The organism is Lysinibacillus sp. F12 (assembly GCF_057773605.1).
In genome coordinates, this window is the sequence record NZ_JBYMLP010000002.1 from 461,372 (window position 1) to 519,042 (window position 57,671).

43 protein-coding genes and 1 riboswitch (1 of these 44 cut by a window edge) are annotated in these 57,671 nt (G+C 35.7%); of the genes, 13 read left to right on the forward strand and 30 right to left on the reverse strand.

The genetic code is table 11. The features are described 5' to 3' along the window. Nucleotides 1–211 precede the first annotated feature (211 nt). Nucleotides 212–688 (forward strand): GNAT family N-acetyltransferase, encoded by a 477-nt coding sequence (locus AC3CH7_RS09430; protein ID WP_488381708.1) that lies wholly within the window; start codon nt 212–214, stop codon nt 686–688. 106 nt (nt 689–794) lie between these two features. Here the strand turns inward: AC3CH7_RS09430 and AC3CH7_RS09435 are convergent, their stop codons facing one another. Beyond that, on the reverse strand, nt 795–1,136 hold the full coding sequence (locus AC3CH7_RS09435; RefSeq protein WP_031417090.1) for a YolD-like family protein: 342 nt from the start codon (nt 1,134–1,136) through the stop codon (nt 795–797). 249 nt (nt 1,137–1,385) lie between these two features. On the opposite strand from AC3CH7_RS09435, the gene AC3CH7_RS09440 reads away from it, so the two are divergent. Continuing rightward, nucleotides 1,386–2,084, forward strand: a complete 699-nt coding sequence (locus AC3CH7_RS09440; RefSeq protein ID WP_488381709.1) for a cupin domain-containing protein — start codon at nt 1,386–1,388, stop codon at nt 2,082–2,084. A 107-nt stretch (nt 2,085–2,191) separates the two neighbouring features. Further along, on the forward strand, nt 2,192–2,668 hold the full coding sequence (locus AC3CH7_RS09445; RefSeq protein WP_012294847.1) for a DUF3231 family protein: 477 nt from the start codon (nt 2,192–2,194) through the stop codon (nt 2,666–2,668). Nucleotides 2,669–2,850: 182 nt separating this feature from the next. Here the strand turns inward: AC3CH7_RS09445 and AC3CH7_RS09450 are convergent, their stop codons facing one another. The 6 genes from AC3CH7_RS09450 to AC3CH7_RS09475 all read right to left on the reverse strand — a co-directional run bounded on the left by AC3CH7_RS09450 (nt 2,851) and on the right by AC3CH7_RS09475 (nt 10,406). Continuing rightward, the gene (locus AC3CH7_RS09450; RefSeq protein WP_036163968.1) at nt 2,851–5,457 is read right to left on the reverse strand and encodes a cation-translocating P-type ATPase; all 2,607 of its coding nucleotides are present in this window, start codon (nt 5,455–5,457) and stop codon (nt 2,851–2,853) included. 246 nt (nt 5,458–5,703) lie between these two features. Further along, complete coding sequence (locus AC3CH7_RS09455; RefSeq protein ID WP_012294849.1) at nt 5,704–5,991, reverse strand: hypothetical protein; 288 nt, start codon at nt 5,989–5,991, stop codon at nt 5,704–5,706. A 90-nt stretch (nt 5,992–6,081) separates the two neighbouring features. Beyond that, nucleotides 6,082–7,272, reverse strand: coding sequence for an MFS transporter (locus AC3CH7_RS09460; protein WP_031417087.1), 1,191 nt, complete (start codon nt 7,270–7,272; stop codon nt 6,082–6,084). 217 nt (nt 7,273–7,489) lie between these two features. Next, nucleotides 7,490–7,589: riboswitch (purine riboswitch) on the reverse strand. 698 nt (nt 7,590–8,287) lie between these two features. Next, nucleotides 8,288–8,848, reverse strand: coding sequence for a signal peptidase I (gene lepB, locus AC3CH7_RS09465; protein WP_031417085.1), 561 nt, complete (start codon nt 8,846–8,848; stop codon nt 8,288–8,290). 161 nt (nt 8,849–9,009) lie between these two features. Beyond that, a complete protein-coding gene (locus AC3CH7_RS09470; RefSeq protein WP_031417084.1) occupies nt 9,010–9,120 on the reverse strand; it encodes a hypothetical protein in 111 nt (36 codons plus the stop codon). A gap of 347 nt (nt 9,121–9,467) precedes the next feature. Further along, entirely contained in the window at nt 9,468–10,406 is a 939-nt protein-coding gene (locus AC3CH7_RS09475; protein WP_012294853.1) for an LCP family glycopolymer transferase, read from the reverse strand. A gap of 303 nt (nt 10,407–10,709) precedes the next feature. On the opposite strand from AC3CH7_RS09475, the gene AC3CH7_RS09480 reads away from it, so the two are divergent. Both AC3CH7_RS09480 and AC3CH7_RS09485 read left to right on the forward strand, forming a co-directional pair. Continuing rightward, entirely contained in the window at nt 10,710–11,795 is a 1,086-nt protein-coding gene (locus AC3CH7_RS09480) for a M24 family metallopeptidase (protein ID WP_036216691.1), read from the forward strand. A 14-nt stretch (nt 11,796–11,809) separates the two neighbouring features. Further along, a complete protein-coding gene (locus AC3CH7_RS09485) occupies nt 11,810–13,024 on the forward strand; it encodes an aminotransferase class V-fold PLP-dependent enzyme (RefSeq protein ID WP_099805342.1) in 1,215 nt (404 codons plus the stop codon). Between the two features lie 22 nt (nt 13,025–13,046). On the opposite strand, the gene AC3CH7_RS09490 is transcribed toward AC3CH7_RS09485, so the two are convergent. The 3 genes from AC3CH7_RS09490 to AC3CH7_RS09500 form a co-directional block, all read right to left on the reverse strand. Beyond that, nucleotides 13,047–13,820 carry an IclR family transcriptional regulator gene (locus AC3CH7_RS09490; RefSeq protein ID WP_012294856.1) on the reverse strand — a complete coding sequence of 258 codons (774 nt, stop codon included), beginning with the start codon at nt 13,818–13,820 and terminating at the stop codon, nt 13,047–13,049. Between the two features lie 316 nt (nt 13,821–14,136). After that, complete coding sequence (locus AC3CH7_RS09495; RefSeq protein ID WP_031417081.1) at nt 14,137–14,571, reverse strand: MarR family winged helix-turn-helix transcriptional regulator; 435 nt, start codon at nt 14,569–14,571, stop codon at nt 14,137–14,139. Nucleotides 14,572–14,596: 25 nt separating this feature from the next. Further along, entirely contained in the window at nt 14,597–15,352 is a 756-nt protein-coding gene (locus tag AC3CH7_RS09500) for an SDR family NAD(P)-dependent oxidoreductase (RefSeq protein ID WP_012294858.1), read from the reverse strand. 226 nt (nt 15,353–15,578) lie between these two features. Here AC3CH7_RS09500 and AC3CH7_RS09505 point away from each other — a divergent pair, with 226 nt between their 5' ends. Then, nucleotides 15,579–15,947, forward strand: coding sequence for a hypothetical protein (locus AC3CH7_RS09505; RefSeq protein ID WP_488381792.1), 369 nt, complete (start codon nt 15,579–15,581; stop codon nt 15,945–15,947). 180 nt (nt 15,948–16,127) lie between these two features. Here the strand turns inward: AC3CH7_RS09505 and AC3CH7_RS09510 are convergent, their stop codons facing one another. Continuing rightward, nucleotides 16,128–17,861: an ABC transporter ATP-binding protein gene (locus AC3CH7_RS09510; protein ID WP_012294860.1), complete on the reverse strand. Its 1,734-nt coding sequence runs from the start codon at nt 17,859–17,861 to the stop codon at nt 16,128–16,130. After that, on the reverse strand, nt 17,858–19,600 hold the full coding sequence (locus AC3CH7_RS09515; RefSeq protein ID WP_031417076.1) for an ABC transporter ATP-binding protein: 1,743 nt from the start codon (nt 19,598–19,600) through the stop codon (nt 17,858–17,860). The genes AC3CH7_RS09510 and AC3CH7_RS09515 overlap by 4 nt, the downstream gene beginning before the upstream one ends. 1,010 nt (nt 19,601–20,610) lie before the next feature. On the opposite strand from AC3CH7_RS09515, the gene crcB reads away from it, so the two are divergent. From crcB to AC3CH7_RS09530, 3 genes are read left to right on the forward strand one after another with little or no spacing between them, the layout of a single operon-like run. Continuing rightward, nucleotides 20,611–20,973 (forward strand): fluoride efflux transporter CrcB, encoded by a 363-nt coding sequence (gene crcB, locus AC3CH7_RS09520; protein WP_036161984.1) that lies wholly within the window; start codon nt 20,611–20,613, stop codon nt 20,971–20,973. Then, nucleotides 20,970–21,299: a fluoride efflux transporter FluC gene (locus AC3CH7_RS09525; RefSeq protein WP_012294862.1), complete on the forward strand. Its 330-nt coding sequence runs from the start codon at nt 20,970–20,972 to the stop codon at nt 21,297–21,299. Before crcB ends, AC3CH7_RS09525 begins: the two co-directional genes overlap by 4 nt. A 14-nt stretch (nt 21,300–21,313) precedes the next feature. Next, nucleotides 21,314–21,661, forward strand: coding sequence for a hypothetical protein (locus AC3CH7_RS09530; protein WP_012294863.1), 348 nt, complete (start codon nt 21,314–21,316; stop codon nt 21,659–21,661). 324 nt (nt 21,662–21,985) lie between these two features. On the opposite strand, the gene AC3CH7_RS09535 is transcribed toward AC3CH7_RS09530, so the two are convergent. The 13 genes from AC3CH7_RS09535 to AC3CH7_RS09595 form a co-directional block, all read right to left on the reverse strand. Beyond that, nucleotides 21,986–22,738: a class I SAM-dependent methyltransferase gene (locus AC3CH7_RS09535; protein ID WP_031416151.1), complete on the reverse strand. Its 753-nt coding sequence runs from the start codon at nt 22,736–22,738 to the stop codon at nt 21,986–21,988. A 14-nt stretch (nt 22,739–22,752) separates the two neighbouring features. After that, complete coding sequence (kamA, locus tag AC3CH7_RS09540) at nt 22,753–24,141, reverse strand: lysine 2,3-aminomutase (protein WP_012294865.1); 1,389 nt, start codon at nt 24,139–24,141, stop codon at nt 22,753–22,755. Further along, nucleotides 24,131–24,919 (reverse strand): thioesterase II family protein, encoded by a 789-nt coding sequence (locus AC3CH7_RS09545; protein ID WP_031416153.1) that lies wholly within the window; start codon nt 24,917–24,919, stop codon nt 24,131–24,133. Before AC3CH7_RS09545 ends, kamA begins: the two co-directional genes overlap by 11 nt. A gap of 2 nt (nt 24,920–24,921) precedes the next feature. Beyond that, nucleotides 24,922–28,119, reverse strand: a complete 3,198-nt coding sequence (locus AC3CH7_RS09550; RefSeq protein WP_488381710.1) for a condensation domain-containing protein — start codon at nt 28,117–28,119, stop codon at nt 24,922–24,924. 22 nt (nt 28,120–28,141) lie between these two features. Continuing rightward, the gene (locus tag AC3CH7_RS09555) at nt 28,142–32,998 is read right to left on the reverse strand and encodes an amino acid adenylation domain-containing protein (protein ID WP_488381711.1); all 4,857 of its coding nucleotides are present in this window, start codon (nt 32,996–32,998) and stop codon (nt 28,142–28,144) included. A gap of 22 nt (nt 32,999–33,020) precedes the next feature. After that, nucleotides 33,021–34,274, reverse strand: coding sequence for an ACP S-malonyltransferase (fabD, locus tag AC3CH7_RS09560; RefSeq protein ID WP_051563268.1), 1,254 nt, complete (start codon nt 34,272–34,274; stop codon nt 33,021–33,023). Between the two features lie 41 nt (nt 34,275–34,315). Then, nucleotides 34,316–38,164, reverse strand: coding sequence for a beta-ketoacyl synthase N-terminal-like domain-containing protein (locus AC3CH7_RS09565; RefSeq protein WP_227256876.1), 3,849 nt, complete (start codon nt 38,162–38,164; stop codon nt 34,316–34,318). Beyond that, nucleotides 38,142–39,455: an MFS transporter gene (locus AC3CH7_RS09570; protein ID WP_036161991.1), complete on the reverse strand. Its 1,314-nt coding sequence runs from the start codon at nt 39,453–39,455 to the stop codon at nt 38,142–38,144. Before AC3CH7_RS09570 ends, AC3CH7_RS09565 begins: the two co-directional genes overlap by 23 nt. Then, nucleotides 39,452–46,849: a condensation domain-containing protein gene (locus tag AC3CH7_RS09575; protein WP_488381712.1), complete on the reverse strand. Its 7,398-nt coding sequence runs from the start codon at nt 46,847–46,849 to the stop codon at nt 39,452–39,454. The genes AC3CH7_RS09570 and AC3CH7_RS09575 overlap by 4 nt, the downstream gene beginning before the upstream one ends. Then, nucleotides 46,842–47,564: a 4'-phosphopantetheinyl transferase family protein gene (locus AC3CH7_RS09580; RefSeq protein ID WP_230584443.1), complete on the reverse strand. Its 723-nt coding sequence runs from the start codon at nt 47,562–47,564 to the stop codon at nt 46,842–46,844. Before AC3CH7_RS09580 ends, AC3CH7_RS09575 begins: the two co-directional genes overlap by 8 nt. A gap of 568 nt (nt 47,565–48,132) precedes the next feature. After that, nucleotides 48,133–48,270 carry a hypothetical protein gene (locus AC3CH7_RS09585; RefSeq protein WP_243432504.1) on the reverse strand — a complete coding sequence of 46 codons (138 nt, stop codon included), beginning with the start codon at nt 48,268–48,270 and terminating at the stop codon, nt 48,133–48,135. 802 nt (nt 48,271–49,072) lie between these two features. Continuing rightward, the gene (locus tag AC3CH7_RS09590) at nt 49,073–49,804 is read right to left on the reverse strand and encodes a hypothetical protein (RefSeq protein ID WP_012294873.1); all 732 of its coding nucleotides are present in this window, start codon (nt 49,802–49,804) and stop codon (nt 49,073–49,075) included. Nucleotides 49,805–50,580: 776 nt separating this feature from the next. Then, nucleotides 50,581–51,501, reverse strand: a complete 921-nt coding sequence (locus AC3CH7_RS09595; RefSeq protein ID WP_036161993.1) for a substrate-binding domain-containing protein — start codon at nt 51,499–51,501, stop codon at nt 50,581–50,583. A gap of 158 nt (nt 51,502–51,659) precedes the next feature. Here AC3CH7_RS09595 and modA point away from each other — a divergent pair, with 158 nt between their 5' ends. Both modA and modB read left to right on the forward strand, forming a co-directional pair. Further along, nucleotides 51,660–52,442, forward strand: coding sequence for a molybdate ABC transporter substrate-binding protein (gene modA / locus AC3CH7_RS09600; protein ID WP_036161998.1), 783 nt, complete (start codon nt 51,660–51,662; stop codon nt 52,440–52,442). Between the two features lie 3 nt (nt 52,443–52,445). Continuing rightward, on the forward strand, nt 52,446–53,102 hold the full coding sequence (modB, locus tag AC3CH7_RS09605; protein ID WP_012294876.1) for a molybdate ABC transporter permease subunit: 657 nt from the start codon (nt 52,446–52,448) through the stop codon (nt 53,100–53,102). Nucleotides 53,103–53,139: 37 nt separating this feature from the next. Here the strand turns inward: modB and moaD are convergent, their stop codons facing one another. Genes moaD through AC3CH7_RS09630 form a run of 5 tightly spaced genes read right to left on the reverse strand, consistent with a single transcriptional unit; the run spans nt 53,140 to nt 56,649 of the window. Further along, complete coding sequence (moaD, locus tag AC3CH7_RS09610; protein WP_036216705.1) at nt 53,140–53,373, reverse strand: molybdopterin converting factor subunit 1; 234 nt, start codon at nt 53,371–53,373, stop codon at nt 53,140–53,142. Next, on the reverse strand, nt 53,366–53,845 hold the full coding sequence (locus AC3CH7_RS09615) for a molybdenum cofactor biosynthesis protein MoaE (RefSeq protein ID WP_031416166.1): 480 nt from the start codon (nt 53,843–53,845) through the stop codon (nt 53,366–53,368). The genes moaD and AC3CH7_RS09615 overlap by 8 nt, the downstream gene beginning before the upstream one ends. Continuing rightward, nucleotides 53,842–54,366, reverse strand: coding sequence for a molybdopterin-guanine dinucleotide biosynthesis protein B (gene mobB / locus AC3CH7_RS09620; RefSeq protein WP_012294879.1), 525 nt, complete (start codon nt 54,364–54,366; stop codon nt 53,842–53,844). The genes AC3CH7_RS09615 and mobB overlap by 4 nt, the downstream gene beginning before the upstream one ends. Beyond that, complete coding sequence (locus AC3CH7_RS09625) at nt 54,330–55,616, reverse strand: molybdopterin molybdotransferase MoeA (protein WP_269204008.1); 1,287 nt, start codon at nt 55,614–55,616, stop codon at nt 54,330–54,332. The genes mobB and AC3CH7_RS09625 overlap by 37 nt, the downstream gene beginning before the upstream one ends. 16 nt (nt 55,617–55,632) lie before the next feature. Then, on the reverse strand, nt 55,633–56,649 hold the full coding sequence (locus AC3CH7_RS09630) for a thiazole biosynthesis adenylyltransferase ThiF (RefSeq protein WP_036162808.1): 1,017 nt from the start codon (nt 56,647–56,649) through the stop codon (nt 55,633–55,635). Nucleotides 56,650–56,824: 175 nt separating this feature from the next. Between AC3CH7_RS09630 and AC3CH7_RS09635 the strand changes: the two genes are divergently transcribed. After that, a complete protein-coding gene (locus AC3CH7_RS09635) occupies nt 56,825–57,319 on the forward strand; it encodes a MogA/MoaB family molybdenum cofactor biosynthesis protein (RefSeq protein WP_031416173.1) in 495 nt (164 codons plus the stop codon). Further along, nucleotides 57,316–57,671, forward strand: the 5' portion of a protein-coding gene (locus AC3CH7_RS09640) for a molybdenum cofactor guanylyltransferase (RefSeq protein WP_012294883.1). It continues 235 nt past the right edge of the window; the window shows 356 of its 591 coding nt (coding positions 1–356); its start codon is at nt 57,316–57,318; the stop codon falls past the right edge of the window. The genes AC3CH7_RS09635 and AC3CH7_RS09640 overlap by 4 nt, the downstream gene beginning before the upstream one ends.

Here is a 57,671-nt window from a genome sequence, read left to right on the forward strand (position 1 = left end):
TTGTAGGAATGAAAGATGTCAGAAATTTAGCGACCTTGCTGAGAGGTATAGTGACAATGGCTTTAACACTGATTCTAATTGTGAGTGTTTCTTTTATTTTATTTTTTGGTAATTTATAGTGTAAAAGAACTCTGGCTCGCATGATGATTAAACAAGCTCCCTTGACGAACATTTGTTCTATATATACAATAATAAAAAAGGAGGCTTGTTTATGCAAGACACAATTAACATTGAATTAGTACATTTTTCAGAAGACTATGTAGAGCAGTTAAATGAGTTTGAATTGCCAGCAGAACAGCACCGATTTACTGCCTTACCAAAAGAGATTACAATCGAAAAAGTTGGACAGTACCCTATTGTGATTTTAAGTAATACAATACCTGTTGGTTTTTTCGTACTTCATGCCACTGAAAGAGTACAGGAATATTCTAGTAATCCTCAGGCGATGTTACTTACTGCTTTATCTATGGACCATAAACAGCAAGGAAAGGGTTATGCAAAAAAAGCAATGCTGTTACTGGCTGACTTTGTCAAACTTGAATTTAAAGAATTTAACGAAGTAGTGTTAGTGGTAAATCACAAGAACATCGCTGCGCAGAATTTGTATACCAACGTAGGTTTTGAAGATAATGGTGAAAGACGAATGGGACCAATTGGTGAGCAAATAGTGATGCAATTGCACCTATAAGGAGACAGTCACTCATTTGCGATGTTCAAATGAGTGACTTTGTCATCCGCTGGAATCGTACCATTCATACGATGATCTGCACGAATATCATTTACTTGATTTTGCATTAAATACCGTTATTGCCATCCACTTCTATATATGCAGCATAAATATGTTTCAATGCGATATGCTTCGTTGTTGTAATTGTTTCTAGCAGAAGCTCCAACTCGTTCATCCCTTTAATTATGCCACCATATTGTACAAAATTAGCCTCTTCCCAAATAGTTAACATAATATAGTTACGTTGCGATAATGCATGCGTGATGGTTTGCTGTAATTCCTCCAGTTCCCATTCTGCACGTTCCCTTGGCGGTTCTGTCAGTACCTCTTGTTTCCACTTTTTCAAAAGCATTAAATGCTCTGGAAGCATCATCGATGTCCATTTCATGGCTCCTCGATCTTTGATCAAATTGTCTCATCCTTTCTACTATGTTTCGGGGGACGTTTGCGAGAAAACTTCAACATTGAAAGTCATGGCTACTATGCTAAAATTTCCATTCCCCACAAAACAAAACATACGTTCCTTTTAGTATACGCACATACGTTCTTTAATAGCAGTGGTAATTTCATACAATTTCTCTAGCATGTGCTTGCGAGGAGTTCTAGACAAACGCTAGGCATTTGTATAAGTCTATAAACATTTCAATCATAATCTGTGATGATGATGAATATCACAATTTTAGTGAGAAAGGATGTAAGTATTAACACAAATGTCGATTATACATCGCCTTCTGCAGAGTTCACCTTTGATGTCAACAAAAGTACGCTTTTTAAAAAAGATGCACGAAATTACATTAATATTCTTGGTGTTGAGCAATTAAATACGTTAGAAAATACCTCTTTACTGGATATTTTTTTAAGCAAAGATAATGTTATTGAGCCACACTATCACCAAAATGCAGCTGAGCTTGTCTATTGTATTTCTGGTGCAGCAACGGTTTCCCTATTAAATCCCTTTACAAAAAAACTTCAAAACTACCCGATTAAGCCTGGGCAAGTAGCCAATATCCCACAGGGCTGGTGGCATTATGAGATTGCCACAGAAGATAACACCCATTTACTAGCTATTTTTGATGCTCCAACACCAGAGGTTATTTTAGGCTCCGATATATTGAAATTTACACCAGCGAATATAATGGCGCACACCTATTGTTTAGATGAGGAACAATGGAAGAAAACTATTGCACCGATTGTTCCATCTACTTACATTGGACCACCAAAAAGCTGTAATCGTGTAGAATCAGCAACTGATAATTCTTCGTGCACGCAAAAGAAGCCGAAACCATGCCAATACCCTTATCCATATCCATACCATTACCCTTCCCCACATATGTATCCGTATGGCACGTATTATTAAAATGCCCCTTGTATTAAACTTTTATTGTAAAAGATGAATAGAATGTCATAAACTGTTCCATCCTAATCTTAGATAAATACTAGGAGTTAGGAAGTGTCACAATAACGATGATAAATGACAATCTAGCATCATTACAGTTTAAGGAAATGTTTAGACTTTGGTCGCAGCTCGGTGTCAATCAAAGCTATATTGCCTCAAGCCATGGATTTTTTAATCATACCCGGGATAAAAAATTAAAGATTATGATTTTGGAATTTATTCAATGTTTAAAAGAGGAAAATAAACAGCTGACATTGTTATTAAAGGAAAATGGCGTGCTTGCCCCCACTCCAACTTTGGCATTCAGTAAAATGAAAATAACGGATATCCGTGGAAAATCCATCATTCATGATAGCGAAATTAGTGCCATTATATCTATGAATATTGCTTCCTCTTTAGTTGCTGTAAGCCAAGCATTGGAATTGTCAGTGAAGCAAAAGCACCTTGCCAAATATGGTGAACTCCATATGCGCTATGCTATACTTGGGTCTAAATTGATTGAACTCAGTAAGAATAAAGGCTGGCTACTAGCGCCAGCCCAATAAAAATGGCATGATGGATGATGCTAACCATCCATTACGTTGCACATTATTAAATCAATTTTTAATAGTGTGTTTTTTTTGTACATTTTAAGCTTGTGCATCTCACTTAACATCTCCGATCTCATTAAACAATAGCAAAACCACCTACTCGTTATATGTAGGTGGTTTTAACATCCAATCTTCTTCTATCGACTTCTTACAAACAGGAGCTTATACCATTGATTTACGAGGAACGGTAACACGGATAGACTATAAATAAAGCCTAATTGGGCCATTGTTAATGGAGCCACTTCAAAGACCGTTGTTAGCATTGGCATAAACAATACAATATGCAAGCTTAGGACACCGATTAAAAATGCAATCCATGCATATTTATTCGAAAATACACCAATCGTAAAGATCGATTGTTTGGCTCTGGAGTTAAAGCCATGCACTAATCTTGATAAACAAAGTGTTGTAAACGCCATTGTACTTGCCGTTAATGTATCGCCAGTTGATAATCCAATTTGAAAAGCAATGATGGTGGAGATGGCAATTAAAATTCCTTCAAGCACCACCTGTGTCGTAAATGATTTATTTAATAGAGGGGTATGAACATTTCTAGGCTTGTCCTTCATCGTTTTCTTATTATTCGGCTCTAATCCGATTGCGATTGCTGGAAGGCTATCTGTTAATAGGTTAATGAATAATAGATGGACGGGCGCAAAAGGAACTGGTAAGCCAAGGACTGTGGCATACAACACTACAAAAATAGCTCCCGCATTTCCTGATAATAAGAACAAAATGGCATTTTTAATATTTGTATAAATGCTACGACCATTGGCAATAGCCTTGACAATCGTTGAAAAATTATCATCAGTTAAAATCATAGACGAGGCATCTTTTGCTACCTCTGTACCAGTCACTCCCATTGCCACCCCGATATCTGCTTGTTTTAATGCAGGTCCATCATTGACGCCATCCCCCGTCATTGCGACAACATGTCCCTTATCCTGCCACGCCTTGACGATACGGATCTTTTGAGCAGGTGTCACACGGGCATATACAGAGTAATCATCTACTTTTTCCTGTAGCTCTTGATCTGTGAATCTTTCGAGAGCATGTCCTTCAATGGCTTCATCTGGATTTTTTAATATCCCAATTTGTTGGGCAATCGCTGTGGCCGTAATTTTATGGTCACCCGTAATCATAACTGGCTTAATGCCTGCCTTAATACAATTTTCCACTGCCTCTTTGGACTCTTTTCTTGGAGGGTCCATCATAGCCACTAGGCCGACAAATATTAAATCCTTTTCCACTCTTGTATCAATTGTTTGCTGTGGTAAAACATCTTTATAGGCAATGGCTATCACCCGTAAACCATTCCTCGAAAAATCATGATTGACCGCTTCGATTTTTTGACGATGCTGAGCTGTCATCTCAAAAATGCCTGCTGCCGTTTTTATTCTAGTCACTTTAGGTAAGAGAACATCTAATGCCCCTTTGGTAATCAGAACAGGCCGTTTATCTATTTGATTTACAGTACTCATAAGCTTTCGCGCCGAATCAAATGGAATTTCAGCCAGTCTTGGATATTGCTCGCGAATCATCAATTCATCTAAGCCGTACTGCTTCCCTAATTTTACAAGCGCTATTTCTGTCGGATCACCAATTTCCTTCTGATCACGCTCAACAGCATCACTACATAAAAGTGCCTTAACCATCAGCTCTTTTTCCACTGGATTTGTTGGGTTTAGCCAATCATGAGGAATTTTTTTCTGATCGACAAAGACTTCCTGTACAACCATTTTATTTTCTGTTAAAGTACCCGTTTTATCAGAACAAATAACAGATACACTTCCTAAGCTTTCAACCGCATAGAGCTTACGAATAATCGCATTTTCCTTGGCCATCTTCTGTGTGCCGAATGCTAAAACGATTGTAACGATGGAACTCAAAGCCTCAGGAATAGCTGCGACAGCTAGAGATACTGCAAACATAAAGGATTCTACTAAAGCTCGTCCGCGAATAAGGTCAATTGTAAAAATGGCTAAGCAAATGATTGTAATACCTAATGCTAATTTTTCACCAAATTGGTCCAAGCTAATTTGTAAGGGTGTTTTCTTTTCCTTTGCTGTATCGAGTAAATTTGCGATTTTCCCTATTTCAGTCTGCATCCCGATAGCTGTAACCATTACAATCCCTCGTCCATTGGTGACGAAGCTACCTGAATACACCATATTTTTCTTATCTGCAATCGTAACATTGTTTTTTCGAATAGGCTCAGTACTTTTGGCAACGGCAATTGATTCTCCGGTTAGAGAGCTTTCATTGATGTGCAAATTATGACTTTCCAATAGTCTGCCATCCGCATTGATGTAATCGCCAGCCTCCAAAATAAGAAGATCCCCCACCACAATCTCCTCAGAAGGAATTTCCATAAGCTGATTATTCCTCATTACTTTGGCAATAGGTGAGGTTAGTGCCTTCAGATTGTCTAAAGATTGCTCTGCTTTAACATGCTGTACCGTGCCTAAAATAGCATTTAGAAAGACAACAATCATAATGACAATTGTACTTTCTACCTCTCCTAGTAGAAAGGAAACGAAGGCAGCAACTAGTAAAATAATGACTAATAAATCTTTAAATTGGCCCATAAAAACTGCCCATGTACTAATCTTTTTACCTTCCTCTAATACATTATAGCCATAGACTTGTTGTCTTTTTTGAACGTCCCCATCGGACAAGCCTTCTGTGGTGACATTCAATATCTTCATGACTTCAGTAGACGATTGTTGATGATATTCAGTCATAGGGTTCTCCTTCCATTCACAAGATTTAAAGGTGGTAGACTATTTTCTGGAAAATAATAGGCACCTTATAATCTCAAACTTCTTAAGTCTGTGTGAAATTCATTAACTACAACAATCTATTCCATAGATAACTAGAGTATGATAATAAACTAGTGAGAAATTAATTTTTAAAGAGAACACTCAAATAGATTCATTTAAACAAAAAAAGCACCGGGAATGGCTTTCCCAATGCTTTTATAAAGGCAGTTATGATTGTATGGGTCTCTCTTTATGGGCCACTAATAAGTAATCCAAGGCACTCATGCGTGTAAGTTTGTGCGTGAACTTAATGGCATCAGCATGAGAGGCAAACGTAAAGTGTTCGAGTTCGTCTGTTGGTATATATTGATCGACTGTTTTTCGTGTCAATTTTCGTACAGATAATGTGTGTGAATCCTCCTCATATAGTATGATAGCACCAACATTTCTATAAAAAGTTTGATCAATCGTTGCGATGACTTTGACATGTTGAAAATCGGTTAAATCTACTTGCATCTATTACCAACCTCCTCTATCCTTACATTCGCTATCAAACCGCTATTGTCCTGCTATAGCAGAATCATTTTTGGATAATTCCACCATTTATTATGAAGGGTGCTGCGCTGACGGATATTCCGCAGAATGCTCTTGTGAGACTGGCGCTCTTTTAATGGAGAAGATAGCACATCCTAAAGCACAGAGAACTAATAGAGTTCCGAAACTTGCTAAATGCATGACAGATCCAGTAAAGGCAAATACGGCACCACCTAGCGCTGAGCCAATGGAAATCCCAATTTGGAGCGCTGCTGTATTTAAGCTTTGCTGTATATCGGATGATTGAGGATCTGCTTGAATTAAATAATTTTGTAATGGTGGTGTTAAAGCCCAACTTAATGCCCCCCATAAAACGGTAAACAGTAAAAAGACCGGTAAGGCAATGACTGTGTAAGGAATACTGAACAGGACAACCGCAAATGTAGAGACGATTAAAATAAGGGCTTTACTTGTCCCGATTTTATCGCTCACCCAGCCACCTACAGCATTACCACTGACAGAGGCAATACCAAAGATTAAGTAACAAATACTAATCCATGAAGCATTCATATCAAAGGCTTCGACTAAAAATGGTGTTAAATATGCGTAGAGCATATAATGACCTGCTAGCATAAACAAAGTCGTTAATTGTGCTGTAAGAATTTTTAAATTCGCCAATGATTTCATTTGCTTCTTCAGTGGTACGACTTCTCCGATTGGCATTTTGTCTAATAACAAAGCTATTAAAACCATTGAGATTGTCGAAAGAATGCTAATGCCTAAAAATACGGCTCTCCAACCGAAAGCTTCCGTAATAAATATCCCCATTGGCACACCGATAACAAGTGCAGAGCTTACGCCCATAAAAACAAGCCCCAGTGCTTTTGCACGATGTCTTGGCTCTACAATTCTCGTTGTAATGGTTAATGATAGCACGATGACCAAGGCTGTACTCATCGCTGTAAAAATTCGTGCAATTAAGACAACGGTGAACGTTGTGCTAAAGAAGGTCATTAAATTACCTAATGTGAAAATAAATAAAGATATAAGAAATAAGCGTTTCCGTTCTATCTTGGCTGTCAAAGATAGTAGGACAGGCGCAGAAATCGCATAAACAAGTGCAAAAATAGTGATTAATTGCCCTGCAGTTGCTAACGAAACGTGCAAATCCTCTGCAATATTGGGTAGGATTCCACCTACGATTAATTCAACTAAACCTACCGCAAAGGTAGTCACTGCAAGAATATAAACTCTCCAATTCATTGTAATCTCCCTTTCGTTACATTTTCATTTTTATAGGAGATTTTTTTAATAGCCTTGATACCTCTACATCATAGGAATCCAAATTTTGCATAGGGACTTGCCACAATAAGCTCCTTTGTAAAATCTATTTCCTATGTCCGAGGCTGCATAAGCCTGATACCGAAGACGTTTCTTTATCAACATCATAGGCTCAATCAAATAAAAAAATCCTGACTACAAAAATGAAACAAAGTTTTGTAGTCAGGATTTTATGGTTCCTGGTAGAGACCCTCAATCCATATTATTGAGGTTATACAGTTCAAATATTTACTTTAGCTATAGTAGCACACCAAAATTTCATTGACAATACTTTTTTTCATAGAATCAGTCTCATAAAAATTTCGATTGCTAGAGAGAAAATTTTGATTTTTTGCTTATATTTTGATGAATTTGACCATACATAATAACATACAATATCTATTTTACGAGGTGATTGTTTGCGAATAGTAGGATTTTTATGCTATTTTTTATTACTATTTTATGGTGTTGAATTAGTAGCAGAAGAGCTCACAATCGAAGAACCCGCTCTCAGTTCTCCTATAAAAAATAATCAACCCCCTATTAAAGAAACCGTTGAAAATTCAATGATATGTGTCTATTATCCTTCTGACAAAATATGTAAAGATGTACTATCAAATAAAGAAAGAGGCCACTATTAAGTAACCCCTTAGACTGTAGACTAGCCATCGAGACGTTACTCTCAATGGCTTCTGTTTTTTCCTTCATTTCCATTATTGAGAAAATTACGGCTGAATTCAACATACTCTTTGAGCATAGCTTCTCTCTTCATCTACTTGCCATGTCCAAGTAGTTGTCACTCAATGATTTTTAGGAACTAATGGATTTCGCCTGTAGTGTATAGCAACGGATTACTTTAATTCATGGTAAAAGAAAAAGACTATAGGCAAGCTCAACATTCATTGAGCGTTTGTCTATAGTCTGAGAGACCACTATGAAGTGGCCACTTACTTATTTCTTATTTTGAGCCAACGTGAAAATGCTTAAATGGATAGACGATTAGCTTTGACTCACCATAAACAGCATCCTCTGAAATTAAACCGTAATGGCGACTATCACTACTTTTTAGGCGATTGTCTCCAAGCACAAAATACATGCCCTTTGGCACCTCTTTTTCATTCACTAATTGCTCTAATGTAAAGTTTTCCGTAATGCGTAATTGGTTAGGATCATCTGTTTCACGATTGACGTAATCTTCATTGTAGGCTTTGCCATTCACATACAATACATCATCTTTCATTTCCACCTTATCACCTGGTAAACCGATGACACGTTTAATATATAGCTCATCTTCTACAGGTGATTGGAAAACAATTTGATCGAAACGCTCGATTTTACTTGTTTTACTGACAATTATAATATCTTTATCATGGTAGGTTGGGTACATCGATGCCCCCTGTACTTTAATGGGCGCAAATAAAAATTGCTTACAGCCTAATACGACAATTGCTGTAATAACAATAATTTTGATGTAGGATAGTATTTCTTTTTTAAAGTTTGTTGTTTTTTCCTCTTGCATGTTCATTCCCCGATACTGTTTTTTTAATAGTATAACATTTTCTATACTTCATTGACGAATGAATCACAGAAATTGTTTCATTCGCCATAAAAAATAGACAAGGCTACTAAGTAGCCTTGTCTATTAATATCTAATTGTATCTAATTCTGTTCATTTGACAATTAAGAATGGCTAGATTGTGAAGCAACCTGTTGCTGCTCGTTCAATAAATCTACTGCTAATATGATACCCACTGGTAATGCAAATGCTAACAATATTGTGCCTATAATCATCACAATCACTCCTTTTAACCACTTCTAATGTCAGTATACAACGAATTTTCAGATATTTCAAGAAATATAGATAAATGATTGATGTCAAAAAAAATCATTCAACTAGGCATGCACCCTACATGAATGATTTTTTAATGCACTACATAAACAATTTTAAACATAATACTTGTAGGCCTCTGATAGTTGATCGGACTGGATTTCTTCGCATTTTGCGTTTAGGTACATAGCTTTGCATGCAATGATTAAGAGCTGTATACCTAAGGACCTGGGTCCTCCCATTCATTCATCTCCCTCCCTTCATGGCCAAAAATTTTACATGTATGTTATCACTTGTTGAAAGCAAAAGCTTACTTGCTTTGTAAATGGTTTTTTAGATCGGCTTGTATTTTTTGTAGCTCTTCCTCGTTCGGAATGTAGTACCAAATGCGGTTAATTCTTTCACCATCACCCTTTTCAAACGATAATTGCTCAATATCCTTATCCATTTTCTTATAAATACCTTGAAGCTGAATAAGCTCTTTTACAGAGAAGTTCATGCGAACATTATCACCTAAAACCGTCAGCATATCTGTTGCCTTTAATAAGGTAGACGGAGTTGAAGCCTTTTTCATAACCGCTTCAATAATTTGACGTTGTCGAATTTGACGTCCAAAATCTCCTCGTGGATCCTCATAACGAATACGTGAAAAAATAAGTGCTTCATTACCATCTAATGTAATTTCTCCCTTTGGGTAATGATATTCGTCATAGGTTAAATCCATATCATTATTAATGGTTACGCCACCAAGCGTATCTATAATTTGTAAAAAACCTTCCATATTAATAAACACATAATAATCAATCGGTATATTTAGAAAATTTTCTACCGTATCTACAGCCATTGGAACACCGCCAAAAGCATAGGCATGATTAATTTTATCAACGGTATCATGACCGACAATTTCTGTACGAGTATCACGGGGAATACTAAGCATTTTCATGGTTTGCTTTTCAGGATTCACAGTAATCACAATCATCGTATCTGAACGTCCACTATCATCCTTTCGTTCATCTACACCGAGCATCAGAACCGAGAAAGGTTCTTTTTTAATCACTGTTTTTTCTTCTAGCTGTGCTGCATCTGTTGTTTGTAAAAGTGGTGTATTTATTTTGTTCATAGTTTTTTGGATGGTAAAGTAGGCAGTTCCTATAAAAATTAAAAAAATAGTTAGTAGGCTACCAACAATCCACAGCCATAATTTTTTCTTGCTCTTTTTCTCTTTAGAGCGTTTCATATTTTTTTCCATACGTTAGTCCTCTCTTGCTTAACAATTTTGCCCCTCTTTTTGACGTATTAAGTTGGAAAAAAGTTTATCTAGTCTACTTATATGCATATTCGACGAAAAAAAGACGTACACTAGTATTTACTTTATTTACTCCAATCTATTCCCACATTTGTTATTTCATTTCCTTCTTCATTATATGTTTCGCCATTTTAATAAATTGAAAATTCATTATTGTTGATTTATACTGTTTTTAAGGTACAACGTCTCTATAATAGAAACGATTTACTATAGATTTTATTGCTTACTTTTTTAGGAGGAATCACTATGTTCCAAACAAGAAGAGAGAAGTTAGTTTCCCGTATGCAGCAGGACGTGGATTTAGCTATTTTAGTACCCGGGCCAAACATGCATTATTTTACCGGTCTTCATCTCAAGCAAAGTGAACGTCTAACATTCGCTGTCATAACAGCTCATAATGATTTATATTTTCTTTTGCCACAAGTAGAACTAAATAAAATTGATCCTAGCTATGGTGGTGTTATTTTTTCCTATTCTGATGAGGAAGGGCCCAAACAGGCGATTCAGCAGCTAAAAAAAGAATTGGGACCATTGCAGACCATTGGTGTAGAATTTGACATTATGCATGTGCATGAGCAGAAATCGATTGAAATGCTTACATATGAAAATTTATACGATATTGGTGAGAGTATACGCGAATTACGCATGAAAAAAGAACTGCAGGAAATAGCCTTTATGCGACAGGCTGTACAAATTGTTGAGGAAAGTCTTGCAGCTACTTTACCAACGATTCAAGCCGGTGTGACAGAAATGGAAGTCGCAGCCCAATTAGAATATGAAATGAGACGTCGTGGCTCAGAAGGAACACCTTTTGGTACGATCGTTGCTTCAGGCTATCGTGGTGCACTCCCACACGGCAGAGCAAGTACTAAAAAAATTGAGGCGGGCGAATTCATTGTCATTGATTTTGGTGCTATTTATAAGGGCTATGTGGCTGATATGACTAGAACGGTAGCTTTAGGAGATGTATCACCAACGTTACAAAACATTTATAGCCTTGTTAAACAAGCCAATGAAGCAGCCATAGACGCTATTAAACCAGGGATGACTGCTCAAGACCTAGATGGTATTGCAAGAGGAATTATCCGGAATGGTGGTTATGGTGACTATTTCACACATCGACTTGGTCATGGCATTGGTTTAAGCGCACATGAAGAACCTTATTTAATGCAACGTAATTTAATAGTGTTAGAAGAAGGCATGGCATTTACTGTGGAGCCAGGGATCTATCTACCGAATGTTGGTGGAGTTCGTATCGAGGATAACCTACTAGTTACTGACAATAGTTATGAGAATTTAATGACCTTTTCAAAAGAGTTAATCATTTTATAAGGCTGGTGCATGCAATGATAAATATGAGGACCATTCAAAAGGATATGCCCCTTCTAGCGCAATATATTTATTTGAATACAGCTGCCGCTTCTGCCATGCCTCAGCCTGTAGTGAATGTGATGACAAGTTACCTTCAAAAACAGGCAAGTATCGGCCCCTATTTACCTTCTTTTCGGAAAGAAACGTATGAACAGGTGGAGCAAATTCGGGAAAAAACAGCTTTATTTATCGGTGCAAGAAAAGAAGAAATTGCCTTTGTACCAAATGGTTCAATGGCGATTAATTATATTTCAGGAGGCTTAGATTGGAAAATAGATGATGAGGTGATTGTACTTGATACTGAAATGTTAAGTAACCATGTACCTTGGCTTGCCCTTCAGCAACGAGGGGTTCGCTTAAAAGTTTTGAAAACGAATACGGACTATATGGTGGACTTACAAGAGCTTAAACAGCTCATCACGCCTCATACAAGATTAATAGCCTTTGCCCACATGTCAAACGCGGCTGGTGCTCTTCAGCCAGCAAAGGAAATCTGTGAGCTTGCCCAGCAATACAGTGTGCTTACGTTAATTAATGCCAATCAAACAGTGGGTTTACTCCCTATCGATGTGGCAGAGCTAGGCTGTGATTTTTTAGTTGCTAGTGGGCGAAAATGGCTACGTGGTCCAGAAGGCTCTGGTCTTTTATATGTAAGACAAGCTCTGATTTCAACCATTGATCCCATTATAATCGGCTGGGGTAGCACTAACTGGGATTATGAAAACAACGATTATTCATTTGTTGAAACAGCTAAACGTTTTGAGCCAGGCTGTCCTGTTATTCCAAGTATATTAGGGTTAGGGGCGGCCATCGATTACGCAAATGCCATTGGTATACAACTGATCTATCAGCGTGTTCAACAGCTGACGAAGTATTTAATAGAGCAGCTTAAAACGATTCCAGGCATTGTCCTCTATGGCCCTCAAAATAGTGAATATCGATTATCGGTTACACCGTTTAATATTGAGGGAATATCTCCAGATGATGTGACAAATTTTTTAGCGGATCGAGGCATCATTATAGAAGCTGGGACATTTATGGCTAATACCATCATGGAGCGCAATCATATTCGTAAAATGGCTCGCTTATCTCCTCATTATTTTAATACGTTTGAAGAAATCGATAGCGCCGTATCCAGCATCAAGGAATTTATAGAACTAACCAAAACAAAGGCCCAAGGTAGTCATTAACTATCTCGGGCTCTTTTTCACCCTATTCTTGGTACAATTTAAAGCTATATTGATCAAAATATCGCTGAATATTCATCGCGCCATACTGAAGAACATTAATCATTTCAGGTAGCTTTTCCTCCGTTGGTTTTCGATAAATAGGACCTGCAATTGTTAGTGAAGCAATCACCTCTTTTTTGCTATTAAAAAGAGGGACCCCTACCCCAAATACCGAGTGAGAATATTCTCCCGTCGTAAAGCACCAGCCTTGCTGTTGAATTTTCTCTAAGTCCGCTAACATTTGATCTGGATCTGTAATTGTTTCCGGTGTTACTTTTTTCATGCCATGATCCATTATCTCTTTTTTCTTCTCATCTGGAAGAAAAGCCATGATTGTTTTACAGGATGCTCCGATATGTAAAGGTGTGCGTGTGCCAATCGACACAGAAAACTTAATAGTTTGAGAACTTTCTGCAATCTCTACCGTCACACCATCTGTGCCATCTAGCCATGTTAAAAATACGGATTCCTTAATGGCTTCAGCTAGATTTTTCATAATCGGTAACACAAAATCAGAAAGATTTAATTTATCCTTTACCATTTGACCGTACTCTAGAAAACGAAGTCCAAGTTCATACTTCTTTGTTTCAGGGTGTTGAATTAGAAAACCCTGATGTTCAAATGTTGCTAATATCCTATAAATAATAGAGTGGCTAATGTTCATTTCTTTCGCTAATTCTCGAACACCCCAAGTAGGATTTTCTTTATTAAAATATTTTAGAACCTCTAATGAGTTATCTAATGTTTTTAATGTCATTTTACACCTCATATGTCTCTATAATAGAACCGTAATTGTATTATAAAATGAAGGCGGACAATTTTCAATAAATTCAACTATTTTACAATTAGATGTAAAACGATTAGGTGACCGGTTGAACTTCTAGCTGGCTTACTTTCATTCTAATTGGCTGTCTTGAGCGTATGCCTTCATCTTCATATGGGACCCCCATTAATAAACAAAATATTACCTACTATTTTTAGCATAAATAACCAATAAAAAAATCAACCCACCTCCATAAAATTAATCGAGGTGAGTTGATCTGGTTAGATCTTCTTACATGAAACAACTTTTTCTATTCATTTTTATTTTGAATGCCCTGTACTAGCTTCTCTTGAATCTGTAAATACTGGGCGATTTCTGTATCATCTAATACTTCAAATAGTTGTACAAAGACTTCTTTCCCTATGGATTGAGCCTTTGATAAGGCTATTTTTCCCTCATCGGTAATGTCAAGGCGAATAGTGCGGCGATCAGATGGATCATACAGCCTTTCTGCTAAGCCAAGTTTGACTAATTTTTCAGCAATGCTTGTCATTGCTCCTTTTGTATAGCCAATGGTTTCAGCTAGTTCAGCCTGTTTTTGAGGGCCTTTTACATGTAGCTCATTTAATACTAAAATCGGTGAAATTCCTAATGGATAAGGAAACGCTTTTGTAAAACGAATAATATTGGCGTTATTCACCTGTTCAATCATATGAATCAATTTAAAAATACTTGTCTGTTTCAAAAAATTCCTCCTCAAACGCCTAGGATTAATGAAGCATTAATGAACCACCATCTACCATAATCGTTTGACCTGTAATGTATTGTGAATCGTCGGAAGCTAAGAAGACAGCTACTCGTCCAATATCCTGTTCAATATGACCAAAACGACCTAGTGGGATTTTACTTCTCACTGCTTCATAATACTCTGGCTGTGCTTTTGCCCATGCTTGTACACCTGGTGAATCTGCAAGTGGGCTAATGATATTGACGTTAATACCAAATCTGCCCCATTCATTTGCAGCAACTCGAGAAATGCCTCGGATCGCTTCCTTAGCAGCAGCATAGGCTGCCTGTGTCTCATGGCCTTGAATACCTGCCCCAGATGCAAAATTAATAATATTACCTTGTGTTTCTTTTAAATGAGGTAATGCCGCTTGCATTAAATAGAATGTCGGATAGAAACCTGTTCCAAAAGATAAGTCAAGATCCGCTTGTGTTGTTTCTTCTATTGTAACTTGTTTCGCAGCATGAGCGTTATTAACTAGCACATCTAGTTTACCGTATTTTTCTACAACTGTATCAATAATTTTTGGTAATTGATCCCGTTCCATTAAATTTGCTTGCAAAAACATAGACTTCGGAGAAATTTGTTGTAACTCTTTCTCCATTGCTTCGCCTGCTTCTGCATTTAAGTCAACAATCGTGACAATGGCACCTTCCTTTGCCATTGCTTTAGCCATACCACTACCAATACCACCTGCACCACCAGTAATAATGACTACTTTGTTATCTAATTTACCCATTCATAACACATCTCCTTCATGTCTATTTAAATATAGTTTAACATTAAACTATTTATTTTTAAACTAATTTGTTCGCTCCGTTCTCTTCGTCATAGGGCCTATCCCACTCCTGTAAAAAAACAGCAAACAACATTTATTTTCAAATACATCCAAGCATCATTTTTATTTGACACGAATATACTGTAGCAGCAAGCTAAGTTCACTTTCAGGAAGCGAGTTGTTGAAAATGGGTGCTAAATGGATTAAGCTCTCAGTCTTGTATTTATTGATTGTTTTTGCTTTTGGACTGTTTATGCATTATACTGTTCAACTTCAATGGAAAACGACACATGCTCATATTGGTGTGGTAGGTTGGCTGACTACTGGATTCATAGGTTTCATTTATTCGACTTATATAGATGCTGCGGAAACAGGTCTCGCCAAAGCACAGTTCTGGCTATACAATATTGGCCTACCATTCCTATTAGTTGGCATGATGATGGTCTATCTAGATGTGCCAAGGTGGTTATTTGAGCTATTCGTTTCTGGTGGTGGCATTGCCGTAGCCCTTTCCGTCTTATTATTCTTTATCAATGTCTTGAAATATGTGAAATGAATAAAATACCCTGATTTAATAGAAGTTAGACTATAGATCAACGCTAAAACGTTTGAGCTGCCTATAGTCTTTCTTTTTTCTTTTCCATGAGCGTCTTGAGAGAAAATGACAAAAGCCATCGAGAATGCATTCTCGATGGCTCTTATCTACGGTCTGACCCGCAAGATTTTATTATTTAAATTATTGTAAGGAATTGGCTTGCATTTGATACATCTTTTCATAAATACCGCCAAGCTCAAGCAATTCATCATGTGTGCCATTCTCGACAATTCTCCCTCGATCTAGCACTAGGATTCGATCTGCGTTTTTAATCGTAGAAAGTCGGTGGGCAATAATAAACGTTGTCCGTCCTTTTTTCAGGACATCCATTGCATGCTGAATAATTTCCTCTGTCTCTGTATCAATATTGGATGTTGCTTCATCCAGTATTAAAATAGCAGGATCGAAGGCAAGTGCTCTTGCAAAGGAAATGAGCTGACGTTGTCCTGAAGATAATGTGCTTCCTTTCTCGATTACAGGCTCATCATATCCGTTTGGCAAATTCGCTAAAACACGTTCTCCTCCAACAGCATTCAAAGAATCTTTAATCTTCTCTGGAGAAATGTTTGGATTATTTAAGCTCACATTGGAGGCAATGGTTCCTGTGAATAAATAAGGGTCTTGAAGCACAATTCCCATATGCTCCCGCATAGTTTGTCGAGGAACAGATGTAATATCAATGCCATCAATGGAAATCTTACCTTTCGATGGATCATAGAAGCGGAACAATAAATTCATAATCGAACTTTTCCCTGAGCCTGTATGACCAACTAAGGCAATAGTTTCGCCTTGATGTGCCTCGAATGATAGGTTCTTAAGTACATATTCATTATCTTTATAAGCAAATGAAACATCCTCGAAAAGGACATTGCCCTTATATCTTGGTAAACTTTTTTCTGAGACAGGCTCACCATCTGTATCTAGCACCTCAAACACCCGTTTCCCTGCAATAAGGGATCGTTCAAGCTGAGAAAATTGGTTCACGATATTCGTAATAGGATTAAATAGCTTTGTTAAATAATCGACAAACGCATATAATGTCCCCGCTGAAATGATTTCTGTGGCTGTGTATGATTGTGTACCAAAATAGACAATAAAGACGGTAAACATAATGAGCCTTAAAGTATTGACAAGGTTAAAGGAAGTAGCCGAATCAAGAACTAACAGCTTTCGCTCATAAGCGTAATGCTCGTTATTCATATCATCAAATTCCTTTGTCATTTGTTGCTCACGTCGGAATGCTTGAATAATTGTCATACCCTGGATAGATTCATTGATCATGGCATTAATATCAGCAATTTTCGTACGGATAACATCATTATATTTGGAAGCAACTTTTCGATATAAAATCATCCATAAATACACAATAGGAATCATCGTTAAAGCAAGCATTGCCATTTTCCAATTTAAAATGAAGAGTGCTATATAAACGCCAAAAATGGATATGAAACTCGTCACAAAATTGGAGAGTACCTGTACATATAAATTCCGAACCGCCTCTGTATCATTTGTAACACGCGCAACAATTTTGCCAGCTGGTAGATTGTCAAAGTACTGGATCGGTAAAGTTTGTATATGCTCAAAAACATCTTTACGTAATTTTTGAACAACCCGATTTGCACCAATTTGTAAATAAATATACATAAAATAGCGTAATATCGCCGTAGCAATGGCTAATAGTAAATAAACAATTAGCAACCACGTAATCGGTTTGATTTCAATATGACCAATCGTCATGTAATTATCAATAATATGTTTAGCAATAAATGGCCCAACAAGCTCCGTAAAAACGGCGATTGTCAGGAAGAATAAGCCTAGAAAAATAGGCTTTTTAAAATACATTGCATAGCGCATTAAACGTTGACTCGTACTCATGAGGCACCTCCTTCTAGCTGCTGACGGTCAAATTGCTCCTTGTACCATCCTTGTCGTGAAAGAAGTTCCTCATGTGTTCCTTGCTCAACAACTTGCCCATCATCCAACACGATAATAATATCAGCATGTTGAATACCCGATAATCGGTGTGTGGTAATAATCGTTGTTTTTCCATCACGCTCTCGCTGAATATTTTCAATAATTCTTGCCTCTGTCTTCGCATCAACAGCAGACAGTGAATCATCAAGCATTAAAATTTCAGGGTCCTTAATTAGCGCACGAGCAATAGATACACGTTGCTTTTGACCGCCCGAAAGAGATACACCTTTTTCGCCTACAAGCGTTTCAAGACCCATTGGTAGATTTTCTAAATCCTTTTCAAAATACGCTGCCCGTATCGCCTGCTGTAATTCTGCCTGCGTCGCATCTTCTTTCCCGAATAATATATTTTCACGAATGGTACGGGAGAATAACACATGGTCTTGTGGAACATAGCCAATCCAATCAAGAATTTGCTCCTTCGTTTGAGCAGTAATATCAATACCGTCAATGGAAAGCTGTCCCTGACCGATTGGATATTCTCGTAATAATTGACGGAGGAAGGTAGTTTTCCCGGCGCCAGTTTTTCCAACAATTCCAAGTGTTTGCCCTTTTTTCAATGACAGTGAAATTTGTTGTAGGTTTTTCACTTGGCTCATAGGATATTGGAAAGTTAAATCATCAAATCCAATTGCTTTAGGTGTCGCAATCATTTGTGGATTCGGAATATTTCGAACATCCGCCTCGTAGTTTAACGTTTCCTGCACACGATCGAGTGATGCATTCCCTTGTTGCATGACATTGATCAGCTCGCCAATGGCAAATATTGGCCAAACCGCTAATCCTAAATAGACATTAAAGGTTACAAGTTGCCCTACTGTCATGGCCTCTGTCGCTACTAAATGAGCACCATACCCAAGCGCAACAACATAACTGATTCCTGTACCCACTTTAGTAATAGGGCCAAATAAAGCGTTAATTTTAGCTGTATGAATATTTTTTGCATAAACGATTTCACTCATATCCGCAAAATTAGCCTCATCCTTTTTTTCCTGCACATAGGCACGTACTACTCGCACACCTGCTACTGATTCAAGGACACTATCGTTCAATTCCCCAAAAGAATCCTGAGCCTTCATATAACGTTCATGTACAATTTTCCCTAAATATTGAATGAGGATGGCCATAATAGGAACTGGTAGCATGGCAAATAGTGTTAACTTCCAAGAAATCATATAGCCCATCGCAAAAATGATAAACCCCATATAAATCGTTGAGTCAATCAACGTCATGATTCCAAACCCAGCAGTAGTGGAAACGGCATTTAAGTCATTTGTTGCCCGAGCCATTAAATCCCCTGTGCGATTTTTTTCATAAAAGGTTGGAGTCATACGTAAAAAATGCTGCATCAAATTTCGACGTAAAATTTTTTCAAGGTTAATAGCCCCTTCAAATAGTCGGAATTGCCACACAAAATTCAGCAGATAGCCCCCAATAATGATCCCGATAAAAATAAACACATACTTTGTTAAAATTGCTGGCGTCATTTCACCTGCTGTCAAAATATCAATAATTGAGCCCAGTAAATATGGAGGAACAACCTCTAACCCACTAGCAATCATCAATAGCACAATCGCGACTGTATATTGTTTCCAATAGCGTTTAAAGAACCAGCCTAATTTACTTAAAACATCAAACATACATAATTACCTTCTTTCTTCCGTGCTGTTGTGGCATTGCTACCCACTTTCTAGAAATTCCTTTTTGAAAATCATTCGACGTACAGTGTTTCGCATAAACATACACTCCTTTTTTGATTTTTACTATAACCTTTTTAGGCACCAAAAAAGACACATACCCCTCAAAAGAGCATGTGTCTCTTATAAAAGGCCGGATGAAATCCATACCTTTGTGTGCAATCTTAAATAAGCGTTAGGCATGGACAATGTATGTAGCTGTGATTAAATATGATACTGATAAAATTAACATTGTCATGCCCTCCTTTAGTTTATTTGTTATAGTGTTCTTGAAGATTATCACACTATAGAAATAATTGTCAACTATCACACTGTTATTTTTTATCATTTCCGGAAAATAGTTAACGCTTTAAAGCACTAAAATACAATTTTACACCTATGCTCAAAAGGAAAGCATGTTCGACATTTATTACTTTTAACATTACATCATTTTTTTAAAGCTGACATTAACCTAAAGTCTGAAATGAGCAGCCCCAAAAATGCTGCTACGCGCTCAGCAATTCTTGAAGATAGTTGCATGCCTCTTCCTCTACCTATTTGCCTATATATCATCATCATTATTATTTAGTTATTTATTATTTAGTAGTGTCGGGTTTTCCTTTTCTGGTTTAGCCGTTTTCGGATAAACCGTAAGCGATGTTTTATGATGTATTTCCTATCACTTTTTTTAGCTAGAATCTCGACTACACTTTCTCTCAAAACCTGCTGTAAATCTATTTTTATATACTATATTTATATATTATTTTGTTACAACAAAATCGTTCACCCTACTAATAGTACTAGCTATAAACTAGCTAAGTAATTAAATAATAATTAGAGACATATTCGTTCATTTGTTAGCATTGAAAGTTGAAAACTCGATTTAATAAAATTCCCAACATCGAAATATTTCTAAAATTTTCTTCTCGTGATACACTTTTTAATAATAGTCATTTTAGTAAGGGGTCTTTACGTTGAAATCATTTTTCACTGTTGGGATTGGTGGCATTCTTGGAGCCATTTGCCGGTATGGACTGAGTCTTGCCATTCCAAACTCAGAAGGATTTCCATCCACAACATTATTGATAAATTTACTTGGCTGCTTTTGCCTAGCATGGCTTTTCACTACTTTTACAAAGCGCACACCTATTGTCCTTGGAATTGGCACTGGTTTTTGTGGGGCCTTTACAACCTATTCGACATTTTCCTTAGAGACATTATTACTCGTTCAACAAAATGAGTGGCTCCTAGCAGTTCTCTATGTTGTCATAAGTATTGCTGGTGGTTTATTCTGCGCCTGGCTGGGTATACGACTAGCAAGGGGGCGACTGGCATGATTCTTGTTGGAATTGGAGGATTTTTAGGCGCCATTTCAAGGTTTTATTTAGGTAAATTATTGGCCCATCCTTATCCGTGGGCAACTTTTATCATCAATTGTACAGGTTCCTTTGCACTCGGTCTTGTTTTTGCCCTCCATCTCCATGATTGGTTATGGCAGCTGATCGGCATTGGTTTTTTAGGAGCCTATACGACATTTTCAACTTTTGGCTTTGAATCATTACAGCTAATTGAACAGCAAAAATGGGGGCAAGTTATAGGCTATATAGCTAGTACCCTGTTGTTTGGCATACTATTTGCCACTATTGGTTTTATAGCCGTGTAAAAGAGGTGATATGAATGACACAGCTATCCAAAGAGCTACTACTAGAATTGGAACTTGAAATTGAACAAGCACTATATTCCCTAATCGACCTAGAATTAGCAGAAAATTATGCAGCTATGAATAGACAATTTGCTCAATTACTGGCAAAGGTTCAGGCAGCACAGCTAATCGATTATAAGCTTGATGTTCTCGTAGAGCCTCAAGCCTTTGCAACGGAGACTTGTATTCTACTACAAAGCTTAATAGAAGCGAAGGCAAGGCCTAATAAGCGACATAGATTATTAACACATCGGATGATATTAAAAATATGGTTACGTAAAAATCAACGATTCATGAGGGAATTTTTACCTCAAATGTTTTAGGCGTCTCTTAGTTTTATAAGGGCGCCTCTTTTAAATGTATAGGTTCTTTTATTTTCCTATCCACTGTCGAATCAAATACAGTTGTCTATTGTGAATCTTAGCCTTTTTCCTTCTGTCATCATGTGCAGTTGAATGACGTGATTTACCTCAAAACTTGACCCAATGTATTCTTTTGCCCTTGACCTACTGAAAACTGGTCCCATACTACTTTCAACAAAAAAAGAAAAAGTTCGATTTGGTAAACAAATCGTTTACCAATCGAACTTTTAAGGACTTGAAGAACAAACACTTTTTATTGCGGGATTCTTTCATTATTAAGTGCTATTATTTTATTGCTTCATACGTAAATACCTGTGAACCATCTGTTGGATATTTATTATACTCATAATCTGAAGAAATTGTTACATCCTTAAATCCAATATCTTGTAAAATTCCTCTAAACTCTTCTACTCCATACCACTTTAACGGGAAGATCTCTAACTCAGTATCAATTAGTTTAGTGTTTTCCCATTTCTGATATTTATTGTGAGTAATCGTAAATTGATTAATGTAATCCACATCTACCAATACTTCTTCCAATGTTATAGAGTCACCGTCTTGATTCTTAAATACTCTAGTTGAAACATACCCCTTCTCAAACGAATCAGGAAGGAAAGTGTCTACTATTAAACGGCCTCCATCCTCTAAATGATCATAAAAACACTTTAAGGCTTTTAATGAATCTTCTCTTTGATGTAATAATAGGAATGAACCAGTCGGAATAATAATCGCCTCATATTTTTGTTCCAAAGAAAAATTGCACATATTTAATGAATATAGATTTGGTGTAAGCTCACTTTCTGCACAATTTTTTTTGCATAATTGTAACATGTCATCAGAAAGATCAAAACCTTCAATATTTAGTCCTTTATGCAATAAAGGTATTAGGATACGACCATTACCAACGGCAGGCTCTAATATCTTTCCCTTTACACCTTCTAACCTTTTTGAATAATACTCTACATCTCCAAATGATTTACCAATATATTTATCTATATCATATAATTCTGTAGATAAACTACCATAAAAGCTTACCATCACGATTCCCCTATCTAACATTTATTTGTTTTCTGTGCTTGTAATATTTTCTTTTGTTTTAACACATCTCTATTTTCTCTTTTATCCTTTAATGTCTCCGCTCCCTCTTCTTTATATCTTTCTCTTAATTTATATCGTCGAAGATTTGTAGGAACTAAGCTTTTCGAAGGTTCAGTCTCTAAAAGCTTTGAAACGCCTGTTGAGTCATATGATTTTAAATCATAAACCTCAGAAAAATAACTATCGGCTGTACCTGATTCATAGTGCTTTATCTCTGGATAAGAAGAAATAACGCCTTCATAATTTCTTAAAACTACTTTCTCAGGACTCTGGGAAATTATATAATTTGGTTGTAACGCTATCTTCCCACCTCCGTTTGGTGCATCTACCACGAATGTTGGCACAGCATAACCAGAAGTATGTCCTCTTAAAGATTCAATTATTTCCAATCCTTTAGAAATAGGTGCTCTAAAATGGCTAATCCCCTCAGACAGGTCACACTGATAAATATAATATGGTCTAACTCGGATTTTCACTAAATCATGCACTAATTTTTTCATTATTGGCACACTATCATTTATCCCTGTCAGTATAACAGACTGATTCCCCACTGGAACCCCCGCATTGACTAACTTCTCGCAGGCTTCTTTCGCCTCATCAGTTAACTCGATCGACGTATTAAAGTGTGTATTTAGCCATACAGGATGATATTTTTTTAGAATCGAACACAACTCAGTCGTTATTCTTTGAGGAAATACGACTGGTGCTCTAGTACCAATTCGAATTATTTCAACATGCGGTATATCTCTTAAACTGCTTAAAATATATTCAAGAATTTTATCGTTAATTAATAAGGCATCTCCGCCAGACAATAAAACGTCTCTAATTTCTTCATTATTCCTAATGTAATCAATAGCTCTATCAAGCTGCTTTTTAGGTACTGCCATTCCCACCTGTCCAGAAAATCTTCTTCTTGTACAATATCGACAATACATGGAGCATTGGTTGGTAACTAGGAACAATACTCTATCAGGATACCTGTGAGTTATACCTGGTACAGGGGAATCTTCATCTTCATCCAATGGATCCTCTAGATCATAGTGACTCTTCATAATTTCAGCAGATAATGGCACTGACTGCATACGTATTGGACATCGTACATCATCAGGATTCATTAAAGATGCATAATAAGGAGTTATATTTAAAGGAATCGTTTGTAGAGAAATTTTGACTCCTTCTTCTTCTTCCTCAGTTAAGTTTACAACTTTCTTTAAATCATCTAAAGTTTTAATAGTGTTCGTTAATTGCCAATGCCAATCATCCCATTGCTCTTTGGTAATATCTTTCCAAAGTTCAATTTCCCTATAATGTCTTCTTTCCCCTGGTTTAAGTTTAGTTTGCATGAATCACCCCTCCTTTGATGTTGGTATAAATATTCATGAGTTCCTGTCTCAATTCTTGAGCAGGCTCCTCACTCTCACTCAAGTAAAAATGACCACCATTAAAATACTTACACTTATAGTCATTGAGCGCCATTTTCTCCCACAGTTTAACTTCCCCATCTGGAACTGCTGAATCTTGTGTACCTAACCAAAGTTCCATTGGATAGTTGACCAATGCTTTATCATCGAATTTAAATGTATCGAGCAAATGAAAATCTCTGCCTGTAACATCCACTATTGAATTGAATAGCCTCGAATCAGACTCAAGCTCATTTGGCACTCCACCTAGCCTTCTAATATCTGCTATAATACTTTCCCTCGTTCGCCTCGTAAACGGAGCTTCAGGATGCGTCGCATGATTAGCTACAGTTATGGGGGACCTAGCAGCTGAAATAATTAATTTTTTAATATATTGACTTTTCTCATCCAATAAACTTGATAAAGCATAGACAAATAGTCCTCCCAAACTATGACCAAATAAAACGGCTGGGCGATCAATATAATGAAATACTGTTTTAAATAGATATTCTTTTGCCTCACAAAATGTTGATAGGAAAGGTAAATCATTTGTCATTCCTCTACCAGGTAATTCAAACAAACATACTTCTACATCTTCAGATAAATCTCTCACTAAAGGAACCATTGAAAGTGCTGAACCTCCAGCATGATGAAAACATAGCAATTTTAATTTTGCATGTGGATTTGGGTTATATACTAAATAGCCTTTTTCTTGTTTCATCTTCACAATCTATGACCACCTATTATTTTCATAGCTTCCTCTACTGTAAGCTCGCCTTGTTTCACTTTTTCAAGTACTTCAATTTTGCTGTAAGATGGTATAGTACTTTCTGCAATAGGCTCTGCCTCTTTTCTAGCCGTAATTTCTTCTACAAACCGATTGATAGTTGGATATCGGAAAAGATCACCCACTACAAACTCATAAGAAGGTAACACTTTTCGAAGTAAGTTATATAATTTCAGTACAATTAAAGAGTGGCCACCTTGATCGAATAGACTCCGATTCAACTGTACTTTCTTTCCTAAAACTACTTCCCATGTCTCTCTTACCATATCAACCATATCGCCTGACATTGAGATAGTCGACGTAGCGGTTAATTGATTCAGTAATTCTTCAGCTTGTTTCCTTAGCGACACTCTATCAATCTTGCCATTCGTATTGCGAGGTAGCTTTTCTAATGGAACGATTACATTCGGAATCGCAAAATCCGGAAGTATCTTAGAAATCCTACTATTAATGGTCTCAATACTTTGGTCTGTCCCACTAACAAAGGCAATTAAAGTATTTTCACCGTTATTACTTGGAAGACAGCTAACAAAGCATTCCATGCCAGGTTGAAGTGATAATAACGCGTTCTCTACTTCACCTAATTCTAATCGATAGCCTCGAATTTTTACTTGCTGATCACTGCGTCCATAAAATTCAATCACTCCATTAGCATTTAATCTTACTAAATCACCAGTCCGGAAGTAGCTAACACCATCCAGAGTATAACAAGTGGAGGTAACGAAACCATCCTCGGTTACATAGCCTTTTGTTACTTGTTTCCCTCCAATGTGTAGTTCGCCTATCATGCCAGGGGCTACAGAATTACCTGATTTATCAACAATTCTCAGCATGGTTCCCGGTAATGGTTTACCTATTGGGCAAAGTCCTGATTTAGAACTATCCTGATTGTTATTACACTTATAAACTAGAGACTCAATTGTACATTCACTTAGACCATAGCCATTATAAAAATTGATACCTTCCCAAAGCATGTCACATATTTCATTCTTTTCTTCAAGTCTGAACGTATCAGCACCTACTACGATTGTTTTTAAATCTTTTAAGACCCTATTTTCTTCATTTAAAAAGTGGATAAATTCCCTTACTAAAACAGGGGTTGACTCTAAAAATGAAATATTATATTTAGCTGCCATTTCTGCTAAATAGGCCATATCAATTCTTTTTTCTTCCTCGCAAATAAACAAATATCCATTCGTTGACCATGCCTTCAGCAAATCACCTAAAAAAACATCCGATGTCCAGCTCCCTAGTTGAAGAACATACTGTTCACTATCAAGGTGATAAAATTGTTTCCAGCTTTGTATGATTTGTAACAACCCTTCTGCTTTTAATGAAACGATTTTAGGTTCTCCTGTACTACCAGAAGTAGAAATATAATATGCCACATCTCCCGGGTTAAACTTGTAGGCCTCACTTATTATTTCTTTCTCATCCGTACTACGTTCAATAATAGCTGGAATGTTATCTAGGAATAATAATGTTTTTGGCTGCAATATCTCTAATGTACGTTTAGTTCTTGCTTCAGGTATACTCGTATCAATAGCACACCATGCAGCGCCTATTGTCCAAGCAGCAAAAATACCGATTGCTGTTTCAATACCTTTTTTTCCTACCAATGCAACAGTATCCCCACTCTGTACTCCTTCTTTGAGTAGTTCATTAGCCACAATATTGATATATCTTTTCACATCTTGATAGCTTAAATTTCTTTGATCATCTGAAATGGCTAAAGAATCTTCCCTGTAGTCTCCTAAAATAGAGTGAATCGAAAAGTTTTCAGACGTTGCAGAAACATCTGTCGTTAAAACATTTTTTAAATATAGCTCTTCGATTTGTGTTAAGTTAATATTTTTAACCAACATATTATTATAGTTATCTATATTTTCAAATATATACTCAAGAGAATCTAGAAGTCTCAGAAGCTCTGTTTGCTCATAACGTTGTTGATCCCAACCTAATCGTAAGCATATGGAGCCTTGTGTAATATCAAATGTTACTGATAAAGGATCAGAGCTTGTTCCATACTGGTGAACCAAATCACAATTCTTTTTATAAGTTAAGCTTCCCTTGAAATTTTGGAAAATGACAGAGGTTTTAAAGATTTCTGTATTTCCAGATACACCACCAAACTGTAATAATTTAGAATACGGAATTCCGCTATTTTCAGAAACATCTTGCAGATGATCCATTGTCTGGAGGCATACTTCTTTTAATGTTAGTTCATCTTCTATACCTATTTTGACTGGTAATGTGTTTATGAGCATCCCGTTCATATCACTCGACTCTAGTAATTGATACGGCCTTAATGCAAAAGTCGAACCTACGTATAGATTATTCGTATGTTGATATCGATTAATCAACACGCCCCATATTGTTAAAGCGACACTTGAAGTAGTCACTCTGTTCTTTATGCTATAGGCATGAAGATTTTCTGCCGCTCTCTTACTTAACTCTTTATCCAAATACTTAAATAATGGTTTTTGACCCATATGTTGCGATTTTTCTATCGCTAATGTTTCTGCTTCAGCTAAATCACTTAACACATTTCCCCAATATTTTTCCAGCCCTTTTTGATACATTGGATCATTAATATAATGTAAATATGGTTCGATATCTGGACGAATTGCTAATGAAGTGACATCCTTATTTAACAGCTTAAAGAAATCCTCAAGTGTCTGAGCAATTGACCAACCATCCATAATAATATGATGATGCACCCATACTAATAGGTTTTTAGAAGGTTTCCAGTTTTGAATAAGGTAAAATTGTTGTGTCTTATTTAGCAACGTTCGCTGTAGCCTACCAATCTCACTTTTAAACCAATTCTCTATATTCATAAATTCATCTTGAATCCATAAATAATTAACCTCTAATACATTAATTTCTTCTACATTGCTTTGAATAATTTGGATTGGTTCTATCTCTTGCTCCCACTCAAATTTTGTTCTTAATGCTGGATTAGCTCTGGCAGTATTTAACCAAGCTTCTTGAATCTCTTTGAATGTAAATGAGTTAGGAATTTCATAAGACAAAATTTGCCAATAAGCTTCTGACGTTGGGTCTTTTAATGTTTCCATTAACATAACTAATTGCAATGGTGTTAACGGGAGTTTTTTTTCATTTTGTACCATTCTACGCTAACCTCCTTCCACATTATTTAAGTATGAGAGACATCTCTGATACCGTAGGGTGTTTCAAAAAGTCTTTCGGAGTAATATCAATACCATTGGTACGCAATTTAGATACTATTTGAAGTGATTTAATGGAATCTCCACCGATTTCAAAAAAGTTATCATCGATACCTATTTCGTTAACCTTTAGCACTTCAGCCCAAACCTCTACAATTGATTTTTCCAGTTCAGTCGTTGGCTCCCTAAATGTATTTTGAGCACCGTCTGCAAGGTATTGTGAAGCTTCTAAGCTAAGTAGTTTTCTGTCTCTTTTTCCGCTAGATGTTAATGGTAATTTTTCTAACTCAACGAACATCGATGGGATATACGTTACTGGTAAGTCTTTAGACACTGCTTTTTTCAAATCATCTCTACTTAGACTATCTTTCACATTTAAAGTGTAGAAGCAGACTAAGCATGGTTTGTTATTTTGATCATGCCCTAATACGACTGCTGTATCGTTAACTTGTGGTTGCTGTATAACACAAGCTTCAATTTCTTCTATCTCAATCCTTACACCGTTTACCTTAACTTGTGAATCTTTTCTTCCTAGAAAATCTATACTGCCATTCGCTGAAATTTTTACCAAATCGCCAGACTTGTAAAAGGTTTTTCCATTTCGCTTTACAAAAACTTTGTTCGTTTCGATTTCATTCTTGAAATAACCTTTTGCTAAAGAAGGTCCTCCAATCATTAATTCACCTGGAAAACCTTTTGGAACTGGTAGCCCGGCTTCATCGACCACTTCCATTTCTACATACGGTAATGGAAAACCAATATTATAATGATCTTTTGTTACCTGTTGAACAGTAACTTCAATTCCCGCCTCAGTTGGACCATATAAATTGAATGCTTCGACTTGTGGTAACAACTCATTTATTTTTTTAGCTAATGGACCTGGTAGTGCTTCCCCACTTAAATGAAGATACTTTAATGGCAATTTGTAATCTTTTTGAGAGTCCATTTCATTAAGCATTAATTGCAACACTGAAGGGACAAAATGACACAAATCAATTGACTCATTACAAATAAATTTCAATAAACCTAAAGGATCACGATGCAAGTCTTTAGGAGCAACAATTAACGTAGCACCCGTACAAAGGGTATAAAATATTTCCCAAACAGATACATCAAATGTATATGGCGTTTTAAACAATGTTTTATTACCAGGTTTAAGTTTATTTTGGTTTTTTTGCCATTCTATACGTAAAGAAGCCCCTAAATGTGGACATACTACACCCTTCGGCTCACCCGTCGAGCCAGAAGTAAACATAAGATATGCTGGATCATCGACAGAGACAGGTCCCATTGCTTTTACATTATTTTTAACTATATTTTTTTCTAGAGTATTTACAACTTCCCATTCTCCATATGGTATTTCATCTATTGTATTTACCATTAAAACCTTTGGATTTAATCGCTCTAATAATTTCTGTGTTCTTGCTATAGGATGCTCCGTATCTAAAGGAACATATACTGCGCCTGCTTTTAGAGCACCTAGTATTACTGCAATGGCATCTATTCCTCTGTCCATATACATAGGCACGTAATCGCCTTTTTCAATACCCATTGATAGCAGTAATAAAGAATATTTTTCTGCTTCTTGATTGAGTTGTTCATATGTTAATGCTCTATCCAGCTCTTGAATGGCAATATAATCCTTATATTTTTTCGCTGCCTCTTCAAATTGACAGTGGAGTGGCTTAGCCTTTTGTAATAGTTTCCCATTATCATTGGAGGATATAATAGAACCTTTAGTAAATGCAGTACCCCATAATTGATCTGGTTCATTAATTAATGAGGCTAGTAAACTCAAATAATTCTTCGCCAGCAATTGAATCTCTACTTCAGTAAAATGGGCAAATGAATATTCTATATGTCCTTTTACTTCTCCATTTTCTACATTGAAGAAACAACTTAAAGGAAATCTTGATCCACCAGTATCTTGCTCGATAAAGCTTGTGTTGATATTCTTTAAATCCATTTCAAGATTCACTTTAAGACTGAATGTATTATTTACTACATCAAGATACTCTCTTTTATCAATGTTAGCCGCAATATCAACAATTGAGAAATCTCCATGAGCAATATTTTCATGAACAGTGTTACTAATTTCAAGCAGGAGCTCTTTAAAAGAGGCCTTTTTATTTAAGGAAAGCGTTAAAGGAACTAAATTAACAAACATTCCAACATCATTTAAATTTTCATTAGTTCTGCCATGATAAGGAATTCCTATCGTTATTGTATCTTGCATGCAATATTTTGCTAAATTTAGTGCCCAAGCAGTTAGTAATATTGTAAACTGACTCAATTTCATTTCCTGTGAAAATTGATCAATTTTTTTACCTAGCTCTCTATGGCTTTCAATCTCTAAAATCTTTCCAATTCTTATATTTTCTTCGGATTTCTCTTGAATAGGTAGTTGGGCAAGTTTAAATGCCTTAGATTGCTCAAACCAAAAATCCTTCAAATTTTGATCCTCTGATTTATTAACCAATTTATTGATGTTATTATATAGATTTTCAGAACTACTTGATTTTATGTCATCTATAGTAATTTCCTCATTATAAACTTTAGCTATATTTTGCAGTATATTTTTTAAAGATAAGCCATCACATACAATATGATGAGATACAAGTACAAAAACAGCTCCTGCATTCTCTGTATGAATGATTGCCCCTCTAAACAATAAATCGCTCTCTAACTGGAAAGGCTGATTATAAATTGTCTTTGCAAGAGTGTGCGCCTCCTCCATATTTTTCACCTGTAGGATTTGTATGTGATGATCTACATGCTCTCCTATTTCATCTATATTTCTAATTTTTTGTTCAATTCCATAGGAAGTATTTTCTCTAAAATTCACAAAAAAGGCGGCATTTTTCTTTATGATATTGACAAAGGCGCTATAAAACTTATGTTCATCAAAAAGACCGTTAATCTGAAAAGTAGCGCCTACATTATAAAATGGATTTCCTTCATTTGTTTTCCACAAATACCAAAGACCTTTCTGCATACTCGTTGCAGGAAACCACTCGTTTTGATCAAACATAGTAGGTTCATTATTTGATGATAAGGCTGGTAAAGTAGAAAGAATATCCAATAAATTACAAGGTTTTCTCTGCTGCTGTACTTGCCATGGTAAACAATCAACATTAAACGCTTTTGAAACGTTCATAGCAATTTGTGCTGCGTCTAAGGAATTTCCTCCAACTTCAAATAAATCTGTTTGTGATGAGCATTTTAAGTTTAAGGTAGAAGAAAAAATATCAATAATCTTTTGCAAAGATTCACTTATATTCGTTGAAGATTCAAGTAATTGTTTACTATTAAAATATTCTATATGCTGTTTGTTCAACAATTCACGATCTATTTTACCGTTTCTAGTCAACGGTAAATGTTGATGAAAAATAAGTTGAACGGGTATCATATTTTTAGGCAGCTTCTCTTTCAAATAGCTAAATAGTTCAAGTTCTGAAATCGAGGATTCCTCTTCTAATACAATGGATGCTGTCAATAGCGTATTTGAAGCTATATGTAATGGTAGTGCTATAGCTTGACTTACTCTATTATGTTTTTGAAGAGTACTCTCAATATCCCCTAATTCAATTCTCACTCCATTAATGCTTAATTGAAAATCTTCTCTACCATGGAAATTAAAATTTCCTTGAATATCTCTACTTACAACATCTCCGGTGTTGTAGGCTCTTACATTTTCACCGTCAATTTCTAACTGTTTAAATTTTTCATTTGTCTCATGCGGCAAATTAATATACTCTCGTGCTAATCCATCACCAGATATCCACAGTGTTCCTTTTCTATCTATCTCATGAATGATTTGTAAATTTCGATCTAAAATAAAACACTTTACATAAGGTAAAGCGGAACCAATATGAGGTAGCTTTTTCACCTTGCCATCTGCTCTCTCTACAATCCCAGAAGTACTTACAACAGTCCCTTCACTTGGTCCATAATTGTTTACCACATGAAAAGGTAAATCTTTTGAAGGGTATTTTGTTAGTTTATCTCCCCCTACTAAAAGATATTTTAAAGCTACGTGACTATTATCCCAGTCCAGTTCCATTAGTCGCTCAGCAATAGGGGTAGATACAAATGAATGCGTTACTTGGTGCTTTATCCACGTATTTTTTAGAAGCTCTGGATTAAGTCTTTCATCTAATGTCGTCATATATATAGACGCTCTTGAAGCTATTGCACCCCAAATCTCCCAAATGGAAGCGTCAAATCCAGGTGAAGAGGTTAAAGATACTATTGAATCTTTGGTCACATCAAACGTTTTTGTATGCCAATCGATTAAGCGATTTAAAGAATTCCATTCAACGACTACACCCTTAGGTTTGCCTGTAGTACCTGATGTAAAAACTATATAAGCAGCTGATTTCAAAGAAAAATGAATATTTATGTTAATTTCCTTATGATCCAGATTAAAATGCTGAAGAACATCATCAAGCTTAAAAATGATCTGATCTTGAAAAGCATTTGCCTCATAAATATCTGGATGCGTAATGATGATGCTAGGTTTGATATCGTCAATGATGTTGTCGATTCTGTCCCTTGGTGTTTCTGGATCAATACAAACAATAACCCCACCAGCAATAAATGTTGATAAATGTGCAACAAGAAGAGCAGGTGACCTCCTAAGAACAATTAAAACCTTTTGTTCACAGCCCGGTATAATCCCATTTTCTTGCATAGCGGTTGCTAACTTAAACGATTTATGAGTCAATTGTTTTAAACTGTATTTTTTTTGATTGAACCATAAGCTTTGTCCATCATAGTAATCGATTTCTTCACTAAAAAAACTTTCATAGAAATTTGACATTCTATTACCCCAATCTAACAAATTATTTAAAACTATTAATTTTTAGATATTTAGAATATAAATTCGGATTTGCGATTGATAATTTTAAAATTTCCAATGTTTCATTTTTATGAAATCCTTTATGCGTTAAAATAGAGAAAAATTGTTGAGATAAACTTGCCACTCTATGAGAATCTACTGTAATCTGTTTGCTCTCTTTCATCTCTTTCAATTCCTGTTTAATAAGCTGATAAGGAGAATGGATTTCTCTTTCAAAGTCTTGCTTATCGATTTTCGCTTTAAAAGGTGTTCCAATAATAACTCTTAAACAGGCTTGTAAAAAGTGGATAGTCTCTTCTACTTTTAACATATTCTCATTAAGATTATTTAAAATAGAATGGATGCCATTTTTCTCGTTAACCGGTATCGCTCGATAATCAGGATATTCCATCTTTATAATATCCGTTAGAATTGTTTTAGGACCCATCTCAATAAATGTGTCAACATCTTTATTAATGAGAACGTCCATAACTTTTGGCCATCTAACACTTTCGGTAAGTTGTTTACTTAATTGATCTGCTATTTCGTCAGCCTTACTGTATAGTTGACCTGTAGCGCAGGAAAATATAGGATATTGACAATCATTCATCTGTGTTTGTTGTAGAGCTGCTTGAAATCTTATTTCTGCAGGCTTCATGAGTCTACTATGAGCAGGAACACTAACAGGTAGTATCTTTGTAACGGCTCCCTTTTTCTGTAACTCAATGGATGCCAGCTCCAATGCGTTTTTATGACCACTTAGCACAATTTGATTTGTCGAATTAAAGTTTGCAACAGTTACATGATTATCGTCCGTATCTAATCTTCGACATACTTCCTCTACTTCTTCTCCACTAAGTCCAAAGCAAACAACCATACCGCCTTCTTGAGTACATTCACTCATAGCAGTTGCACGAAGCTTTACTAATTCAACGGACTTTGCAAAAGGGATACCGTCGGCAGCAACTACTGCCGACAGTTCACCTAGACTATGTCCAGTTAAATAGAGTTGTTTTACATCGTTATTCTTTTTAAATATCTCCCAGCAGGCAATACTATAAACTAGAATTGCAGGCTGAACTATGACCGTATTACGAAGCTCTCCATTTTTGTTTTCACATGCTTTCAATAAATCGTAGCCCAAAATATCGCTAGCCTCATTATACAAATCGCGAGCTATTTGGTAATTCTCGCATAATTCTTGTCCCATAGAATCATATTGTGAACCTTGACCTGGAAATACAATTGCAGTGTTCAAACGATATCCCTCCAAATGTTAATAGTCATTTCCCTTTCAACTCAATGCTTATTCAATAATAGAGACAGTGCCTCTTCTGATGAAATATCATCACTTTCAAATGCATCTAGAATATCGCTTAATTCATCTTTTGCGTTATAAAAATGATCACAGTATACAATTTGGTCTTGGAATGTAGGATTGCTATATAAATCAGAGATTTCAAATTTTAAACCAATGAATTTATTTTTAAATAAATGAACAAATCTTAGAGCACTTAAAGAGCTTCCTCCTAAACTAAAGAAATTATCAATTTCTTTAATAGTTGAAATGCCTAAAACTGTTTTCCAAATTTCACGTATACTTGCTTCAATCTCAGATAGTGTAAACTCACTTTTCACTACTTCTTCTTCCATCGAAATACTTTCGTTTTGATTATTTTTTGAATGATTAAAGTGTTCTACTTCGCTCCAGAAACTCTCGCCAAATGGGATTTTAATGACTGGTTTAAGATAATGGACTTGCTCTAAATCAAAACGTGAAATTAGACTCCATTCATAGCCCTTATTGAAGAATAAGTTCAATGAATTTTGGAAATCTACAAAATCAATCGGAGGTATGGCCGTATCACTTCCAAAATCTTTTTTATCATCTAGTATTAACGTAAAGTTCATCGTTTTACCTTTTATTCCTTTTTGATTCAAATACCCAGCCATTGAGTCTAAATATTGATTCACAGCGCAGCATTCACTTGCAGATTTCGTCCCCATTAAAGAAGAGATTGAAGAAAATAGGATAAAGAAATCTAATGGTTCTGGATTTAATTCTTTTTCTACTAAATAGGTGCCGATTACTCTGTTATGAATGCCTTTTTTGAATTGACTAAGCTTTAACTCTTTTATCCATAGATGGTAAAGTTGTTTGACCAACATAAACGCACCATTGATTTCACCGAAATCCTGTCTAATTTTCGCAAATGTTTCTTTAACAGCGTGTTCCTCAGTCACATCACACTCCATGATTGTAACTGTAGAACCTCGACTTTCAATTTCCATAATTGATGTCAGCTTATAAATCAACATGTCATCTTTTTCTTGATTATTCTCAATAATTTTTTCCCATTCCATTCGGTCTGGTAATAAATTTCTAGCCAATAAAATGATATTGACGTTTTGCTTTTCACTTAAAAACTTTCCTAATTGAACACCTAAATATCCTGTACCACCGGCAATAACATAATTGCCATTCTCTCTTACTATAATTTCATTGCCATTAAAGTCATCGCTTTGTCTTTCAATAACTTTTGTATATCTTTTTGATTGTCTAAATGCCACTAATTCTGGTCTATGATCTTTATCTTGTTGTAACTCTTTTAATAATTGGGAAGCAATGTCTTGAGAGCTTCCGTCCAAATCATGATCGATAGAGTAGGATGAAATAGTCGGTTGTTCCTGCGAGATAACTTTCGCTAAGCCAAAGGTTGTTACCCTAGCAGGAATTATTTTTTCATTGTCCTTAACTTGCTCCGTTAATGATGATATGACATTTAATTGAATTGGATGTGTAACCTCAAACTCTAATAACATTTTTGTTATATTGAATAGTGAGAAAATACCTTCTTCTTGGGATTTTTCCATATTTTCTTTTGATTCCATTGTTTCATCTAAATGCTTAAATGTGTAAGAGTGGATAATCCCTTTTAAATTTCTTAATTCTTCCACACCTATGTGTTCAAACAACTTATACATATCTTTTTCAGAATTGATGTCAATACCATATTGTTCAGATGTATATTGCACAAATTTATCTGCTTCAAGTACTTCAATTATTTTTATACCTAAAGCAGTCATTCTATTCTTTAGTGCAAGGATATTTTCATCATCTTTATTCATAAAGTATAGCCAAGTCGTTCCTTCTTTTAATGCTTCATGTGTAGTCTCATTATCATGTGGATAATGTAGCCATTTCTTTTCAAAGAACAGCTCTTTCGTCTGATTTTGGAATGTCTCTTTACTAGATGGCCATATTCTTTTTGTATTAAAAATACTGACTGGTAACGGTAGTAATTTCCCATTATTAAATAATTCGCGACACTCCTCCATAATATTGTTACCTTCTAGGTATCGCTTAATAAGTGCTTTATCTGCTGGAGATGTAGCGGTAAATTCATCTAAATTTTTAATACTATCAACTTTCGTTTCATGTTCATCAGCTAAAAATATACCTTGTGTATAAAAATTACTCGGTACCTTTTCAAATGTTCTTACATTTAATAATCTTTCGACTTTTCGAAGTAGTTCATGACAATTGCTTGCAAAAATACATACTCTAGACTGCTCATGACTTCTTCTATTATTGAATGTATAGGCTAAATCTTGAATACTGTAATTTTCATTATTTTTAAGATGAATAGCTAAGGTTTTTATTTGATCCCATAGCGCTCTACGAGTTTTACTTGAAATAAACAATGGTGTCAATTTTTCAGTTAATTGCTCCTGTTTATTGTGTCGATACTCCTCTAGTATGACATGAACATTCGTACCACTTATGCCTATAGAATTTACACCTGCGCTTAAAATTTTATGTTCATCAAACGTTTTATTTTCTGAGCTAACTTTGAACGGCGTTTCTTTGAAGTTTATTTTAGGATTTTCTGCTGCAAAATGATTAAGACCTGGAACTGTTCTTTTCTCTATGGATAGTACAGCTTTTATTAATCCTGCAATACCTGCTGCATCACCCATATGGCCAAAATTCGACTTAATTGAGCCTAATTGACATTCCGTTGTCTTAGTTGATTTTTGTAGATAGGCCTTTTTAAGCCCCTCTACTTCGAGTAAATCACCTACTTGAGTACCTGCGCCATGCGCCTCAACAAAATCAATATCATTAAATGATAACTTTGCATCGTCCAGAGCATCCATTATTGCTTTAGATTGAGCGTCAGGATTAGGGACTTGCATGCCATTTGATGCACCATCACTACTAATACTCGAACCCTTTAACACAGCATGAATGTGATTGTTGTCCTTTATAGCATCCGATAATCTCTTTACAACAATAGCAGCAACCCCTTCACCTCCGATAATCCCATCTGCACTTTCATCGAATGGTGAACATCTATATTTTGTGCTCCTTACAACATAATCAGGTGCTTCCTCTTCCCAATACGGAAATAAATTCAAATTCACTCCCGCAACTACTGCTAAGTTACAATCCCCCTGCTTAAGCGCATTTTTAGCAACATGAACAGCAGCTAAAGAAGAGGAACAACTCGTATTAATGGTCATAACTGGACCTTTAAGATCAAATGCATATGATAAATGATAGCCCAGATTAGCAGGTATGTTTGAAATAAAAGCTCGTTCATCTTTTTCTTCAAATAAATTTAAATAATCAAATGCAGGATGAGGTGTATGTGCTATAAATACGCCAGTATTTGAATCCTTTAGATCATTTTCCTTGTAACCTGCCATGTATAAGGACTCTAATGCCACCTGTAAAAACAGACGCTCTGCTGGTCCCATAAATTGAGCTTCATGTTCATTCAATCCGAATTGTTCAGGATCAAACTGTTCAATGCTAGATAGCCACGAGCCATACGATCTTGGATCATTCGTTATATTATTTTTTAAATGGCTATACATTTCTTGCAATTTAGGATTAGAATTAACAATCAATTCAAAACGCTCTTTCGAAAATTCAGTCACAAAATCCTTTTTATTTATGAGACCTGTCCATAAATCATCCAGATTTGAGACATTAGGAAATCTTAAAGACATACCAACAATTGCAAGTGGTTCACTTGTTTCTTTTTCTATTTCATCTAGTAAATTTAATGCTAAATTTGTATCCAATTTATTTTCTTCTACTAAACTTAATATTTTTTTAGACATTGTGCTGTACATCATTTTCTTCTCTCCTATCCAATTCTTTAATGTATTTTAGTTGAGCGAAAATTGCCACAGTTAATATAATTAAACCTCCAGCTAGTAAGAGTAGCGTCCCATACACTCCTCGTTCTCCACTACCTAAATAAGGGATAATATTTACGTTTGAGGCAACTAATTTATCAGCAAGTATTCCTCCTATAATATAAGCGAGGGGTAATGAAATCCAAGCGAATGTTCTAGCAATTGAAAAAACTCTTCCTAGTAATTTGGGTTCTGTATGGAGTTGAATTAAAGTAAGTGTACCTGTATTAACCACTGGCAGTAATAACCCTAAACCACCCCAAAAAACTGCAATGAGTAGCATATTATTGAATAACCCTGTGAGCGTTATAAATACACCAATACCAAAATTTGAAATCAGTACTAACCATATTATGTGCTTCTTCAGCTTGATGAATGACATTAGTACCCCACCTAATACCATTCCTCCTCCATATATAGAGCTTAGTAAGCCAAATTGTTCAACAGTTCCAAAGCTCAATATATATGGCTGTCCAACTACTTGATTGAACCCTAGTGCAAAATTTAAAACCGTGAATAATAGCACTAAAGTTAGAAGAGATTTATGCTCGATTAAATAATTGAAACCATATTTTAGATCACCTAAAATGGAGTTATTTTCATGGCTATCTTCATTGTCATTGTTCACTTTTACACTTAATTTTGTCCAAAGTATTAAGAGAATAGGAATGGCAATACAATAAGTAACTAGCTCTGCACCAATGATATAAACAATACTTCCAAACCCCATTATTACTCCACCAATTACAGGACCCAGAACATCACTAGTCGATGATGCCATAGAAAATACACCATTTGCTCTTGATAACATTTCTTTAGGCACTAGATTAGGTGCTAATGTTTGTAATGCTGGCGTTTGCATTGAGCTCACTATCGAAAGCGATATAGCACCTGCAATTACATGAACCATACTTATATTCCCTAATAAAAGGGAGGAGAAAATTATTGAAGAAATAATTAGTCCAATAATATCTCCTAATAATATTAATAATCGAGGACCTTTCCTATCTATCCATATTCCTATAAAAGGCGATAACACAATTGCCGGAAGAAATCCTGCAACTAAAACGACCGCAAAACTAGATACTTGACCTGTACTTTGGTAAGCCCAGACACCAAGTCCAAACCTTGCAACAGAAGAACCTAATAAAGATATAAAGTGAGTAGCTACAACCATTAAAAAGATTGTAAATCCTCTGTTTGTTGGTTTGCTAAAAGAAGTTATCATGTATTTTGGGGCTCCTTTGCATTTCCACTACATTCAACCAAAGCTTCTTCAAATTTTGATAAGAGGAGTTGAGCTTTTTCATTACTAATCACTTGTGTATCTACCTCTAAGCTTAGATTAAGTTTTCCATCCAAAATAAAGATGTTTATTTCCAAAATATTAGAAAGCTCATTATCTGGATGAATAGCAGGAGCCTGAGGAAGATTTGAGGAGTATTGTAGCACCCCGTTCCCTCCATTTTTACTATTTGTAGAAGTACTAATATCGTTATCAAAATCTCCTAAATAATTGACCAATATGGATGGTTGAATATGCGTAATGTTGTTATTTTCTTTGATCCATCTTGCTATCATAAAGTCCAATCCACTGCCTATTTCGCTCAATGATTGTCCAACTGTGTAAAGCATTTCTTCTAGCGTACTAATTGTCACCTGTAGTGGATACATCGTAGTAAACCAACCTATTGTTCTACTAAGATCTAACGCTGATTGGCGACTATCTCGTCCATGCCCTTCAAAGTTAAATAACACATCTTGTTGACCGAATAGTTGACTAAACGCTTGAGCAAATGTTACTGCAATAAGAACATCAGGTTTATAAATTTCTGAATGTTCTCTAGCATGTAAAAATTGCTTTGTACTTTCCTCACTCAGAGTTTTGGTTACATGATATCGATCCTTAAATAAATAATCTTTTCTGACAGGCTGCATGCATAATGGATGTACATTTTTCACATCTATATTTTCCCAATATGAATGATTCGTGTGTAATTCTTTGTTATACAATTCTCCTATCCAATCAGAAAACTGCGTCATAGGGAAGCTGATTTTATCTTCACCATTTACTATAGCTAAATAATTATTTTCTAATTCCTCTAATAAAACCCTCCATGAAACCCCATCAACAACTAGATGATGAATAAAGAATGTCAAAATAGGCTTCTTAGCTGTTAGGAACACTACTGCTCCTATTGGTAATACCTTTCCAAAATTAAAGTTATTTTGTAATTGGAATTGAATGTTCTCAATTTCCTCTTTTAGCCTACCCGGAGGTGTTAATTTTAGATCCTTCACAATGAGCTTAAATGTGTTTACTAAGCTTGGTTCAACAAAAGCCTTTGGTTTGCTCTCATTCACATCGAACCATGTCATCAAGCTCTCATTAACCGAAATAATTGATTGGAAGGACTTTTCTAAAGCAGCTACATCCACTTTCTCAGGCAGCTCTACTGACATTAATAAGTTCCAATAGTGGGCATGTTTAAATGTTTGTTGGAAGAACCATCTTTGCATTGGAGCAAGTGGAATCTCCTTAGAACTTAATTCCTGCCATTCTTTTTGAGTGTCCATTTCTTTAGTAGTGTTCATAGCTATTTTTCGAATACTTCTACAATTAAAGATATGGTCAATTTTCAAATTAATATTTTTTTCCTTTGCCTTTGAGATAAACTTTAATGCCTTGATGGAGTCCCCTCCAATTTTAAAGAAATCAGAATCAATGTTAAATTGACGGTCACTTAAAATTCCTTTTAGTATGGACAGCAATTCTCTTTCAATCTCTGTCAAACTACTAATATCATCTGTCTGAACTTTTCTATCGTCGTATAATTCAGGACTTGGCAGTGAAAGTCTATCTACTTTTCCACTATTAGACATTGGAATTTCTTCTATTTTTTGGTAATACGTTGGAATTAATGATTCTGGTAAATATCGTAAAAGATGTTTTTCAATATCCCTTTGATTAATATCTTGTTGACTGACTAAGTAAGCACAAAGCTGTTCACCATCTTCATTTTTATATAGTTTAACTACGGCATCTTTAATACTTGGAATTTCTCGCAAATATCTTTCGATTTCTTCCAGTTCCACTCTGTGGCCGCGAATTTTAACCATATTATCTTTCCGTCCATAACAAACAATTTTACCGTTCGGCAATACTTGTCCTAAATCCCCTGTCTTATATAAATATCCTGCTTGTAAATGATTAATATGGTTAGCTATAAACTTATTTCTAGTTAAATTAGGCTCTCCCAAATAGCCTAGGGCAACACTCTCACCACTTAATACGATTTCTCCAACCCCGTATGAAGGGACTAGCTGATTCTGATTATTCAAAATGTAAACAGACGTGTTATGAATCGGTAATCCGATTGGCGCATGACTATAATCTGAGTGTAAATCTTCCTCTGTTACTTCATGATAAATCGTTCCAACAGTTGCCTCAGTTGGCCCATATTCATTAATGATACGAGCATGAGGGAATCGATCTCTCAACGTTTTACATAAAGTTATATCTAAAGCTTCTCCCCCTAGGATGAAGCATTCTACATTTGGTGCAAATCTCTCATCCTCAACTAAATATTGGATCTGTTTAGGTGTACCCTTTATCGTTATGGTTTCTTTTATCTTGGCTACACTTTCAAAAGCCTGATCAATTTCCCCTTCACAGCAAATGATTTTTCCGCCCGTTATCAATGGAATAAACATTGAAGTAATCGTTAAATCGACAGATATGGAAGTGAAAAATGGCATATCTAGCGATGTTCCAGTAGGTGAATAGTATGCAGTAGCCCAGTTTAAATAATTATTAAGATTTTTACCTGAAACAACTACACCTTTTGGTTTTCCAGTACTTCCAGATGTAAAGAGAATATATGCAGGGGAAGTTTTAGCAAAAGAATTTAACTCAATTTCCACATGCTCATCTAGATGAATACCTTCACTTAGCATATTTTTAGAGCTGCTTCGTTTATATTTTTCGCCCTTATCTTTAACAATGATCACAGCATCAAATCTATATTGATTGAGTTCATTGCTTACAGTGTATGTCTTCTCAGAACATTCAATTTGTATATCTGCTCCTACATCACTGAGAAGCTCTTTTAAAATTTCTTCATTAATAAATAAATCTGTATCCCAATCTAATTTAGTATTTTTATCCATATTTTGTTCTTTAAATGCTTGTAAAGAAGAAACAAATTTATCTTTTTTATCAATATTTAATAAATCCCCCAAGAAAATTATTCCGCCCTCTTTTAAAGAGTCAATAGCTTTTTTAAGGACTACCTTTAAATAGCCATAGCTTGGGAAACAATGAATAACACTATTAATGACAACTGCATCTAATGCTGTTTCAAACTTCTTAAAGGCATGAGCCTTCGAAATGTCAAATTTAATATTGCTAAAGTTAGATTTCTGAGCAATCTGTTTATTCCTCTCGATAATAGAGGAAGATAAATCCATAGCTGTATACGTTTTTGTATATGGAGCAAGTGCAAATGTTGTCAAACCTGAGCCACAGCCAAGCTCTAATACATTTGAATCTTGAGGTAGGTACTTTCTGATTTTGTTTACTGCGTTTTCCGCATATTCCTGCATTTCTAAGGCACTGAAAGCTTCACCTGTATAACTACTATTCCAACCACTAGCCTCTATTTCTGTTTTCTGTCCTTCTGCAAAATAGTTCCACAATGATTCGTTCATTAAATCACTTGAATCTACAACAGCACACTGATCTAAATCTGTTTCTCCTAACACCATAACCGTTTGAATATTCTTATTTTCAAATAACAGCCTATTACATAAGGAATAGAATTTCTTTTCCGAAATAATAAAGTTAGCTTGACTTTGTTTGATAATAGATTCAATTCTAGCTCTTGGGTTTTTAGGTGATACAGGTATAAATGTGACATTACTCATTAAACAAGATAAAATACCTAAAATAGCCGTTCTATTATTGTCAGAAATAATGACAGCATTTTTAACTTCACTGTTGCTGTTCAACAATTTTTCTGCTATTGATTTACTTCTATCTACTAACTCTTGATATGTTAATGAACCTGCGCTATCTTCCAATGCTGTTTTTTGTGGGTTCTTTTCTGCCATCATTAATATAGTAGTTAAAAAGTTTTTGCCATCCTCGACAAATTGACCATTTATAGCACTTTTACTTTTTTCTACATCAATATTAGTTAATTCATGCTCATGTAAAATCATATCTAGTATTTTTAAATACGTTTCAATTAATGAATCAATAAATCTTGATGAATAGACACCGTCGTAATACTCAAGATTACAGAATAGCTCTCCATTTGGTAATTCAACAAATTCGAATTCAAGATCCCATTTACTCGTTTTGTGTTCAGAAAGAATAGGTGTTAATTCTGCTTCATCAAAAGCTGATGTCGTATTTTTAAATTTAAAATTTTGAAGTGCCACGTTTATATTAAATAAAGGAGAACGACTAGTATCCCGAGGTAAATCTAATTTCTCCACTAATAAATCGAAAGGATATTCTTGATGTTTAAAGCTATCCAATAACATGGTCTTAACATTTCTTAATAAAGTAAGGAAATTATCATGTTCTTCATAATTAACCCTTAATGGGATAGTATTCGTAAATAAACCAATGATTTTTTCCAGTTCTTCATTTACTCTTCCAGATACCGGTGTACCGATTACCATATCTGTATCACCAGTCATCTGATTAATTAGTTTAAATACACTCGACACTAAAACCATGTATAATGTACTTTCATTTGTATTTGCAAAAGCTCTTAATTTATCTGCTAAGCTAGCACTAATATCAAATCTTTTAAGCCTTCCAGTATATCGGAAAGTGCTTGGTCTTAATTTATCGCCCGTTATTTCTGTAATAGGTAGACTTCCTCTTAATGTTTCAAGCCAGTAATCTTCATGTTGTTTAAACCTACCACCTTCTATATTTTCACGTTGCCATGCAGCAAAATCTACATACGTATTTTCTATTTCCGGCAAGGCTTCATTATTACTACTATTGTACAAAGTGAAAAGTTCATCCGATAATAGTGATAATGACCAGCCATCTACAATAATATGGTGCATCATTAAAGCAAACAGACTTTTATTTTTTTCTGTTTTATACACAAAAACTCTTAAAAGTGGTCCCGCTTCTAAATCATACGGAGTTTCTTTCCAACGATTGAGTTGATCCATTGCTTTTGCTTCTGCGTTATCTTCTATACTAAAATCTTTGTATTCAAATAAATAGTTTGGTTTTTGCAGTATTTTCTGTTTATTTCCATCCTCATGCTTTACAAATACTGTTCTTAAAGATTCATGTCTTTGTGAAAGTACATCAAATGTTTGGCGTAACCTCTCAATGTCAACTAACCCGTTAACTTTAAAAATAAACGGAGTATTGTAAACCATTTTTTGGTCTGTTAATTGTTCTATAATGCTCAATCTGTTTTGACCATATGATAATGGAAATTCATGGTTTTCTACACTAATTTGAGGTATGACTTCTGTCGATTCTGAATGATCATTGTTTACTTGTTTACTTAGTTGTTCAAATGTAAGAAATACATCATCTAAGACAAAGTCTCTATTAAATTGTTTTTTCAAACGGGTAATAAATTGTAGTCCTGAAAGAGAGTTTCCACCTACAGAAATAAAACTATCCGTTTGCTTAATATTCTCAGTTTCTAAGATTATTTCTGCTAAACTAATGATTTCTTCAAGAGCTGTTTTTCCTTTTACCTCTATAGCTTTTACGCTAGCATCACTCTGTAACCAATAAGATTTTTCATCAAAGTAGTATGTAGGTAAAGAAATTTTATGATTATTCTCATCCTGAAATTGTTTATGCCAACTACATTTTTCACCTGTAATAAAATTTTCTGCTAATTTCTTGATAGTGTTATCGTCATCGGTTGTCATATCAATAATTTTTTCCCAATTAGTCATATCAAGATTGACTAAATTTTTACAGGCACCTATTAGATCGTCCATTGTCTCAGCTATAATAGCTAATCTTATTTCATGATGCTCCCTACCTGTACACATCGTATATGCTAAATTACTTAGATTAATCGTATCCCCAGATAAATTAGAGAAATGTTCAATAGTACCTCGCAAAGATAATTCAGATTTTGCTGAAAAAGGAATGACATATGCTTTTCTTTTATGATCTTTCTTATAAATTTCAGCCTTCGTTGGTGCTCCCTCTAATAATAAATGAACATTCGTACCATTAAAGCCAAAGCAACTTACACCAGCTATAATAGGTTCGTTTTCTTTTTTATTCTCTTTAATATTAAATGGTACTGTCGGAATAAAAACTGGAGAATTTACAAAATCAATATGTGTATTTGGTTCAACTAAATTTATTGTAGGTGGAACTATTCCCTTTTTTATTACATGTAGTGCTTTGATTACACCCGATAAACCTGCAGCTCCATCAAGTAAATGGCCAATATTACCCTTCACAGAACCAATTGGTAAAAATTGTTTATCGTTATTACTTCGTTCAACTGCTTCTTGAATGCCTTTTATTTCAATAGGATCACCTAAATGAGTACCTGTGCCATGCGCTTCAATGTAGTCAATTTGCTCAGGCTTAATGCCCGCTAAATCCCATGTTTCAGCTAATAAATCTGCATGTGCTTTAGGATTTGGCGCCGTAATACCCGCTGAAGTCCCATCATTATTTACCTTAGAGGCAATTATAACAGCGTGGATATTATCATTATCTTCTATTGCTTGATCTAAAGGTTTTAATAACAGGGCTACTGCCCCTTCTCCTCTTCCAATCCCACTAGCTGAGTCGTCAAAAGGTTTACACTTTTGTTGCTCAGACATAATACCCGCAGCATTCATAAACAGTTTTTCACTATTTATTGGATAAGGGAAAATATTAACACCGCCGACTAATGCCGTTTCACAATCATTATTCATTAAACCCACACAGGCCTCATGAATTGCCAACATGGAGGAGGCACAGGTAGCATTCACGACATAAGACGGTCCTTTTAAATTAAAAATATAAGAAATTCTTGAGGCCGTAAAAGCAGGAATATTTCCTGGAACACTTAATGGTGTGAATTCAGCCAATCCTTCAGAGTAATTGGTCATAGCTGCTGAAATGTAAACACCCGTATTTGAATTTTTTATTCGACTCCCTGCGTAACCAGCATCTTCAAAACATTGATATGCGATTTGAAGAAATCTACGCTGTTGTGGATCCATTACTTTTGCTTCAGCAGCTGAAATATTAAAAAATCCAGCATCAAATTTATCAACTTCATCTAGCCACGCTGCATCCCAAAACGGCTTCTCTTTTGAAATTTTAAGTTTTTCCATATTATTAACAAGGAATCCCTCACACAACGATCTCCTACTATCACTTAATTCTGTTATTTTGTCCTGTTCATTGCTTAAAACATTCCAAAATTCATCAAAATTTTTAGCACCGGGTAATTCTGCAGAAATGCCTATTATGGCAATTTTTTTATCAACTTTCGGTTTAGACTCACTTTTAATTTCATTCACCGATTCAATGATTTGCTTCGCTGCGTCTTTTGTTAGTTCCTTATTTTTAAGAAGATTTAAAACTTGAGGTATTAATTTACTCATAATATTTATCCTCCTCTAATATTAGATTATTCAAAAAAATTTTTTCTAAGGCCGAAAACTCTTTTATCTTTAGTTGTTGCTCTGATGGAAATTCATTCATTTTACTACATACGGAAATTTTATAACCATTAACCAAGTTATATTGCTTGAAATAATAAGGATACGGACTAATATCTTGTACAATTGAAATTTCATTATGACTAGTCTCGATGGAGAAAGAATCTAAAGGAATGCTTAAACCTAGTCCAATATTTTTCACAAAAGCTTCCTTCAAAGTCCATAAGTCATAAAAACGTTCTTTTTTCATTTCAGTTGGTGTTTGATTGTACGAAGTGTATTCTATACTCGAAAAATAATTTTTAATTATTTCATCTTCGTAATTATCTTTCATTTCTTCAATATCAATTCCTACATCACAATTGCCAATGACACCTATAACCCATTCACCTGAATGAGAAATGTTAAATTCATAATCCCCATTGATACAATATGGCTTCCCATATGTATTCGTTTGGATATTTATGTCGGAAGGATGACATTTCAAATGCTTCATCAATAAATATTTCATCAACAATTCGGATAGTAAGGACCTATATGCATCTATTTTATTTAAGTAAGCTTCTATTCTTCTTGCTTTTTTTGTACATACAAAATTCATTAGTTCAGAATAATTTGAAATATGTACAGGTACTTTAATTAAACAAATTTCTATCACATATCACGCCCCCAAAATTTTCTTTATAACCTCAGAGTATAAATTCCTTTAAATTACATTAAAGGATATTAACTTGAAAAAATAAACCTATTTTCCATTTATAATATTAAACACCATGGAATAAATAGTCAATAAATAACCTACCATAATTTATAAAAAATACCAATTCAGTTATATTTACCATTCATTACTCTTAGTCTACGAGTATTTCCATAGAGTCATGTTAAAACTCTAAAAAATCACAAAAAAAAAGGATTCTACTCATATAGAATTCCTTTTAAAACAAAATTGTACTATGTTGAAAGTGATAAGCATGTTTGTTTATTGGACAAATATTCGAATGTTCGATGCCTAAAATCAATTACCAATCCAACTCCAGCAGAGAAGTATCCTTGATGATGAAAAACAACATCATAAATTAAACGTTTACACCTCCCTTCTTAAAACCATTTGTACTAGATGCAGCAAACCATTCTTTCATTTAAAGCCACAAGAAAATTTAGGCTCATGCAAAAATGTCCAAGGAAGCTTCCATTTATTATTCACAAATAACATCGGAGGACCACAATCAAGATAACAATAGCTGACAATTCAAGCGGGCTTTCCACCCTACCCAGATGGAAAGCCCACAAAAAAATGTCAAAACAGCATGGATTTCTTCTCTTAGTGCGAGCGGCGTTCTACCTGCTAACAAATTTCGGATCATGCCACCACCAACACCGGTAAAACGTGGAAGCTAGAATAAGAGAATATAAAAACGCTTGATAACATTTTATTTTTCTATTCAATTGTCATCCATTTTAAAGCGTATAAATTTAGTTTTGAATAGAGATTGATTAAAAATGATAGACGAGTTGTTTTCTCACAAATAACAACAACTATTTTTATTCCAAATAAGCACCCACAGTTTGCCCATGTGGAACATAAATAGTGTGAGGAAATGAGTAAAAAGAATTGAAAGTATTGTGCTTTACCATGTAGAAGAGTTTGAAACCAATAAAATATCCAACAGAAGAAAGACCTGCTATTCTACTGGATCCAAATAATTCTAACAATCGAGAAAGGTATGAAAATGCTGAAGATTATGTTGGGTAAAATTTCAAGGGCTTATCGTGAAAGTGACGAAGGAATAGATAGAAAATAGCAATTATTAGTGGTTCATAGTTAATTTGCGAAATACATAAACTTGTACCACTACTATTTAGAATACAAATTACTTTTTCAAGGTATAGAAATATCCCCTTTCGGTAGAATGTTATCTACAGCGTACTGTAGTTTTTAAACATTTACTACTTAAAAGGGGATACTGAATACTGTTACTCTTTACATTTTGGTATTGTCTTTTGGGGTGAATAATTTATATATAATTATTATACCGCTAAAAACGATAATTAATGAATAAATTAAGTAAAAAATATCTTTTTCAACACCTATTTTATTCATGAAATAAATGTATATAAATACCCAGAAAAGGATTACTAACGTTCTCGTCAGAATCTACCTCCTATTTAAAACTCATAAATCTCAATCCAACCATTATTAGGTTTAGAGTCTTTACTATCTAAATATTCTGCGATTTTAGCCCCTATATCACTATAGTCTAAAGCGATGGCTACTGCTGCACCTACAAAAATAGCAAGCTTAGGAGCTCCCCATTCTGTAAGTTTACTTGTAACTGTCTTAGTGAAGATTCTTTGTGCCTCTTTTTTACCTTTAGCGACAATAAAACCTTGAATTGCACCAACTCCACCACCAACAGCAACACCAATCGCCACATTTAAAATAGAGCCTGCTAAATTAGTGCCAATTTTAATATCTGGAATCCAGTCCCAACCCATTGTTGAAATGTCATTATTTATTAGCGTCTTATTTTCAAGAACATTAGCCGCATAATTTAAATCTCCTGCATGACCTGAAGATTCATCGAAAAAATCTGTTAATACTTGCTTGTACAGTTCAGGATTAGCTTGTCCATGTTTTCCTACTTCCTCGTTCACTAATTCGTCAAATAATTTCTTTTCTTCCACTGTCATTTCATGTACAGATGGCAAAGAGTCGATTTCTTTTTCTAAATCAAAATCTGTAAAATCTATCCTATCATTTTGTTGTATATTTTCTAATACTAAAGTATTTTGTGTAACTTGAATAGTATCATTTTCATTAGCGAAAGTAATATTACCTGGAATAGTATATCCTAATAATACTGCACCAACAATAAACGTTATAATATGTTTTTTCATACATCCCAATCCCCTTTTAATTTAATTTAATTTGAAAATTGTACTTTGTTATAAATCAAATCTGTTCCATCTAAAATTTGTGAAACAATCATCCCTCGAATAATTTTCTAAAGATTAAAAATTTTATAATTAATTAGTATGCACTAATTAATTACGTACGGTTTATTTACCCTCCTTTCCTCAATCTCAAATTAATAATAATCCAGAAGTTTAATGTAGAACTCACGAAATCTAACACTCTTGTCTCACCCCCCTAATCTTTATATTTCTGCTTCATTTTGTTGTAAAATATTTACATGGTTAATATAACCAATTAAATAGTACCATTGTTAAACTTATTTGTAAATATATAGGATATTTAAAGATCGATTTTGAGGAATAAAACATATGCTAGGTGATCGAAAAGTTTGGAAAGTGTAGATTTAAAATAAAGTTGCGATATTTATAAAAAGTATAAAAGAATACTTGGCCTGTAAGGTACAAATGCGCCGCTAATAGCGTAGGCAATACTACCAATAATGTGTAATACTGTCCATGTCACGTTATCCAACTCCTTTTTATAAACGAAAAAAGGCCCGCCATCAAATAGTTGCGCGTTATTACGCAAACTATTTGATGGCGGGCTAATATCTTAGCAGTTGTTTTACCTACAAAATTATCCATCTCACCAATTCTACATTCAAAATTTCATAGATGTTCTGCCATGTTTAGATAACACCACAACCATAAAATTTCCAAAAATTATAAATCCTTTTATTTTCGAAATACAGTTTGAATTACAGTGTTTCATAGATAACCTGTCCCATTTGGGAGACATCATAATCTCCTAATGCGATCACTTCGGATTGGAAGTCTGTTGATGTCAAAATTCCCTTTACCGCTTCAATTAACCGTTGATTGTCAGGTGTTTTTAATAGCACAATATCATAGCGCTCTCTCATAACAGGAATAAAATCAACGTTGACAAGTTTGGCGGTTTTCTCAATCCCTATCCCAACATCTGCATGCCCATTTGCTACAGCTGATGCGACATCGAGATGGCTCATCTCTTCTTTGTCATACCCATTAATTGTAGACGGAGCTATGTGATGAATACGCAATTGTTCATCTAATAAGGTGCGTGTACCTGAGCCTTTCTCACGATTGATGAATGTAAATGACTTTGTTTGAAAATCCTCAAATGAATGGATCTGTAACGGATTACCCTTTTGAACATAGAAACCCGCCCTACGTGATATCACATTGATGAGAACAAAAGGAAGGCTCACAAAAATCTTTTTTACATAAGGTGTATTGTAATCCCCTGTATCCCCATCAAACATATGTAAACTCGCAATGTCACAGTCTCCATGGTACAACGCCATGACCCCATTAAAACTACCCTCATGTGAACGTAATACTTTTATTAATTGCCTTTTCTCTAGATATTTTGCCATTAAATCCAACACGAAATCTTGCCCACTAATAATAATTTTTGAATGATTTTTAGGTGAAATAGCCACGGGTGACATAGCAGGAGTGGTACCTGTCTTCCGTTTTTGTATATAGCCTTGTAAATCAGTACGGTCCACCCGCATTTGGCGTCCTACTCGGAAAACGGGCAAATCCCCTTTTTTCACTAAATCATAGACCGTTAATTTCGATACCTTTAATAATTGTGCAACCTCTTCAATTGTATAGGATTGTTCTTGTGACATCTCTTTCTCCTCCTATAAGCCTCTTCTTACATGGTAACTTATTTGTTTACATGTGAACATCTTGAAATTTTCTACCAATTCCAGGTTTCTTTTTCACTTATAACTTATTATAATTAGTTATGTCTTGTTATAACGAGTTATAAAAGGAGAAAAACGAAGTGAAAAAATTTTATCGTTTCTTTGCATCCATGCTTCTAGTTGGCCTATTAGCTGCTTGTGGTAATGAAGATAAAGATCCGCACGTAAATGAGCCGATTGAATTAACCATTTCTGCGGCTGCTAGTTTACAAGATGCCTTAGAAGAACTAAAAACTACTTATGAAAAAGAACACAATACCATTAAAATCCTCTATAACTTTGGTGGTTCTGGTGCATTGCAGCAACAAATTTTACAAGGGGCCCCTGCAGATCTTTTCTTTTCGGCAGCCGAGGATAAATTCGATGCTCTTGTAAAAAACGAGATTATTGATCCAAAATTGGGGATGGATCTTTTAGCAAATGAATTAGTATTAATTGTTCCAAAAAATAATGAAAAACAAATCCAATCCTTTGAAGATTTAAAACAAGCAGGGAAAATTGCACTTGGTACACCTGAAACAGTCCCTGCTGGACAATATGGGGTGGAAACGTTAAAAAATAGCCAACTATGGGAGTCACTTGAGTCCAAGATAGTGTATACAAAAGATGTACGTCAAGTCCTTACTTATAGTGAAACAGAAAATGTAGATGCAGGAATTGTTTATAAAACAGATGCTCTTGTATCTACTAAGGTCGAAGTTGTTGCAACTGCAGATGAACGTACACACACGCCGATTATCTATCCGGTTGGAGTCATAAAAAATAGTAAGTATGTACAAGAGGCTGAAGATTTTTATCACTTCTTACAAAGTGATGAGGCGATGGATGTCTTTAAAAAGTATGGGTTTAAAGGAGCACAATAAAGGATGGGTACCGATTTTTGGTCTCCTCTTAGGCTTTCGATAGAAATTGCCTTTGTTGCGGGTATCATTGCTATATTGACAGGTATTTTAATGGGTAAATGGATGGCGACACATCACTTTAAGGGGAAGCTATTACTGGAAACGTTATTGCTAATGCCCCTAGTATTACCTCCGACTGTAGTAGGTTTCCTGCTTATCGTTCTATTTGGGAAGAATAGTATATTAGGGAATCTGATTATCTGGCTTTTTGATCAGCCTGTCATGTTTACTTGGTGGGCCGCCGTCATCGCCTCAACCATTGTTGCCTTTCCATTAATGTATCAATCCGCCAAAACGGGCTTTGCCTCGATTGATCGAGATATCGAACATGCAGCACGTGTAGATGGGGCTAACGAATGGCAAGTCTTTATGTTCGTTTCCATTCCATTGGCACTAAAGGCTCTTGTTTCGGGAGCAATATTGAGCTTTACTCGTGCATTAGGTGAGTTTGGGGCTACGCTGATGTTTGCGGGTAATATTCCAGGGAAAACACAAACAACCCCTTTAGCGATTTATATGGCCATCGATTCGGGGAACATGACCCTTGCCTGGACATGGGTCTTGTGCATGATCACTATTTCATTTCTGATGCTTCTTAGCATTCATGTCCTAAAAGTATAAAAGAGGTAGCTAGTTTAAACTAGCTGCCTCTTTTTCGTCATCCCCCACTAATAGGTGGAATAAAGGCGATTGTGTCGCCCGATTTAACAATGGTAGTATCCGTTGCAAATTCCTCATTAATGGCTGTCATCATCTGCTGTAATGTCAATTGAGGATAGTGCTGTTCCATCCACTCTTTCACTTGAGCAACTGTCACATTTGACAGATCTACTGATAGCTTTGACGCACCAACCACTTCTTGTAAATGAGCGAATAATAAGATGTTAATCACAATTTCCCTCCTCATCTATCGCTGGTTTTCCTTCAGGATATGGGACATTTTCTAATTGATCTCCCATCCATTGCGTACCATCTTCCCAATGTTCTTTTTTCCAAATAGGCACAATCTGCTTAATGCGGTCAATTGCATATTCATTTGCCAAATAGGCTACTTTTCGATGTGGGGATGATACGGCAATGACTACGGCAATATCTGTAATATCCAATCGCCCTACACGATGTGTAATCGCTATTTCTGCTTCCGGCCATAGCTGTTTTAGTTCTTGTGCAATTTGCTCAAACATTTTAATTGCCATAGCCGGGTATGCTTGATATTCCAAATACAATGTTTTCTTCCCTTGGGTGATTTCACGTACAGTTCCGATGAATAGCGTTATCGCACCAGCGTTTCGACTTAGTACCTTGTGCCTTACTTCTTCCACATCAATCGGCTTATCAATAATTTCAAACATTGCTGTCGTCATAGTTTTCCCCTCATTTCATTCAACAAAAACTCCATATATTCTGTATCTTCATAAATAGAAAAGGCTGGGCTCGGTAAATTCTGATCAATTGGATAGCTTGGCCAATATATGACACAAAGGATATTAGAAATTTGTTGTAGTAACACACGGTCCTGTGCTGTTCGTAGTAACACGACTTTTGGGTAATGTTCTCTCTTATATCCCTCAATCAAAATAATATCCATTGAAAGGGTAGCATAAATCGTAAGTATATCCGCAAGCCGCCAGCTATGTTGGTGAATACTTAAACGTAATGTTCCGCCCCCCTCCACTGCTGAAACACGGGCACCTGCCTGTTCGTGTCGATTACTATCCTTTGAAAGATTTTCTACCGGCGCCCCACCATGCCCATGGTGTTTAATGGTCCCTACACGTAGCCCTTCTTTCGTCGCGTGCGTGATCAATTGCTCCATTAAAGTCGTTTTTCCGCTATTTTGATAGCCAACTATCTGTATGATTTTTCGATGTTGTTCCAAGGCCACTCACTTCCTTGCAAATCTTCTAGCAATAAAACTGCTACTTGCATGTTTTTTTCATAGCCACGAGAGCCACCAGGTAAGACGATAAAAGCATTAGCTGACGCTAATGAAGAAACAGCGCTCGATTTATCAAAACCAGATGGTACAGCCATTAGTTGACCATTTTCATAGTATACTAGAGCTCTTACAAAGCGAGTAAATGGATTGGGCTTTGTAAAATCTGCCCCTAAAATAGCCTGCTCTCTGCGGACATGCGGTTGTTGATTGCCAAATGCTGTGCGAATAATGGGACGTACAAATAGCTCAAAACCAACATAGCATGCTGAAGGATTACCAGAAAGTCCAAATAATAATTGATTATCACGAGCAGCAACCGTTGTCACACTCCCTGGACGCATCGCCACTTTATTAAATAATACCTTTGCGTCAATAGCTTTGTAGATAGCTGGTAAGTAATCATAGTCTCCAACGGAAACGCCTCCCGTTGTCAATAAAATATCGACTTCCTGTAATGCTTTTTCAACAATATGAATACATAAATCAAGATCATCGCTAAATTTGCCAAAGTATCGAACCTCTGCACCTGTTCGTTCGATTTGTGCCATAATCATATAAGCATTGCTATTTCGAATTTTTCCTGGCTGTAAAGATTCCTCTGGCTCTAGTAACTCACTGCCAGTAGCAATGACACCCACCACCAATTTACGATATACAGGCACTTGCGCATAGCCAAATGTAGCTAGTAATGCCATAATGCCGGGGTTAATATATTGTCCTCTTTCAACGAGAACAGTATGTTGCTGCACATCTTCACCTTTATAGGAAATATTAGTGCCAGCTACATACGCCCGTTTAATCGACATACATGTTTGCTGATTTTCTTCAAATGTTTGGGTTAATTCTAGCATTACAACTGCATCGCAACCTTTTGGTATTGGCGCACCCGTCATAATGCGTACGGCTTGCCGATATCCGACTACGTCCTCGTAAACAAAGCCTGCTCCAATTTCTCCAACGACTTGAAATATGACTGGCTGTGCTGAGGACGCTTCCTGACTATCAATAGAACGAATAGCATAGCCATCATAAGGGGATCGATCAAAGGCTGGTACATCATGATCGGCGACAATATCCTCCGCAATAAAGCGACCATATGCTTGCGATAATGGCACAAACTCCTTTTTGGCTTGAAAAGCATATTCCATTACACGATGTACAGCTTCCGACACTGGAATTGGTTGTCTCTTTTCCAACATTTAGCACACTCCTTTATCCTAATAAACGATAGTAAATGGTTTTTGCTTTTTGTATCTCCTGAATTCCATGAATCACTACGCGCCCATCCTGAAAAATGACAATGCGATATTCTTCTGTTTGGCAAGAAAGCAAATAGGGATTCATGTGAATATCCCCATAGGGACGAAGTTGGTCTGCCAACTGCTCTAAATTATAGTGAGTCGGATTTGGCGGTCGGATTTGTACAGCATCACGACCACAAAGCACCTCTAGTTTTGTTTGATTTTCATAAGCTAAAGATGGATATGTAGGGTGGTGACCACAGGTTGGACAATCATCCTGACGTATTTTATCTACGTTGATTTCATAATGTTGATTTTGCCAAACATCAAACGTCAAATAGCTTTTTCGTAAGGCCTTGTCATCGCCAACTAGCAATTTTAACACCTCTGCTACTTGATATGCCGCTACTATTTGGACAGGAGGACTAATAATTCCTACTGTATCACAGGTCATCCCTGTTTGAGGCATGACCTTCAGCAAACAGCGTAAACATGGTGTTTTCCCTGGCACAATCGTATAGGTAGCCCCATAACTACTCACACAAGAGCCGTACACCCATGGAATACGATGCTGTTGTGCAAGATCGTTCATCAGAAAGCGGACATCAAAATTATCAGTGGCGTCTACGATGACATCTATATCGTCTAGCAACGGTAGCAATGATTCTGTGCAGGCTTCCATAATGGCGACATGAATGGCGACCTCTGTGTTAATTTGTTGTAGTCGATTTTTGGCTGCGATCACTTTTGGCAATTTCTCTTGTGCGTCTTGCTCAGTATATAATTGCTGTCTTTGCAAATTACTCCATTCCACATAATCTCGATCAATCAGCGTCAATTTTCCAACACCTGCCCGCACGAGTGCTTCTGCGCTAGCACTGCCCAAGGCACCAACCCCTACGATTAGGACATGTTTTTGTTTCATTGCCTGCTGCCCCGCTTGTCCAATAGGGCTAAATAATTGTTGTCTCGAATATCTATTATTCATGAGCATTTTGCCTTTCTTTCTATGAATTTTCGTTTGACCTTTTCATTGATAGCATTATAATAAAGTGAAACTTACTTAGAAATTTTTTTCTATTTCGTGCTCATTCTTCACTTCATGAATGGAGCATTTTTTATTAAAAAACTCCCATAACGCAAGAAAAGGAGGTCGTTCTACCTTGCATCCTACACATCTTCAACAACCCATCCATGCTGCCATTTTAACCGTGAGTGATACACGGACAAAGGCAGAGGATTTAGCTGGTCAGCGCATTCATTCTTTACTTTTGGAGGCTACTTTTGAAGTAGTGGACTACCAAATAACAAGGGATGAACCGCTCGATATCTCAGAACATATTCATACATGGTGTAATCATGCCAACATCAATGCTATTATCGTCACTGGTGGAACTGGTTTTACACCAAGAGACCAAACCTACGACACCATTTTGCCTCTTTTTGAAAAAGAAATGATGGGGTTCGGAGAATTATTTCGAACGTTAAGCTATGAGGAAATTGGCCCCAAAGCTATGTTTAGTCGTGCCACAGCAGGTAGTCGCCATCAAACAGCTATCTATGTTTTACCAGGTTCTACTAACGCTGTGACATTGGCCATGACCAAGCTTATTTTACCAACCATACAACATTTCGTTGGAGAATTGAATCGCCTATGAAAGTTGCTGGTGTTGTCTTAGCTGGTGGTCAATCCTCTCGATATGGTCAACCGAAAATGTTTGAGACGTTTGCAGGACTACCCTTATATAAGCACAGCCTCAATGCCCTCCAAGAAAATCAATTAAATCCTTTGGTGATTGCTACAAACGCTAGCCTGCAACCTAGGTTTGCATCTGAGAATGTGCAATGGATCATTGAACAGCAGCCGCATCAAGGGCCACTTTTTGCCCTTCATCAAATTCTAGCGTCTTTTCCTGACATTGAATGGTTTTTTGTCGTCGCCAGTGATATGCCCTATATGAACGCAGCGTTTATTGAAGAGCTGCTAGGCTATATAAATGATTCTTATGA

What these genes read in the sequence shown, in the direction of transcription:
- AC3CH7_RS09460 (WP_031417087.1), bottom strand. Translation starts at nt 7,272, where the DNA reads ATGAATTGGAGAGTTTATATTCTTGCAGTGACTACCTTTGCGGTAGGT.
- AC3CH7_RS09535 (WP_031416151.1), bottom strand. Translation starts at nt 22,738, where the DNA reads ATGGTAAGCTTTTATGGTAGTTTATCTACAGAATTATATGATATAGAT.
- AC3CH7_RS09430 (WP_488381708.1), top strand. Translation starts at nt 212, where the DNA reads ATGCAAGACACAATTAACATTGAATTAGTACATTTTTCAGAAGACTAT.
- AC3CH7_RS09565 (WP_227256876.1), bottom strand. Translation starts at nt 38,164, where the DNA reads ATGATGTACAGCACAATGTCTAAAAAAATATTAAGTTTAGTAGAAGAA.
- AC3CH7_RS09545 (WP_031416153.1), bottom strand. Translation starts at nt 24,919, where the DNA reads ATGAAACAAGAAAAAGGCTATTTAGTATATAACCCAAATCCACATGCA.
- AC3CH7_RS09490 (WP_012294856.1), bottom strand. Translation starts at nt 13,820, where the DNA reads ATGACATTAAAAACATTAGATAACTCATTAGAGGTTCTAAAATATTTT.
- AC3CH7_RS09475 (WP_012294853.1), bottom strand. Translation starts at nt 10,406, where the DNA reads ATGGAAAAAAATATGAAACGCTCTAAAGAGAAAAAGAGCAAGAAAAAA.
- AC3CH7_RS09480 (WP_036216691.1), top strand. Translation starts at nt 10,710, where the DNA reads ATGTTCCAAACAAGAAGAGAGAAGTTAGTTTCCCGTATGCAGCAGGAC.
- AC3CH7_RS09510 (WP_012294860.1), bottom strand. Translation starts at nt 17,861, where the DNA reads ATGAGTACGAGTCAACGTTTAATGCGCTATGCAATGTATTTTAAAAAG.
- AC3CH7_RS09550 (WP_488381710.1), bottom strand. Translation starts at nt 28,119, where the DNA reads ATGGTACAAAATGAAAAAAAACTCCCGTTAACACCATTGCAATTAGTT.
- AC3CH7_RS09575 (WP_488381712.1), bottom strand. Translation starts at nt 46,849, where the DNA reads ATGAGTAAATTAATACCTCAAGTTTTAAATCTTCTTAAAAATAAGGAA.
- kamA (WP_012294865.1), bottom strand. Translation starts at nt 24,141, where the DNA reads ATGCAAACTAAACTTAAACCAGGGGAAAGAAGACATTATAGGGAAATT.
- AC3CH7_RS09530 (WP_012294863.1), top strand. Translation starts at nt 21,314, where the DNA reads ATGACACAGCTATCCAAAGAGCTACTACTAGAATTGGAACTTGAAATT.
- AC3CH7_RS09630 (WP_036162808.1), bottom strand. Translation starts at nt 56,649, where the DNA reads ATGAATAATAGATATTCGAGACAACAATTATTTAGCCCTATTGGACAA.
- AC3CH7_RS09505 (WP_488381792.1), top strand. Translation starts at nt 15,579, where the DNA reads ATGGGTGCTAAATGGATTAAGCTCTCAGTCTTGTATTTATTGATTGTT.
- AC3CH7_RS09555 (WP_488381711.1), bottom strand. Translation starts at nt 32,998, where the DNA reads ATGTCAAATTTCTATGAAAGTTTTTTTAGTGAAGAAATCGATTACTAT.
- AC3CH7_RS09515 (WP_031417076.1), bottom strand. Translation starts at nt 19,600, where the DNA reads ATGTTTGATGTTTTAAGTAAATTAGGCTGGTTCTTTAAACGCTATTGG.
- AC3CH7_RS09590 (WP_012294873.1), bottom strand. Translation starts at nt 49,804, where the DNA reads ATGAAAAAACATATTATAACGTTTATTGTTGGTGCAGTATTATTAGGA.
- AC3CH7_RS09585 (WP_243432504.1), bottom strand. Translation starts at nt 48,270, where the DNA reads ATGATCCGAAATTTGTTAGCAGGTAGAACGCCGCTCGCACTAAGAGAA.
- AC3CH7_RS09485 (WP_099805342.1), top strand. Translation starts at nt 11,810, where the DNA reads ATGATAAATATGAGGACCATTCAAAAGGATATGCCCCTTCTAGCGCAA.
- AC3CH7_RS09455 (WP_012294849.1), bottom strand. Translation starts at nt 5,991, where the DNA reads ATGCAAGTAGATTTAACCGATTTTCAACATGTCAAAGTCATCGCAACG.
- lepB (WP_031417085.1), bottom strand. Translation starts at nt 8,848, where the DNA reads ATGCAAGAGGAAAAAACAACAAACTTTAAAAAAGAAATACTATCCTAC.
- AC3CH7_RS09445 (WP_012294847.1), top strand. Translation starts at nt 2,192, where the DNA reads ATGATAAATGACAATCTAGCATCATTACAGTTTAAGGAAATGTTTAGA.
- AC3CH7_RS09470 (WP_031417084.1), bottom strand. Translation starts at nt 9,120, where the DNA reads ATGATTATAGGCACAATATTGTTAGCATTTGCATTACCAGTGGGTATC.
- AC3CH7_RS09570 (WP_036161991.1), bottom strand. Translation starts at nt 39,455, where the DNA reads ATGATAACTTCTTTTAGCAAACCAACAAACAGAGGATTTACAATCTTT.
- AC3CH7_RS09440 (WP_488381709.1), top strand. Translation starts at nt 1,386, where the DNA reads ATGATGATGAATATCACAATTTTAGTGAGAAAGGATGTAAGTATTAAC.
- AC3CH7_RS09500 (WP_012294858.1), bottom strand. Translation starts at nt 15,352, where the DNA reads ATGGGTAAATTAGATAACAAAGTAGTCATTATTACTGGTGGTGCAGGT.
- AC3CH7_RS09615 (WP_031416166.1), bottom strand. Translation starts at nt 53,845, where the DNA reads ATGACGACAGCAATGTTTGAAATTATTGATAAGCCGATTGATGTGGAA.
- AC3CH7_RS09525 (WP_012294862.1), top strand. Translation starts at nt 20,970, where the DNA reads ATGATTCTTGTTGGAATTGGAGGATTTTTAGGCGCCATTTCAAGGTTT.
- modB (WP_012294876.1), top strand. Translation starts at nt 52,446, where the DNA reads ATGGGTACCGATTTTTGGTCTCCTCTTAGGCTTTCGATAGAAATTGCC.
- AC3CH7_RS09450 (WP_036163968.1), bottom strand. Translation starts at nt 5,457, where the DNA reads ATGACTGAATATCATCAACAATCGTCTACTGAAGTCATGAAGATATTG.
- AC3CH7_RS09595 (WP_036161993.1), bottom strand. Translation starts at nt 51,501, where the DNA reads ATGTCACAAGAACAATCCTATACAATTGAAGAGGTTGCACAATTATTA.